Consider the following 56,735-nt stretch of genomic DNA (forward strand, 5'->3'; position numbering starts at 1 on the left):
GTGAAGTTGTAAGTGATTTTTTCTCACGTTCAACCACTACAAATTTACCATTTGAATTTGTACTTTCTTTCGGAACAAAACTCTCTACTTTATCACCATTTACTGCTAGAACCTCTTGATTATTATATTTTAGATTTGCTATACCAGTATCAATGTTAATTGCTTTTTTTGCCTGATCAGCTGAATTATTTTTAGGTGTTTCAGCGAAAGAAATAGAAGAATAATTAAAAGTGCATAAGCCAATTGATAAACATGCTAGTAATTTTATTCCCTTAGTATTTTTCTTGATTTTCAAAAAAATCAACCCCTTCCCTTTTTTCGTATTAAGGTATGATAATTATCTATAAATAATTGCTAAATAGTAAACTTACATAAATGCTTTTAAAAGTTCTTGAACGAATGGAAGTACTCCACCTACAAATTTTAAAATTGCCATTGCGATTGTCATATGATTTCCTCCTCTGGTTGTTGTTGCTCAGATGTGATTTATCTTTATGCTCTTATTATAGTAAGCGCTTACATTTTTATCAATACATTCTTGTATGCAATATTGCATATAAGAATATAACAGGTTCCCTTTGCATTGTTAATAAGGGGTACAGCCGCATTGCCATCAACTTAAGAAATGCATTGTTCCTCAAAGCAGAAAAAATGATATCAATTCCTACGGACAACTATAAAGAGATAAAATCTTTGTTTTGTGGATATTTCAAAATCTTAGCTTGATGGTCATATGTCGGCACCCCATGCCCATCAATAGAGAAAACGGCAGAACAAAATAAGGAAAAAAGAACATCTCTTTTCATCGAGATGTTCTTTTTTCCTTATACCTAAATCAATTCTTCTGTTATATTATTTCGCTTCATCTTCTGGAATTAAAAAGCTTATATCATACTCTTCTAACTTCGCAAGTAATGCTTCTCCATCGATTTTCAATAAATTCATATGAATATTAAATGGTATAAATCCAGCACGTTTATTAACTCGATACAGCCGTTGTCCTTTTGATGGTATAGAGGAGATATATCGCTCTTCAACATCATCTTCCATCACAATTCCTAAATACCTTTGCCCTTGGATTGTATAAGGTAAAACACCGTATACATCCTCCAAAGCAATTTTTACAGGATATTTTGGATTATTAGTAATTGTAATATATTCTGGCTCTAAAATGACGGCTGGTTTTCTTGCAATAATTTTTTGAATAACCTTCCAAAGAGCAATTAGTACAACTAATGCAAGAGCTCCAAATAAAAATCCAACTATAAAATTAGGCTCCTCAGATGAAAATGCATACGTAACAAAAAAGAGAAACATCGCTTCAATTACCAAAATCAAAAAAAATAATCCGACTACTTTTAGCTTTGATTCATAAATATAATATTTCCCCATACGATTCTCCCCACTAATATAAATCCACTTTGATTTTCCAACATATCGCTATGCAGAACCAAAAACACAATGCCTATCCTATCTAAAAAGAAAATTTTATGTGGTTTTTCAATTTATATAGATGATTTATTTCGCCTAATAGGACTGCAACATACAACACACATTCTCAAAGCGGCGATGTGTTAATTTATACTTGTCAATCAATGCTTCAATATGTTTTTTCATAAAAAATTCCTTGTTCAAAAATTGGTACCTATACATCATACCATGAAAACACTCATCACCTACTTTGTTTATCTCTTAAAATAAAGAAACCAGTTATGTACAAATGAAGTTGATACAGTTTCCTTATCTCTAAATACTTTTAATCTTGGGGTCTCATCCCCCATCCAGCAACTTAAGAAATGCATTGTTCTGGAGCTAATTGCTTCTGATAGTTCGATAGTGATGAAGTGGGTTATTGGGAAAGAGAAAAATATATAAGGTGTTTAAAAAGCCATCATAAATTGCAAATGAGTAAGTAATATAGGCTCTATTTTCTTTCCAAATTATTTTCGTGACAGAGTCCCTTCTGACACAAACCAAGTTATACCATCATATCCTTATGATGAAAGGATGTGATGAGTTGAGTTACTTTACTTGTGTTCCGTATTATCAAGCCTATCCTTACTTATATTATCCTCCCTACCATGGAGCTAGAGTAATTTATCCAATGGATATTTATCATACTTATTCACCTTATCAAGATTATCGTAATTACCTAAGTTCTCCATTTCCTTCATATGAAGGAGAATATTATTACGAAAATCTTCGTCAGGCGAGTAAGGTACTGTACGCTGCGATTTGGGAGCAACAGAGTGGTCCAGACTGGCAAGCTAGACATGGTCTGACAGCAGATCAATATCAGCGGACATTCAACGAACTAGTTGCCCAAGGCTATCGTTTGACTTATATAAGCGGCTACACTGTGCACGGGCAGGATTATTATGCTGCGATTTGGGAGAAACGTGGTGGTCCTGCATGGCAGGCTCGGCATGGATTAACGTCTGCTCAGTATCAACAGACGTTCAACGAACTGGTTGCGCAAGGTTATCGTTTAATACGCGTGAGCGGTTACGGAAGTGGTGGGCAAGATCGCTATGCTGCGATTTGGGAGAAAGGGAATGGCCCAGAGTGGCAAGCCAGACATGGTTTGACAGCAGATCAATATCAGCAAACGTTCAATGAACTGATTGCACAAGGCTATCGGCTTATCCACGTTAGTGGTCACACAAATGATGGTCAGGATCGTTATGCTGCGATTTGGGAGAAACGTGGTGGTCCTGCATGGCAAGCCAGACATGGTCTGACAGCAGATCAATATCAGCGAACGTTCAATGAATTGGTTGCGCAAGGCTATCGGCTGATACAAGTAAGCGGCTATGGTAGTAATGGTATAGATCGTTTCGCGGCAATTTGGGAAAAACGTGGTGGTCCTGCATGGCAGGCTCGGCATGGGTTAACATCTGCTCAGTACCAACAGACGTTCAATGAACTAGTTGCCAAAGGTTACCGTTTGGTGTCGGTGAGTGGTTACTACTCGCATAATTAAGTGTCTAACACTCTGCTTGAGGACCATATAGGATTGCAAAATGATAAAACTATAGGAATACGAGGTGCTATAAAGCACCTTTTCTACTTTGTTGAAAAAAGATTATGTCAAAGAAAATGCCAAATTTTTTTGGCATTTTTTGATTTCTATTTGTTTTATAAAGTAGTTCCCTCTATAATTTGATGTGTTAGGTGTAAAACAACTTGCTTAAGTGAGCGAAGTTTGGTCCACTTTTTTAAGCTTTGTATGATGGCAGTCATCAAAACTTGTACTTTAACCTTTTGAACCCCGCAGTATGGCGCATAGCACAAACCGTGGAGTTCTTTACTATGTGCAAAATTCAATTCCACCGTAGATGGACGAACAGAACGGAGAATTTTTCCTCTCATGGACAAGCGCTGTTCTATATTGATCATATGCATAATCAGTCTTTGGATTAAGGTCAAATGTTTTTGTAACTGTACTTTCTGAATTTAAAGTAATACCATAACCAAAACTTGCAGTTAATAATTGATTTACTGTTGCACCCCCCTCACAAGACCTACTTCCATCCCAATAGTATAAGATAACCCTACAGTTACATTATGCGAAATACCACTTGTAACCGCTTTGCTCCAATGATAACCTGAATTTGAATCAATTAATTTCCAATTTAATTCTTTTTTCAATTTAGTATCTTCTAAAATTGGATCGTTTTTAGGAATTGCTAGTGAATATAATAATTCCCCTTTAAAAAATTGAATTTGTATTGTATTCTCTTTATTAGTGTTATTTTTTGTATATGTGTTTTTAAGGCAAGACTGTCATTATCAGTCTTGTTTTTTATTTGAATATTTTCTCGATTAATGCAATAGGTACAAAGGAGATTTTAGATGGGATTAACAAAGCTACATAGTGTGATAGAAGATAAAAAGAGTGAATTAGTTCAACTCGCTCTCAAATATGGTATCAATCATAAAAAAGTACTTACATTAAGCCAAGAATTAGATTGTTTAATTTTTAAGTTTATGAAAAGACAATGAAGAGTTCTTTCATGAGATTTATATTCATTATATTTTCTCTTTTGGGTATTCAGCTGGGATACCTGTAGAACTAAGTTATCGATAAACATTTTTCAAAGATTTCTAAAAAGGAGTTCATAACCCCATAGTTTCGACTCTCTGTTTAGGGTGTAAAGGTTCATATACTCAATATGGGTTTAGTTGAGGATACATCAACAGCTGAATTTTGAGGTGGGAGTATTACTGCCCACGAATAGCGGGATAAATAAGTTGAAGGGATAACAGGAATTAGCAAGGGTACATTAATTCGAACGAAGAAAAAAGCGCAGATCAGTATAGTTAGAAACAAATGATATATGTTGTATATTGAAATTATTAACAACAAACATTTCAATAGATTAATTTACAATATTTTGATATTATAAAGTTATAGTTAATATATGTAAAAAAGAATGAACTTGAATACTATTTTTGAAGGGGGATATTGTAATTTGAAGCGCACCGCAGAATTTATAACTGGCTTAATTGGAGGAATCTTTGGAGTACTACTTTCTTTCCTTATGGTAATTGGTAGTGTTTCCTACATTAATTCTGGAGATAGTTTTTCCTACGATAATTCTGAAGGTTTTGAATATATGATCGTTCTTTTTAGCAGTTCCTTAATCATTCAAATAGGACTATTAGTATTAGCCTGTTGTGTAAATAAAATAAATAATACAGTTTATGGTATTTGTATGATTGTATTAAGTGTAATATCGTTATTGTTATCGGTTTTTGTATTAACTCTTCCAGTGATTTTACAAATCATTTCAGGTGCATTAGCATTTCGAACTTTACAACAGAAATCTAATTAAAACAAACCCTTTACAAAAGTACACGATGTACTTTTTATAATTTTATTTGATTATACTTCGCAGTTTATGACAGCAACCCTGTCACTACCCCATGCTCATCAACTTAAAAATATTCACTATCCTAAAAAGTTAAAAACGTTATTCTTTCTAAACAAGCTAAATGATTAGAAAGGATAACGTTTTTTGTACTTTAGACTCTTACATATAAGGTGATCAATATGAATTAAAGGCTGAAAATTGCTTATTTCCTATTCACATTGATTTAACTCCGTTAAATTCAATGAAAGACTTTTGTAACATTTACGAAAGCAATTTGAAAGATATTTAAAGTAAAATAAATTTATCGCTAATACATATGCAAAACACCCTCTAAACTGCATATTTTATTTTTCTAATACAATAGTAATACCGAATTTAATATTAAATATTTTTTTGTATCTTAGTAAATTTATGAATTCGGAAGTGCATTTGGTGGAAGCATCTCATGAAGTGAAAAACAAATCGCTCAGATGTGTTAGAAAAATAAAATGGATCAAACCGAGCTTTCCCCTAAGCTCCTTTGAAATAACCAAACCCCACAAAGAACATTCTTGTTCTCCGTGGGGTTTGTTATATTTATATTTTTTTCTTGAAATAAGTGCTTTTTATAGGGGTCTCGCCGCATGCCCGTCAAGCTAATATTTTGAAGTATCCCCAAAACAAAAATTTTATCCCCTCATAAGGCACTGGGTAATGCTCCGAACACGTTATCTTTCCTCTCTGCACAAATGAATATATTGACCAAATTCAGGGAATACGTCCCAGTTTCTTTCAAGGGTATCGCTCGTCCCACGCTCTTCGACTGAACCAGTCTTAAAATCTCTCTTTTCCATTGCTATATAGCCATCTTCTTGAAAGCCCAAAATTAAACAACTTACCTCCTTGTCAGTTTCATCATCATATTCCCAATACATGGCTGTTCTTAAAAAAATTTTACCTTTACTCATAACTTTAAAATCATATTTTAAATACTTACGATTCAAATCATCATAAAATCCGACCGAAACCCATTCATTTGTCACATTTACAATATACTTAGGTTTTTCATCTTCGCTTAATACCGCCGTATATGGTTCATGTTCTTGATGGCACAAATATGCAGTACGGTCATCAAAAATGTTCCAAGGCTTCTTTTTGATGTCGGACCATTTGTCACAATAATAAACTTTCATAATCGATTATTCACCTTCCCCTTAATACCCCTAATAATCCTATTTTTTGTTATTTCATCAAGAACTATTTATAAAACTGGTACCTCTAATATTAATTCACCTTTAAGAACATTAGGATTAAAAGTACCATCTAATATTTTGGAACCTAAAGAATATTTTTTAGTAACCTTATTCAAGTACCTTAGTGCTGCCTTTTCTTGAACTTCACTAAATTAGGTAAACCTCAATACGATTTCCTTATTGTGAACATATGAGTCAACTAGGTGAAATAAGCCTTCTAAATTTATCAAGCGTATTTGTTGATTCTCTTTAAAAACAGCTCTTAGGCCTTACTCAATTTATGTAGAATGCCTTCTCTTTCTTCATATTTGAAAGAAAGCTCTAAGCTAGATTTATAGTGCTCCCCGATGTTCATAATTCATTAATCTTTCTATAAATGTCATATTCAAATTGCAACATCCTGGTAACCTACTTCAGTTACTTTTTCATTTAATAAACGAAGCCCTAGTCCATTTTCCATGTCCCAGGCACAATTAAATGTAATTCCGATATCTCGACCTTCAAAAATCCCCGCATATGAAACAACAATTCCATCTAAACTTATCATTTCTAGTATTTGATCAGTCGTTTCAACTAGTGGATAATTTTCATTTAATTCAATATCATAACCTAGTTCATGTCGCGTTTGTTTGTAATAGTCTAATATTGGTTGCAAAAAACTTTGTTGTAAGTGTTCCCAGTTTTGCATAAGTGAAGTATATGCTGCATATTGTTCTTCATCAAATTTACCATCCCCATCACCATCGACCATCAATGCTATTTCGACTTCAACCCCTGTGAACTCTTCTTCGTAAAAAGCTTTGTCATAGTCATCTAAATCACTCCAAAAGGTAAATCCTCCGGAATAATCCAATCCACACCCATTTCCATCACTTATATTCTCTAACACCCATTTAAAACTATTACACATTAAAGAAGAGTCCAATAGATTTTTTATTGGCAGATGCTCAGGGGTTATTAAATCATTAACATTAATTAATTCAATCATGATAGACCTCAATTTTTAGTTAGTTGGAAAAAGGACGTTATCTTTCTATTTTCAAAATACCCGTTCCATTTTCACTTCTGTCAGTTCACTAAAGAGAGTTTCTCTTCTCAATAAGACTACGTTTTCGAAAATCATTATAATTTATCCTTTTGCTTTTAAATATAATATTTCATTTTTACATATTATAGAAATTCTATATTTATTCTATCAACTATTAATTTAATATATTTCCCATATAGGTATTCATAATCCTCTAAAATCTCATCTTCAATTCGTATTCCTATATCAAACATCCCATCTGAAGTAAGTAAGCCTTTAAGCTCGTATTTAAAGCCATCACCTAGCTTTGTAATTTGCTTTTCTTGACTATCTTGTATATCAATTGCAAAATCATCTAGAAACCAAAGACTTAATTCCACAGGGTAGATTCCCCCGATTTTTATCTCATATGGAAAAATATTCGCAAAGCCGGTTAATTCAATATCTTTAATTTTCACTACAATTTCTTCTTCAATACATGAGTCTATCTCCTTAACTAACGCCTCATATCTCACTATAAATTCCTCTTTCCTTATTCTACAGGATTAATTTCTTGTACAGTTTTATCATGTAACATCTTCCAAAAACTCTTGCCTCTTTAATATTACTTTTGATATATATTTATTGTGGTAAAAGTACACTTTTTTATTGTAGTTATCAAACTTACTAATAATTCATATTGTGTCGCTAAAAGTTCTCTAGTTCTAAATGTATAAGCAAATTCAAATGGACTAACATCTAATTCATCTTCCACATCTATACCATAATTCTTTATTAACTTTTTTAGTTCTTCACTCATCATTATCTAACTCCTTATTTTATTCCAATATCCTGAATCTCCCCTTCCAAGATGCCCCAATTTACTCCTTACTCTGTCGGTACAAGCTGCACTGTCTTTACATCATTCAATTCATACCAATTTAAATGGTCTTCACGCCAACACTTTCTATTTTCTTATGTAATCCCACTGGGTTCCACCTAAAATTGACGTGCTAATTCAGGAAAATTATGAAATTGCTCAGCTTAAAAATCAAAGCATTTATCGAGTCCTTTTCAATCTTAGAAGGGACTCTTTTTTATATCAAAAATCGATAATCAGCTTGACCCTAACGCGACGTGATAGATTAAGTTCATTTTAGGAGGTGAATTCAAATGGTAACAATAGGAGATGTCAAACAGGCTACTGGTTTGTCCGAAAGAGCAATAAGACATTATTGTGATTTAAATACTCTGAAACTACCTTATGAATGTAATGAAAAATATATAAACAAGTGGTGATTAAAATGAAAATCGACATGGAAGATACTTTAAGTCAATACGAAATTTTACTTTCATTACCTCTCAAAGAGAGAGAAAATTTCTTTAGGTATACAATGATGAAACCTTTTGAGGGGATGTGGAATACAATTCATGCGCCACTTAAAGCAAAGCAGCCAAATGGATACGATGTGATGATGGCAACGAAAATGTTAGGGTATCTCGATATAAAAGAAAGTGATATAGCAAAACAAGCATTGCACGATTTAAAAACAATAGATGCTCTAGAGATCGCTCAAAAAACATTAAACAGATGCATAGCGTTTGCAAAAGCTACTAACTTGGAAGTACGTGCAGAGGAATTAAAGTTTGGAATGTATATTGCTGATCCTGAAAAGCTAAAAAATCAAAATGGTTACTGCGGTTTTGGCGGAATACCTGGATATGTCACCATAACCATTCATCCAAACAATTATAACATTCCGAGAATACCAGCGCTCATTGCTCATGAATTTCATCATAACCTCCGTTTTTCCTATTTCGATTGGAATCATGGAGACGTAACGCTAAGTGAATATTTAGTTATCGAAGGACTTGCTGATTCATTTGCTACTGAGTTGTATGGTGAAGAATATTTAGGCCCTTGGGTCACATCAATTGATGAAGAACTCGAATATTCAATCCATGTCATTCGGGAAGGTTTTCATTTAAAAGGATTTGCGGAAGTTAGCAGTTACATGTTTGGAGATGAAATTGCTAAAAAAGAAGGTTATTCACCAGTAGGATTATCACCTGGCGCGGGTTATGCCGTAGGTTATTACGCCGTACAATCTTTTATGAAAAAAAATAATATCACAATTCAAGAAGCCACATCGTTAAGTGCAGAAGAAATCATTACAGGATGTGGCGTTTTTTAAGAGCAGAGCACTTTAAAGTTTAAAGTATTATAACGCAGAATGTACATTCTGCGTTATTTTATAAAAATCGCTAATAGTCTCTATTTTTTAAATAACAATATCTTAATAACCAACCTCGACTACTTCTCCATCTTCCATTGGGGTTATTTTGAAATCTTCCACTACTTCATTCATTACCTTTACTCTCAATTTTTTAAAATTAGAAAAAGAGCTTATGTCCCTTATTTGGAGCACTAGCTCTTATCATTTTTATAACCTATATTTACTTTCCTTTTCCCGTATTCTCAATATAGACTCAATTATTCTTTATTACCTTTCTATTACTTCACATTTTTATTTTTGTGTACTTAATATTTTATACTAAAAAATTTGGCAAATCCTCTATCCATACCTTAAAGCTATCACAATATTCCTCGAATTTCCCTTTATCATCATAGTAATAATATACCTTTGACTCTAGTACATGTAAGCAAAAATAATCTCCATTCCCTATACCATAAAAAGGTATCATATTTGAATTCCAATTATTATTACTCATTTCATGATTATATACTTCTTCTATTGTATCATTTCCATTAGTATTACCTTTTGACACATTATAAATATCACCTGGAAATGACCATATTGACATCAATTCAATAAAACATTTAAATTCATCACTAAATGAATAATTAAACTTATCACTTAATTCTTTCCACTCTTCATTTGTCGGTTTATCCAATATTTCTGCTTCTCTTTCTAGAACAGTCGCTAATATAGACTCTACTTCAGTATATTTCATTTAGTTTCACCTCTATTGTTAATTTTAGATTCCACAAGACCTTACGCGATACTGACAACTAGTTAGAGTATGTCTCGTAAAGGAAGCTGTTACGACAACGCCGTTATTAAAAGTATCATAAAATTAGAATTTCTTTATCTAAAAGAATTTAAAAATGTTAAACACCTTAAGCAAAAACTAGCAAAACGCATAAATTCCTACAACAAAAAAAAAATTAAAGCTAAACTAAAAGGCATGAGCCCGGTGCAATACCCGAGCTTATGTCAAAAAATCAGTCTAACGAAATAACCTGTCCAACTTTATGGAGTCACTTCAATATTGCACTGCATCTTCAATTTGTTGGACTGTGTCTAACAAATTTGTAGCCGTACACTATCCCTTTTGGAGGAATGCTTGTTTTAACTAATAAACTCTTTAACACTATTTGAATTTTTCAAGGTCATGATATGGATTGGCTATGTTGTCTCCAACCTCATCGATGGTTTCTTGGATTTCCTGTAGTATCAAGTTATCAATATTGTGCTCCTGACTAATGGAATCTTTAATTTTTTGGAAACAACTTTTTAATCCAAGGTTTACAACAATTGATAAGATTATATCCACATCATCATATGAATCAGTATTTCATAACTCACAAAGTACATTATCTATTTCATTTCTTATCTCATCTCTCAATAACTCATAGGTCATTACTTGCCGATCCATTAATTGACTTAAAATCTGTAAGAATACTTCTTTATCCGTATTTTTTTTACTAAAATCAGTAAGAGAACCTTGAAAATATTGTTCTAATTTATCCACCGAAAGGATATCAGGTAATATCTCATATTCTTCTAGCTTCATTATTATTTCTCCTTTATTGGAATGTGAACCTCATTTACCTTTTAATCTTCTTCCGATAAATTCCATTAAATAAGTAAAACCTACTGCTAATCCACCAAAAATAAGTATCCAGAAAAACGCAAGAATACGGTCTCCTAATGACTGTGGAAGAAGAAACATAAGAATAGCAATAATAGGTACTGTTATTAAATATATAATTCTCATTTGTTTGAACGGACGCATATATTTACTCCTTTTTCTCTAGTGTTACAAGAAATTCAACAGCAAATTCTTTATATAAGAGCGTATAAAATTCATTTCTAACCATTTGAATTAAAAACTACATTATTTATTAAATGGATAATGCTCTTGTGTACATTCAAATCTAACTGTTCGATGTTTATCTGCAGGTCTCACATTAAAATGTGACCTCAGCCTGCCTTTAGAATGGTGTGCATTATAAATCAAAGTATCTGTTTCTCACCAAAATTATGGTAATCTTATTAAACCTGGGGTTACCCCTTCTACTCTTGCCCACTCAAATAAACATTCAACTATCATTTGATTCTTACACTTAATTTTTAATAAACTCTCTTCTTCTGTCGTATTTATTTCAAAATGATCAATGATATTTTCTGTACCTAAACCTTCTATTGTTAAATTACGAATAGTAAAGAAAGATATTTCTATATAAATTACATCCCACTTATTCCTATCTTATAAGTATTTCATGACAAATCTTTTAATAACCGTCTTCAAATAAACAGTGAAATACTGTTACTTTTTCCTCTCTAAGTTCTAATGAAATGTTAGGTATTTTTATTTCTAATAAATTCTTTTCAAGTAATTGTATGCCTTCATTCTCTAAATACTTCAAAATCTCATTACCAATTTGTTTTGTAGTTTCATCGAATGGTTCATATTGTTCCTGCATTTCAACATCACCTTCAACATACTCATATTTAATATATTTTATTGCAGCATATGGAGCGATTGCTGAGATGTAAACTAATAACCCATTTAAATAAAAGTTCTCCCTAATATATGAATTAAACTTATCCGTACCGATTTGTAATCTAGGTTGTACTGAAGATTGAATATATAGTGTGAAACATTTTGAGTAATTAAAATCTGTCAGATTATCAATGTGAATATCCCTAATTTCATGAGTGAATTTATTAGTCCAAACATTAGTATCAATATAATTAAGCAAAACATATCCAAAATCACCACAATGGTAAAGTCCTTCAATGGTATTTAAAACTTTTTGTTTCATAAATAGCCTCCATTATTTTACCGAATGGCCATAGATGTTACCCTTTTTATCAATATGGATCTTCACTTGAGTCCCTTTCATTCATGGAAAGAGAAAGAGCAAGGAAAATAAAATGATTACAATACCCATTATCGAACGGGTTTTTGAAGTAAATGGAGAAATTCAGTTATAATAGTAAACGGACCTTTATTTAATACTTAAATTATCATTCCGATTTTTACCACAAATTCTTTTTAATTGTATAGCAGGTGGGAATTTTCTGTACTTATTTCGTTTTAGCTTCCATACTTTATGTATGTAGTGCATTCTTATCAATTTTCCCCATTACTTTAACTCGTAGGGGCATTAACTTTAGAACTCTGCTAATGGATAAGCAAGTTAATAATTGTACTTGAAAATGGAGTGATACGATGAATAAGACGTATGATGTCATCATTACCGGTGCTAGATGTGCCGGCTCTACCTTGGCAATTTATCTTGCTAAGGCAGGTTTCCATGTGTTGTTAGTGGACCGAGCGAATTTTCCAAGGGACACATTATCAACCCATACCTTTTTCAATAATACTGTCGCTCTTCTTCGAGAAACCGGTGTCCTGGACAAGTTATTGGAAACAAAAGCACCGCCGGTACGGGATATTAAATTTCAATTTGAGGATACCGTGATAGAAGGTCTCATCCCTGAGGTTTACGGAGAGGAAAGTTGTTATTGTATTAGAAGAACTTATCTCGATCATATTCTACTTGAACAAGCCAAATCCCAAATGAATGTAACTGTTTTAGAAGGATTTCGTGTGACGGATGTCATCCGTGATGACGAAACAGTGATAGGCGTGAAAGGTTTAGACGGCGACAACGAGAAACAAGAATTTTTAGCTCGCCTGGTAGTCGGGGCAGACGGCCGATCCTCTATTATTCGCAAGCTGGTAAAAAGTGAACTCAAAATAAGTATTCCGGCAACAGTCGGCATCTATTTCGGGTATTTCTCTGGATTTCGCCACGATAATGTCCCTAAATTTGAAGTATACAAGATAAAAGATAACACAGCCATTCTCTTTCCGACGAATGATGATTTATATGTAATTGTCGGCATTTTCCCATTAGAAAATAAGGAATTGATAGAACGGTTGAAATTAAATCCGGAAAGCTGTCTACGCAATTTCTTTACAGATAACTTTCCGAATACAACAATTGGGGCGCGCTTGAAAAATGCAGAACTAGTAGAACCGGTCAAAGGCATTCTCGGATATGATAATTACTGGTATAAAGGAATGGGAAAAGGATGGGCGTTGGTTGGAGATGCAGTTTGTTTTAAAGATCCTGGCATGGCGCAGGGTATCCATGATGCTATATGTGGAGCACGTATATTATCCAATATTCTATCAAAATATAAGGGACAATCCGATCAATCAAATCAAATGTCTGAAGAATATCAAAAGGCAATAGAAGATGAGTTTATGGTTCGGTTTCACATGGGATGCCAAATTTCGAAGAATGAACGCATATCTGAACAACAGGATGCTGTCAACAAGCTAATCAGTTCCCATCCAGAGGCTATAGAGAAGTTTTTAGGGATTTACAATTATGCAAACGAGCCCGCTGCTTTAGAAAAAGAACTCGCACGAATTATGCAATCGATCTAGCAATGATTTTAGAGATTAAGTGATTTAAGTACAAAAATAATTCGCTATGAACCTCCCCCACTTACTCGCTTCCGCTTGAAGTGGGGATTTCTTAGCATCAACAAAGACAAGGTCCCATGAGAAGCGGATTTTCCATCTCCTCTCTGCACCTATGCAGGGACTCCTTTTCTTCATTTGACTAAGCAACTTCTGCACATGCAGAAGGGTGGGAACACACCGTCTACTACTTTTTGCTTACGCAATCCACAAATACTTTCTCTTCGTTTCTTCCGGGATATGACACATCTTTCCGTACAGTTCTTTTGCCAAAATGTTGCGGGCACCGTGAATGTCCCAGTGTTCTTCGTAGCCGCACACACAAACGTAGTTACGTGTCCGCACTTTCTTTCTTCTTTGGCAACAAGGGCATGTTTGAGAAGTGTATGCTTCGTCTACGAGAAACAATAGAGGTACCTTTAGCAATCTAACCCATTTCGATGCTGGAGCCAGAGTGACTTCGGGTGATGTTACCTTGTCATAAAAATCTACGAATTTGTCACGATCGGCGCTATCACGGTAAGCCATGGCGACACGTGGATGTTCATTAAGTACACCAGAGATCATGTAGGCCTCACCATATCATTTTGGGAATTCTGTACGATATCCGCGTTTTGACGTCAGGACTCCTACTATAGATTAAATACGATTTAGTTAGCAAAAATGAAAAATAGCCTAAGATTCGAGGGGTGGCAATTATCCAAATATATTTGCATATTCACTCTGTAGATCTATACCAGGCATTACTTCTTTAGCTTTCTCTAATAAAATTTTATTTCTACTACTGTGTCTTCCATTATAACATTGTGGATTAGAGTTTATCTCTTTCAATAAAACTTCAAATTGGTCTTTATTAAATTCCTTATAAAAAGGCTCAATACATCGATTAAAAGTTGAATTAGCTGCATCAAATCCCCCACTATGATAGTAGTGGCTAATCATCAAATCATAAAACTCACTTACTACTCCTTCTTTTTCTGCTTGTTCTTTGAAGAGTGCTATATCTTGTTCTTTTAACAAGTACATTTGAATATATGGCTGATTATACAACTTATAACTAGAAGAATGAATACTAGAATCAACGTATTTAAAATGTTCTTTTAACGAATTCGAGAGGAATATCGCTCTAACTTCCCAAGATTTTTGTCCTTTTACGCGGTTTTGTAGTTCCTCTTGTGCATGGGGTTTTAACAGATTATATACTTCGGTGTATTGCGATAAGAAATCTATCAATTTAGATTGAATATCATATTCCTCAAGAAAACTACTAAAAAATGCTGACTCTTTTTCCATATATTCAATTAAAATGTTTTCATATCTTTTATATATAATAAGCAAAACATCATAATTAACCTTCCGGTTATTCTGTTCTCGTTCCTCATTTTTCTTAAAAACTAATTTCCAAAGATTTTTAAAGTGAGTGTAAAACTTAACTTCGCCTTGTGTGGAACGAATATCGTACATATTGAAGATAGACTATATAAAAATATTAAATATAGGTGTCCACACTGTCATGAAGACGTAATTTTTAAAAAAGGGAATAAAAGAGAACATCACTTTAGTCATAAACCTGGAAGCGATTGTACTATATCCCATGAAACCCTCTTACATTTCGAAGCGAAGCATTTTCTTGTTAATAAGATAAATAGAGAAGAAGACATAAAGCTTAAAATTGATTTAAGTTATTTTAAAAGTGATGAGAAAGATTATGAATTGATTCAAAAGATTTTCAACCAGAAAAAGAAGAAGTGTGGTGCACGATTTATCAAAATGAAGCTAGAAAATACAATGGGAATTACAATGAATCTCAAACGTATCTTTCGAATTATGCGTAAATACAATCTCACAACACAGATTCGTCGCGCGAATCCATACAAACAAATCGCAAAAGCGACGCAAGAACACAAAACTTATCCGAACCTACTCCAACGTCAATTTGATCAAGAAGAGCCAGAGAAAAGTATGTTAACCGACATTACATATTTATTTTATGGAAAAGGAAAGAAAGCTTATTTATCTTGTGTCAAAGATAGTACGACACGAGAAATTTTAGCTTATCATGTTTCCCCTTCTTTACAGATGGATATTGTCTATCAAACATTAGATAAGTTAAAAGATAGATTAGGAGATACCATTCATCCTGAAGCGCTTTTGCATTCTGATCAGGGTACTCACTACACGCATCCAGAATTTCAGCGCCGTGTAAAGGAGATGGGAATAAGACAATCTATGTCACGTAGAGGAAACTGCTTAGATAACGCTCCAATGGAATCTTTTTTTGGTCATATGAAAGATGAATTAGACTATAAGTGTTGTCAAACGTTCCAATCTCTTAGACAGGTAATAGAGGAGTATATGCAAGATTATAATTATGATCGTTATCAATGGACACTCAAAAAAATGGCTCCGGTACAATACCGAAACCATCTTTTAAGTGCTTAATTTTTAAAGGTCTTTTTATTAAACTGTCCATTTTATAGGGTACAGTTCAAGCATTCTTAGCGATTTATATTTTTTCTAGCATTTTTAATTCTTCCTCAACAAAATCTATTACTTCTTTTATTGTTTCACTAGAAAAATCAAATTGAATTCCAGCGGCTTCGTATACTTCTTTTACAGATTTAGAACTACCTAAAGATAAAGCGTTTTTATAATTTTGCAATGTTTGCTGAGGATTTTCTTTATATTGTTTATACATTTGTAAAGCACCAATTTGGGCAATTGCGTATTCAATATAATAGAAGGGTACTTCGAAAATATGCAGAACAGATAACCATTGTGCAACGATCAAATCTTTATAGCCATCGGTATTTACTATATTTGAATTATATCGAGAAGTAAGTTCTAAAAACTTAGCATTTCTTTCTTCGGCGGTATGATTTGGCTTCTCATACAACCAGTGTTGAAATTGATCAATAATCAGCGTGACTGGTAAGTACTCTATAATTTGTGTTAATTGTTCTTGCTTAGCTTGTTTGAAATCTTCTTTATTACTATAGAAAACATTCCAGTTGTCCATTGTGAATAATTCCATTGTCATGCTTGCTAATTCAGCAGTCTCCATTGGTAAATGTTGATATTGATGTATTGAAATATCTTTCATTAAATCATGATGAATACAGTGACCCATCTCATGCAAGAAAACAACAATATCATCTTGTGTTTTTGTTAAATTCATAAAAATAAATGATAACTGAGACGCAGGTAAATATTCACAGAATCCACCAGGTGCTTTTCCTTTTCTGGTTTCTAAATCTAGATGATTATGCATTTTTTCTAGAAGAGCTGAAAAATTTAAATCCATCTCAGAAAAAAGTGTTTTACTTTTTTCTATTAATTCTTTTTCATTTTCTACAGGTTGTAAAGGTTTATAATCTATAGTTACAGCATGTAGATCCCATGGACGTAGTATATCTACCTGAAGTTTTTTCTGTAATTCATTGTGAATTTTTTCTTGAAGAGGTACAACGTATTTACGAATAGATTCAGCGAATTCATGGCATTGCTCAGCAGTGTAATCAAAGCGTTCGTATTTTTTAAACATGTAGTCACGATAATTATTAAAACCAGCGTTCTTTGCTTTTTTTGTTCGAAGTATAATTAACTGATTTAAGATTTCTTGAATTTCATTTTCCACAGATAAAAATTTTTCAGAGATAGTAGTCATCGCCTTTTGACGAATGTTTCGATCTGGATCCTGTAGATAAATTCTTAATTCAGAAAGGTTTACTTCTTCGCTATTCCATATAGAAGTGAGGTTACCAGTGATTTTAAAATATCTTGTTATTAGCTCATCTTCCGTAACCTCTAAGTTAATATTTTCCTCATTAAAAAGGGCTCTAGTATTCCGAATTTTTGTATTTAAGAATCCAAATTGAGAAGGGTTCAACTGTGAACGATGGGGTGATTCATAATACTTTTGATCTAATAGATTTTTATAACGTTTTAATAAAGGCTGTACGTGTTTTTGATCAAATTCAAAAGTTTCTTTTGCCGCTATATTATTCGTATTTTGTTGAAAGGCAATATAATGTTGCATGAGTTGTTCATTGATAGAGTTTAAAGTTTTCGATTGTTTTATTAACCAATTTTCAAGTTCTTGACTAGAAGATATTGATGTATTCAATAGTAAATCCAATTCTTTTAGTAGTTCATCTCTATTACTATTATCGATAGGCATTGTCTGCTGCATGAAATATCCCTCACTTTTTATTTACTAATAGATGTATTCTTTTCTTTCTTGTAAATTCCTTTTTCACCCCAAACTTGATGCTGACTATAATAAAGATGATCATCATAGCTCCGACGATATGATAGTATGCGATTTGTTCGTGTAAGAATAATACTCCTGCAATAATCGTGATAAGTGTAGATAGATTACTAAAGACACTCATTGTAGCTGCTTCAATATAAGACAATGAATAATTACCTAGAAATGCTGTAGTCCTAAATATAAAATAGAGATAAGAAACCCAATGGCTGTCATAATATACGTTAAGTAAAATAACTTGAATTTTTTTATCATTTTCCTAGCTGTTCATTTTAAGAGTAAACGTCAAGTAACTCCAAAATATACAATAAAAGTTGATTTTGGAGTTATTTTTTGTTTGCTTCACTTTTTTTCGGCACTCTACAGCTAGATGGTAAATCCTTTGACCACGGCAAGACTTTATCAATTCCTTCTTTATTGTTTATATTGATGTTGGGAAGCGTTTCAAACAAATAACGAAGATAATGATAGGGACTTAGATTGTTCTCTTTTGCGGTTTCCACCACACTATACATGATTGCACTTCCTCTAGCACCTCGCGGTGTATTTGAGAACATCCAATTTTTTCTCCCGATTACAAACGGTTTAATAGAACGTTCACTTCTATTGTTATCAATTTCTAAATGACCGTCTAATAAAAAGGTTTTCAGATGCTTCCATTGATTTAAACAATAAGTGATGGCTTTTCCTAGCGCACTTTTTGGTAAAACAAGATCTTTCTGTTCATGAAGCCATGCTGAAAAAAAGTCCAGAATGGGCCTGCTTTTTTCAAGTCGCTGCTCATATCGTTCTGTAGGATTGACATGTTTGAGCTTCCTTTCAATCGAATAGAGTTGATTACAGAAGTGTAAGCCTTCGCTCGCCTTCACTTTTTTCCCCTTCTGTGATTCGGGTAAAGCTTTTAAGGCTTCATCAAACTTTCGTCTCGCATGCGCCCAACATCCGACAAGGATGACTTCCGGCACTTGATGGTACCCACTATATCCATCTACCTGTAAATATCCTTCAAAACCAGTTAAAAAACGTTTCGGATGTTCGCCTGCTCTTGTAGGTTGATAGTCATAGAGGACAATAGGGGTATCCTCTCGTCCTGTACGATATAGCCACAGATAGGACTTCGTTGTTGCGGCCCGCGCCCAGGTTCGCGTAAAACTTGGAAGGTTGTTTCGTCCGCATGAAGAATGGTTCGAGTAAGTAGATGTTCATGCATCCTTTCATACAGAGTTACTAACCATCGATTAGCCCCATATAATAACCAATTTCCCATCGTTTGTCGTGATAAGAAGATCCCCATTCGCTCAAAATGTTTTTCCTGACGATAAAGAGGCAATCCCTCTACATATTTTTGTGTCATAATGTAGGCCATAATCGATGGAGAAGCGATACTTTTAGGAAAGACGGGAGCTGGCATCTTGGCCGTTACAATCGGTGTGGATACCTCGTCTAATTCACACTTACGACAAGCGTATACATATCTCTTATGTTCTGTTACCTTTACTTCCGCAGGAACAATCGTCAGTTCCTTTCGGACTTCTACACTCATCTCATGCAAAGCACCACCACAACACGAACAAACCTGTTCCTCATCAAGTAAACGATATTCAACCGTTTCAATCGGAAGGTTTTGGACAGACTCATCCCTATGACCGCGTTTCTTTTTGCGACGATAGGTAATCGTTTCAACAGCTGGTTCGGGGGTTTCAGAATCACTTTCTTTCTCAGTCTCATTAAACAGTTCTAAAGCAATTTGATTATTAGGTGTTTTTTCGCTAGACGTACCAAACTGTTTTTGTTGACTCAGACGAAATTGTTCTTCATACCATCTCACTTTTGCCGTGAGTTCCTCTACTTGAGCTTGAAGTGATTCAATTGTGGGTTGGTTTGAATGTGAGAGTGTCGTTTTCATAAATAAATCCATTCGACAAAATGATCCAAATTCCTTTTACATATATGATTTTTATAGAATGGTTCTTGCATGTACGGCTTGATGTCCTTGTTTTTGTTGAAAAGAAAATCCATCAAGGAGCCATCTCAATTGTCGTCTTGATATAGTAAGTGGCACACCCCTATGCTCAGTTGGCCAGTAAAACGTTCCCTTTTCCAACCTGCGATAGTGCAACCAGAAACCATTATGTTCCCAAACCAGAATTTTTAGCTTATCGCGCGAGCGATTGCAAAAAACAAATAAACAGGAAGAAAAGAGATCTAACTCAAATTCTTCGTTTACAATAGCCGCTAGTCCATCAATTGATTTACGTAAATCTGTTGCCCCTTGTGCAAGATATACTTTTTCAATTGCGATTTCTGACATCATTGTTGTTTTACCGCCTGTATCACTTGTAAGAGCACTTGCGGAGTAAAAGGAACATCTAATTCAATGGTTGCTTCTTGCATGTGAATTCGAATCGTAGTATGTATGTTTTCTTCTACGTCAGGGACATTCATAGAAAGCCAATCCACACATTCATTTACATTTTTCTCTTCCGTTTCAGGCGACAATTTTTGCAGCCAGTAATATAGGCGATGAACCGGTAGGTTCTGTTTTTGACACCAGGCAGCTTTTGATAATCCACTGTTTTTATAGTCTTGAATATAAGTTTCCCATTCTTTCTTTAATCGGTGTCTTTCCATAAAAAAACCTCCACATATAGTATGTGAGGAGATTATCTTATGGGTTATTTATAAATAGTAGGTGGGGAATATTTGACGCTTACTCATTCATGCTCCTCATTTTCCCCTTCAATCCATTGAACTTTCTTCCCTGGCATAAAAACGTGTTTTTAAGGAAAAGGCTAGCGTTTACGCTAGCCTAAATTTCAATCAGGTGTTATATCTAGTACATCTCGAAATAAAATATCATCAACAGTTACATCGGGACCAAATAATATAACATCATCTTCAAATTTTACTCCCTCTATTTTTCTGCTTCCCTCTGCGTTCACTCTAGAATCTTCTAAAAAAGTTCACATCACTACTAGCCGTTATTAATGCTAGTTTTTAGTCTTTTTATTTTCTCAAACTCTAAGCCATATTGCACATCTGAAGAGAAAATTTTTGTCATTTCTGTAAAAAACTCTTCTGCAGAAACAATTAAAGTATTTAAAAACTCTTGTTTTGGCAAAGTCCAACTCTTCTTTACATTCCCATCTATACTTAAGAGCATGTAATCCTTTGAAATACTCTTGAAACTAAGCAAAATAGGTTGGTCTGGAAAATAAGTTTCAGCTGTACCATTAACAAGAAACTCCTCAATCATATCGAGTATATACGCCCATAATTGGTCAACTAAATCCCAGTATCTGAAATCCATTATAATGTTATCGAAGTATTTTAAGTAAATAACACCTTCTAAATAATCTAAGTCGATATCTTTTTTTATCCTATTCATTTCATCTGTCTTGCAAATATGAATAAAATAATTTTCGAGACCTTTATTTAAATCTCTAATTATTACTTTAGGTCTTTTCATATACGAATTACATATAAACATTTTGATACCACCTATTTTTTATAAAATCATCCTACTTTCCCGTTTTTAAAACCAACAACATATTTAACCTCATTTACTTTCCTAATAATTTGATGCATGCCATTAGTACCTTTTTAAAAGGAAAGAGGAAATAAGGTATTGAAGAATAGGAATGGTGGTAACTGTTGCTATTTTGAATATATGCTGAAAATAATAAATATGAAATAAGACATACTTTTTAAAATGATAGTACGCACTTTTTAATTTGAGAGAATATCACAACCTAGCAACGGTTATCGCTACATGTCACGAATAGCTGATTTTACTCAACAATCCATCCCTAAAAAATCCTTAAGATTCATAAATTAAGAAAATATTTTTTCTATTTCTTTTTCATAATTAGTTATCATGTTATTAATTTCTATTAACAAAGTACCTTCATCAGTTGCAGGCTCGTAACCAACTATAACTTTTGGAATATCATAACTTTTTTTCAAATCAACTAGATAATATACTAGCTCTTTTAACCTTAACTTGTTATCGTATCTCTTATCTTTTAATATTTCATCTTCAGGAAAGTTAAATACAATGTCACCATATTGTTCATCAAACGAGAGAACTATTACTACATTTTTTAATGAAATACCTAACTGCAATTCTTCTAAAAATATATTTCCTGTACCTTTTGGTGATAAAATCTCTTCTATGTTTTTCACTTGAGAAAAGTCCATATCTTTTCCAGAAACATTATCATAAAAATGTGATGATTTAACTTTTAATATAGACAATTTAAGTTCTTCGTAAATTAATTTATCAATTTTTCTCTTATTAAAATCAGTTAATATAATCTCTAAATTATCCACTCACGCTCCCCCTTTTTTACTGGTCAATAACCCCTTTAAAAGTTCCATCAAGACTTAATCGGACTTCACGCCCATCTGGTAGTTTTTTCTCGAAAAACTCGCTAAAGTACTCAAAAGATACGATGATTATCTGTGTTACAACATTTTTAAAGAAACAATGCGTGAAAATAAACAGCCTCGTCCTTACATTCGTGAAAAAGATGAACAAATTATTTTTAATGAAGATGGTAAGCTTATTGAACGGATTCCAATCAATCCTAATGATTTTGAAGACTAGTAAAAAAGCATATCTACTGGACATTAGACCAGCAAATATGCTTTTTATTTTTCATCCTATAAAAATAATTATATCATTACGTTGGTGAGATATGGGGAATTTGGTTTTTATTAACCAAATCCTGTTAACATGTGATTTTATAGACTCGTTCTTATTTTTAAAAATAGCTTCTATAATGAAACCTTCCCTCGATCACCACTATCCAAAAGTTCTAACATTAAATCAATCATCGCAATTAATTTTTGATGATTTAAAACTCGGTTGCCATGCTCATAAACATATTGTGCTATAAATACCCAATCATTTAAGTTTTTTATATCATACAAATCTTTTATTAACCCTTGCTTATATTCTAAAGTTTCTCTTGCTTTGTAATCAAGTGTAAGCATTTCTAAATCACTAAAGTCCCAAATTATATTAAAATAGCTATCTAAGAAATAATAAAACTTCGGAAACTTCATCATCATTTCACCCACCTCTTCCAAAGAGTTTTCAAATTAATTACTTGTTGGATATCCTGTTACAATTTTATATCCGTTTAGGGCATAGATGAGTCCTTTACTAAAACAACCTTTGATTTAGTAAAATCATAAGTAACTTGTTTAGATGTCGAACTTCCTCCATTTTTCCAATAGAATAGCAATTGGCGATGCTCCCCCAAAAGTCCCTGCTTTCATAAATAGAGTGAAAACATTAAAACTTGATGTGGTAAGTTGTATGTAAATGTCACCGCAACCACTCTCATATGAAACTGGCTCAATGCGTAAAGCTTATTCCTATATATGATTCGTGTGGGAATAAGCTTTAAAAAGGTTATCAATTATTTGCTAAGGATTTTAGTGTTTGAATTTGTTGATTGTAAACAATTAGATTCTTTAAGAGTCAATCTTCACGAGGAAATCTTCAAGTATTTTCTTTACCGGTATGCTTGCTTTTGGAAGTATTTCATTTATTCGATGCAGTATGGATGGATCGTTCAATAGCATTTGCTTATTTTCTAGAGTCGTAAAGCTTCTTAGGGTATCTATACATATCACAAATAGTTCTTCAGCTTCAATGCTAAGCAATGATAGTAATATTCCGAATTCATATACATTACAGTTACTATCCATACAGTATGCCAGTTTTTTCTGCCATTCTATCGGTTTAGTAAGTGTCTCACCTGCCAATTCCTCCCAATCTTTTTGACTAAACTCTAATAATATCTCGCTTGCAATTATACAACCATCATCGTACCATGCGTCCTCAGTTGTATCCCCAGATAAAAGATTATCTAATTCTCTATACATTTTTATCACCTTTCCATTTAAATCTTAAAATCCTGATGGATGAGATGCATTCACACTTCCTGTTTAGTAATCGCTAGTTACATCATCACCAATTTTGATAACATCAATCTCAACTCCATTTATTATTACTCTATACCAAAGGGAATCTGATAAGACATTCCATATAGCAAGTAATTTTTTGTCCAAATGAGTTACAACATAGCCTAGAAACTCTTAGAGGTCTTCTTTTCCAATAAACTCCGCATCAATTACTTTATAACTTTTTTGTACTGGTGCTCCTCCAAATTCGTGGAGTATTTGAGTAATAACCTTGAATAAACCCATTTCAGCTGACATGCCTTTTCCTTTATAGTTTCGTTCATTAATGTAAGATACTTCAACCTTATAACTTAACCCATCATAAGATAAAGTGAATGTACAATTATTTTCCTCTAACCAAGTTATCAAATCTGTCATGGAAGGAATCCATGTTCCTTGTCTATATACCTCTTCATCACATAGCAACTTACTAGATGGTACAATTCTTCCTCCTACTGACCAAGTGGAATTTTGGTACTCATATACATCCTGAGGATATACTTCATTGGCGTATTTAGGTCTCTTAAATCCTAACTTAAATAGTTTTTCTGCTTCTGTTTTGGATAAAGACATTTGTCAGCCCCTTTACTTATTTTTATCACAGTCCCTGCTGAACTTTTATGTTTATCAAGAATAAAATTCCCATATTGATCAGAATAAGCTATCTAGTGAAGTTCTTTTCCTTTTTAAAGACTTTAAAAACCGAATCGCCATGACCATTTATATCTTTCCCCCACCATAAACATGTTTTAGGATCGCGATACGCTGTAACCGTGTCACCATTGAATTTATATTTTACTTTTTTATCTGCTGTTGTTTTAATTTCCCATAAAGTTGTCGCATTTTTTGTAGATTTACTCGTACCCTTGCTTCCAACAGAAGACTGGAACCTTTGAAAAGTATCAATACTATTTTGAACTGTATTATACCAGACAAACGTACCATGTATAGCAACACCCACTTCGGCTGCTGTAAGCTGGAGCGGGTGTTGCTAATCCAGCAATTCCGCATTCTAAGATTAGGGTTGCAGCATTAGAAATGATGTTTGAAAAACTTAAATCTTAAGCATACATCAGTGTGAAATTTTGTTTATTGGCAGAGCTAGCCCTTCCAATAAACAAGATGAATCCTTTGAGTAAAGTTATTTACACAAAAATATTGACAATACCACTATAAATTTAACACCTATTAATAACTTATCAACTTAATGTATTATAATAAATTATTATCTTCTAGTAATTGATACCAATCATCATCTTTACTACCTACTGTATCACTAATACCTTCAGATTGAACAAACTTATTACCTAATTCGCAATAGTTTTTTCCCAAATAATAATTTTGTAAAAAACTATTAAAATCACCATATGATTCAATAACAAAATTTTGGTCAATTAAGTCTCCAAACAAACAACATACATCCCCATTAATTTTATTAATAAATAATGGATAATTTTCTATTGTTACTATACAAATCCATTTATCAGCACCGCCCGGCATGTCTTCCACATAAAACTGAATACTTTCAAGCCTTTGTTGGCCGTATATTGTAATGACTCCACCATTCAATATTTTATATTTTCTTGTCATAAAATAATAATCCTTTAAAATATTATCTTCTAATTTTTCTTTTATTGGTGTTTCTTCTTCGACAATTTCACCAATAACCAAACTAAATGGATCATCACCTAAAATATTTTTAACTAATTCTATTTTTTCAAGTATTAATTTACTCATTTTTTATTCCCTCTCAATTTTTATTTTTACTCTCGAACAATAAGAAACATCTTTCAATTCTCCCCCTAAAAGTCCACCAATTCTTCTATTTGTAAATTGATCCATAAATTTTAAATTACTTCTAATATCTTCTGTAATTTTTTGAATAGGCGCCGTCCAATCCATATTCAATTCTTATGTGCTAAATGTTCCTGATGCGAAACTGAAACCTTTCCCACTTTGAACTTCCACAAGACCTTGTGCGATACTCACAGCTAGTTGGAGTGCTGTATCATAGTTACTACTAGAAGTTTGATCGAATGCATACAGATGCTCTAACTTATCTTGAAGCTTTCGTTTGGTCAATCCCTCGCATTTGTTCTAATATTTCTTATTCGATGAAATCTGTTGTAGCTACTCGTGATTGAAAATCGTTTAGAAAGGCAATAAAAAACCTTAAAAGGCATCTTACCAATCAAGGAAGAAAATTATTAATCTTTTATATTATATTTTTCTTTTATTTTTACTAAGAACTTTTCAACCTCCTCAGTATGATCTGGGTATCTTTCAATGTAAAACTCACAAGCAGTTTGCAGATATTCACATAGTTCCTTATGGGTTACAATATCTTCCCAATCTTCGTCTACACCGTAGTAGAATAAAACTTTATTTTCTCCAAAATACTCCTCATCGTACGGTTCAAACTCATCAGAATATACGATACCAATTGTGTCTCTTCTGATAACATCTTCTTTGAGAAATCTCTCAAGTATATCTATAAAATCAAATTGCAGAACTAACCTTCCTAGCACAGCAATTACAAATTCTTTTTCTAAATTTTTATTGATAAAACTTTGTTTTAATAATTTTAATTCATCATATAAGCTATCAGACATTTTAGTATCCACACTCTCTCACTATTTTATTTCTCTAAATTCTAACACTGGCCAAAAGTTTTCTTTTACAATTTCATTATTAAAGATAATTTTAGAATCATATATAGTTTTACATAAAGGATCTTTTCCTCCTTTGTTTTTAGCCATAAAAAAAGCTCATTCCTCCTCATCGTTCAAGTTGGAATAAGCCTTCTAAATTTATCAAGTGTGTTTGTCACCTAATTGAACGAACCTCCACTCTCTTTTCAATGAGATTACGTTTTCTAACTGTAATTATTTAACTAAACAAATTCTCTAGCTCCTTTTATTATATCATTTGTTTTCAAGATTATTTTCTGGGAATTCTTCTACTTCAGGAGCTCTAACCTCATCAATAAACTTCTTTTCTGAAGCACCAAAGTCTTTATAATTTTTTTGTGCTTGCTTTAAAGAAACACCATTCGGGCCAATTACAACATTTGGCATATTATGTGCCACTGTATCATATTCCCAATAACAAACTGCGCAAATATCATAGTCATCCTCAATCGTAAAGTACCCACAACATGGACATTTTTTTGCTGTCATTTTAACCACCTCTCTTTACTTTGGAGCATATAATTCAATTTGTTTTAACCAGTAATCAATTCCATCTTCTGGTTTGAAATATGTTGATATCCCTCCGTGTTAGTTAATAATTCTAAACCCATTTATGGCAATGTCATATCTAAAATATATTCCTTCATTAGAAACAAAAATCTGAGTTGTTGATGTTGGAGATTTTCAAAAAAAATTCTTTGCATCCTGTAGATATTTCTCTGATGAATCATAATCATGTTTTTTAACATACTTTTCTGAAGTACTCTTACCTTTATCAATTTACTATAAAACTTTTTATAACTATAAAAAACCTTGAAAGGCATATGGCCAATCAAGGTCAAAGTTTAAATAGCGACTATTATTTATGTATTTCCTTTTCCCATACTTTCTTTCCATCCGCTAAGAATATTGCACTTGGTGGATCATCATAGAAAGAAATTTCAACCAATGAACCTTTCTCTTGTATTAACCAAGTATATATACTGCTTTCTTTACTAGTAGGATGGGATAAAATATTACTTACTCTAAATACAGCTGCGTCATACTCTCTATAATTTATATCATCCTCATCTAATCCATTGTCTGTTTCAAAAACTGTATCTAGTTCGCCAATAATCCTCAATCCACTTTCCCATTCTAGTATCATTTCTCTTTCTTTAGGTACTTTAATTAGTGCACTTATTAAAGAATCATATCCCATGTATATCCTCCACTTTTTACTTTTTTAATGGTTCTGAAGGCACTATATGTGCACCGTCTTTCCCGTAATGAATTATTCCTCTAGTAGTCTCAGGTATTCATCAGTATCGCGATTATAGTGTTTCCCAATTGGTTTACCAAAATCTGCTCTTTCTTTTTTACCATTTGGTAGTAGTTGACCTTTCCCAGCAAACTTATCAAGCAATTCTTGTGCTTTTTTATTATCACCATAGAAGATACTCTTGTTTTTTCCATTTGCAACCTCTTGTTTGTAGTTAGGTGTACTAGGAATATGTTTTTCTTGAGCTCCAGCTTTCACTTTTAATGGGTAACCATTTACTTCACGGTATGGACCTTTAGGTACAGAATTTTTTCCATAAGAAGGTATACGATTAACCGTACCCTATGTTGTAATCTTAAAATCCGCTAATAAAAAAACAATCTATCTTAAACCTTTTTAAACTACTTCTTCCTCTTTCATTATCGGCAATTTATAGGCTGTTTTGTGCTTCATCATCCCATATATAATGTTTACAAGCCGTCTCATGATACAAACTAATGCTTGTCCCTTTGTTTTGCCTTCTTTTAGCTTCCGTTGATAGTATGCATGGAATACTGGATTCCTTGGCAGCTTACTTGCTTTTTTGTTCCCTTCCTTTCCCACCAGAGCCAAAGTAAACAGGCGCAATCCCCGCAAATCGTGCTAATTTGTTGGCATTTGGAAAACGGCGTACATCACCTATTTCTGCAATTAAAGCCGAAGCTGTAACGAGATCTATGCCAGGCATCGTTTCTAGTTGAAAGTCTAGTAAACTCATTAACCCTTTTAATTCTCGCTCCACATAGCGCATTTCCTGTTTCTTAAATGAAATGTCTCGGACGATGCTCTTTACTAGAAAGTCTCGTGTTTCTTGGTGTTCTCTTATTATGTTTCCACCCTCTTTCACCAACTTTAAAATCTCACTCGCTTTTTTCACCGAACATGTATTGCTACTGGCTTCTAATAAAAATATGGTCAATTGCTTTACACTTAACCCCTCTAAACACGGTGGAGACGGGTATCGTTCCCAAAATGCCAATGCTGTTTTTCCATCTACTTCTGAAAAAAACTTTTTATAGCTTGGATAGTGGTGACTTAATTGAATATGCAGTTGGTTCTTTAAAGCACCTTGTGCCTTTACTAATGCATTTCTTCTAGTGACCAGCTGTTGTATCGACCAATATAAATCATGTGGTTTAGCGTCTGGTAACTGCTCTAGTTTGTTCACCAAAATTCTGGCTACACATTCTGCATCCCAGCTATCACTTTTTTGTGTGGTCATGTGACTTTTGCGTTCGGCATATGAAAGAGCTGGGTTCACTTCTTTTACAATTTGTTCATGGTCTGCTAAATATTTAGCTAACGCTCTCCCATAACCCCCAACATCTTCTAAACCAAAAATGGGTGTCAAACCATCGTCCATATGTTTATAAATATCCCGTAAAAACGTTGAAAAAGCAGACGGTTTATTTTCAAACTTTATTTCATCTAGTTTTTCTTGCCAACAATTAATAATAACCGCCACATGGTGTTGCTTATGTAAGTCTACTCCCACATAAAAATGTTTCTGTCGTTCGTGCATTAACTTATCCTCCTATTCAATGGAATGAAAATGCCGGCAACCTTAGTTCGAGCGTTCACCTTCCGGTGCGCATTGGTACGAAAGCCTATCCATTTTCACCCTTATATGAGGTTATATAAGTAAATGAGCCCCTTTTTTAAGTAACTTTTTAAATTATAGCCTCATGTTTGCCATTTGCTTGTATTTGTCCATATGTATAAATCCCCCGATAAAAGCTCTCACGGTCTAAAATGCGCTTCACTTGTACTTTTGTAAATCGTTTTCCTTTCTCTGTTTGATAGCCTTCCATGTTAAGCTGTTCTGCCAATTTAGATAGTGACCAATGTTTAAAAAAATGTCTTAATTCAAATAGCCTCCGTACAACGATCGCTTTCTCTGTATCCACTTCTAATACTTTTCGCCCTTTCTGTACTGTATAACCAAACATGACACCGCCACCTGCATAGCCACCTTGTTCAGCTTTTTTCTTTCTGCCCCTACTTAGTTTCAATGCAATCTCTAATCGTTGATATTGGTCTAATAGCTCCAACATCCCATTCACTAAAAAATCATTTGGTTCATGTGTGTATATGCTGTAATTTGGCTGCTCAATCGCTTTAACATCTGCGTTATATTTTTTCAACTCTCTTTGTATCAATACTTTTGCCATATCAGAGCGCCACAAACGAGACGTATTTAATACAATTACTTGGCTCACTTGGTGATATTCTATATCTGCCAATAGCTCTTGCAAGCCTTCTCGCTCAATAGTTAATCCATCTTCATCAACTGTCACTCCACTGAGTCCTCTATCTTCGTATATGTGTAGCAGTTGTAGCTTATTTTCGTCACAATACCTTTCAATTTCTTCTACTTGATATGCTAAACTATATCCTTCACGTACTTGCCCTTCTGTTGAAACTCGTACATAACCAACTACTTTTTCTTTCATAATGCCCCTCCCGTTACAGCAATTAAAGTCCCTGTAACGCTTACCCGTTTTTTGCGGATAACTTGTGTGTAACGTCTATCCGTTACAACATACTGTACGACCTTACCCAAATTTTGCACAACCCTTTATTTTACAGTCGTTTTTTCTCTAGTATGGTCGTACACTATACATAACCGTTACAATCTAAAAAGAGGTGTTTTTATTATGTCTTCTACTATTCGTTTACGTCTCAATGAAATTTTAATTGAAAAACAAATGAGCCGTCGGCAACTTGCCAGACAAGCCGCTTTACGTCCGAATACGGTAAATGACCTATGTACTCGCCCTGTACAATGTCTGCATACACGTATTCTCTCTATCTTATGCGATACATTACAAGTTTCTATTCAAGACCTCCTTGTATTAGAGCCAATTGACTAAGCAACCCCAAGTACCATCGAACATGGCTCATCTATCAGTTGTTTCCATACTGCTCCTGCTAACTCGTCGAAATCCACTCGATACTGGTTCGCAAGGGGCTTTTTTATTGCTCTACGTATATACTGCGTGTACATGTCTTTTCCATCTCGTAAATTAATGACTCGTTCTACTTCTTTCTTCTCCAACGCTTGCCAATCCATTATCATCGCCGCAAAGTATTGTTTATTCTGTTTTGGCGAATGTCTCTCTATATCTTTAAGCTCTATTTTTTCATCTGGTTTATAGACGACTTCAATCCTACTCAAATCGTTTTCCAAATAAATACCTTTATTTCTAAATAGCTCTAGTCTCTTATCATAAATTCGACAATATCCATTCTGTTTTCTTTGATAACCTTCACCAAAATAACGTGTCGTTTCACAATGACTCATTTTCCTCCGCACATCTATTGGTATAACGACCACATTTTCTAGTTTCGTTGGTATATCATACGCTACATCACAGCTCACAAATTCTACTCGGCTTGCCCGCTTCCCTATCATCTCTATTATTTCTCTGAAATGTGAGTAATGCTCTGGCCTTGTCTCAATCCTTAGGGTATGTAAGTGACCTTCTGTTTCTCTAAAGTTTTTAAAATACATATGAATGTATACATTATCACTTTTCCGTATGTGCAATTCATAGCTATATGTTCCACCATATATCTTCATTTTCACTTTATATTTCTGCACTCCCACCATATAAACACGTAAAAATGCTGAATGCGGTACATCCTTATAATCTATAACAAATTTATCTATTGAAACCTCTATTTCCATCGCATTTTCTTCCCCTTGTATAAAATTTAATACTTAGTACACTAATTAAATAATCGTAATCCGTATTTAAACATGCAAAAAAAGCACTTGTCGCCTGTTATAGACAATGAACTGCACCCCAATTGTTAGACACCGTCTAACAATTGGAGGTGCAGTTTTTTTTATGACGAAATACTCTTTAGAAACCAAGTTATCGGCTGTTACTGCTTATCTTAATGGCGTAGAATCCTTTAAAGATATAGCTCAAAAGCATTGTGTAGATATGACGATGTTAAAAAAATGGGTAGCTAAGTTTAAAAGACATGGATTGGCAGGTCTTCAAAAGACATATACAAATTACTCTGTTGAGTTTAAAATGGACGTACTTAAATTTATAAACGAGATGGGAGCGTCCATCGCAGAAGCCACCGCAGTATTTAATATTCCTACTTCTAGCACTGTGTGGAAGTGGAAACATTTATTTGAAACACAAGGGATTGACGCTCTTCAACAAAAGGAGAAGGAGCGTCCACCTATGAAAAAGAAGTCAGAGAACAATCAACAAGTAGAAGGATCAGAAGAAGCATTAAAAGCTGAAATTGAGAGATTACGTATGGAGAATGCGTATTTAAAAAAGTTACATGCCTTAATTCAAGAAAAGGAAAAGTCACAGAACAAGACAAAGCGCAAATAATTTATGAGTTGAGGCACGAATTTAAAGTCATTGACTTAGTAAAAGTCGCTGATATTCCGCGCAGTACCTATTATTACTGGGTGAAACGAATGGACCTCCCAGATAAATATCACGAAGTGAAAGAAATGATCCAACAGATTTTTCATAAGCACCAAGGTCGATATGGCTATCGGCGTATTACGTGGACATTACGCAATCAAGGTATCATATTAAATCACAAAACAGTTCGTCGCTTAATGAACGAAATGAATTTAAAATCTCTTGTCCGTATGAAGAAGTATCGCTCATATCGTGGGAAAGTTGGCAACATCGCACCAAACATTCTAAAACGTGATTTTGGAGCAACGAAACCAAATGAGAAGTGGGTTACAGATGTGACAGAATTCCACATACATGGTGAGAAGTTGTATTTATCTCCGATACTTGATTTATATAATGGTGAAATTATTGCGTATAACGTAGAGAAACGTCCTGTTTACCCATTAGTCTCAAAAATGTTGGATAAGGCTTTTCAACAATTAAAAGATGGTGAATTTCCTATCCTCCACTCGGATCAGGAATGGCACTATCAAATGAAGGAATACCAACATGTATTGAAAGAAAAAGGAATTACACAAAGTATGTCTCGTAAAGGGAATTGTTTAGATAACGCAGTCATCGAAAATTTCTTTGGCTTATTAAAGTCTGAATTACTCTACTTACAAGAGTTCGAAAGTATGGAACACTTTAAATTAGAATTAGAAAAATATATTCACTACTATAATCATGATCGAATCAAAACAAAACTAAAAGGAATGAGCCCTGTACAATACAGAACGCATTCCTCATTAGCTGCTTAAAATATGTGTCTAACTTTTTGGGTTCACTTCACAATCAAGTGCTTTAAGTTTATAAATTTTCTAAGTTTATTAATATTTGCAAGTTTTATAAGTTAGTTTAGTATTGACAGTATGACATCTTTTTTACCACATGGCAAGTGTAACGTTTAAACCCTTTAGCTTGTTTAATCTCGTGTGTTTGTTGCTTATGCCATCCATAAGTGGTCCTTGTAAATAAATTGTCATCTCGCCTATTCTCGCTCTTATTGCTTAATTGTTAAAATAACACTCCTTGATGGTCTAGCCTTCATGAGTTATTAATTCGAATTCAAGGAATCTTTAACCGTAAACAAGTTTTAAATGACTCTGTCATATTATACCTTGTATTTATCGCCACGTAGTAATTCCATATCATACTGCACTTAACCTAAAAATTTCATACTTGGAAGTAAGCTTTGTACGTAGAGTATAGCTCTTATTATCATTAATATTTACCTAAAATAATATACCTAGATTTATATTATCATAATCGATACGCAAAAATCCTTCCATAAAACAGTTCAACATAATTAACTTGTTTCATGTAACGCTATTACGCTAAATTTCCGAGACATTCTGTACACCCATCTTAATTCTGGAAAATATTAAAGATGATATATTTCATTCAACACTGACTAGCCTCTTTCCTGTTGCCAAAACAATTCATAGAATGACTGAATTTTATTATTTTATTTCTTCTGGTTTTCTAAATAAGCAAAGAGTATCTAGTGCCTCAAATATGTCATCTCCAAACTTAAATAATGAATAACCATTTTTCCCAAAGACCTTACCCGATTTTGAGATAAACATTACTAAATTTCCACGATATGCTTCTCCAATTACTACGAGCGGCTCTTTTACTCGTACCTCAAATTCCTCAAAGTCTTCTTTTTCATAGTAATCCCCAACAACTTCTTCTGGGCTAAAATGAAAGGTTTCCAAACTTCCATCCGGATGCTTAAATTTATATTCAACCCCACCAAATTGACTTAATGCATCCACCACTGGGTTAAACACTTGATATCCCATCGCCTCTAAAAATTTTACTGTTTCGGTTAATTCAACCTTATTATTTGGATTCCATCCCGCTTGTAGCAATATATCTCTCGTTTCATCTGATAAATTTTGCATAAGTATCCTCCCTATTTATTCAAAAGTTCTATTCACGAAAATCATTAATGAAATCTAAAAATGTCTCTTGACAATTTTTACATGGCGCTTTATATTTCCCATTACCATTAATCGTGCTTATTAATATATCATCTATTTTTGAACCTGACCATAATAGCTGGTTGACTGCTTGAATCTCAGCACAATTTTCAACATGCCAAATTTCGAAACTCTCATCATCCTTATAAGGATTTTTGGGGTCATTTTTGGCTTTCTTCCTTGTTCCTTGTGCTATCTTACCTAAGTCTGGATGCAGTTCCATTACACTTGGATTGAATTGTCCTTCTCTAGCTCCATTATAACCAAATGTTATTTTAGTTTTTTTACCATCTACCCTTGTTATGTCTACAGCGGCACTTATTACATCCGGTTTATATTTCCCTCCACCAAATCCATTTTCATCTATAGGTTTTTTGATTCCACCGTTCTTAAGAAACTTAACATGTTCATCTAACTGCTCTCTTGCAAAATCTTTGGCAACCTCAACTTGCTTTTGTCTACTAACTTTATCCGTACCCTTACCTTTAAAAAATTGATAGTTTGATAGCTTTTCCTTAACTCGTTTAAAGACATTGCTATCTGAGAAAGAGTCTACAATATTTGCACCTGCAAGAGCAAATTCGTCTTTTGGCATTAGAAGATTATTCAACCTGTCAACGAATTGCCTATACTTATCGGAATTCATTACGTTTTTTACACGTTGTATGATGTTTACACTTTCTCTAAGTTTTGAGACTTCACCCAACTTTGAAACTGTACCTAATGTTGAAATTTTATCTGCACCTTTTGTTCCTGCCACTAATTGAACAGCTGCTAGCTCGACTTGGGCCTCTACATTTCCAAACCATTTAGCTCTGCTATTCCAATCTCCATTTACAACATCTTGATTCCACGAATTAGAAATAGCTTGTTTTATAGCATCGTATGTTTCGTCTAGGTGAGAAAGGGCATATATAGCACTTTCAATACTATCTATTGGGTGTAAAAGTGAATTTGCCAATCCTTTGAGTTCATCTATAACAGCTTCACGAGCTTTATCTTCTGCAATTCTTTGAATAGGCGCTATCCATTCCATATTCAACCCTTGCGTACTAAATGTTCCTGATACGGGGCTAAAACCTTTCCCGCTTTGAACTTCCGCAAGACCTTTCGCGATGCTCGCAGCTAGTTGGAGTGCTGTATCATAGTTACTACTAGAAGTAGAATTGAATTCACGCAGATGGTTTAGCTTGTCTTGCAGCTTTTGTTTCATCATATCAAAAATACCCATCATAGCTTGCATGCCGGGAATGGTATTACTAATTGCTTCAATCCCTCGATAAACATAATATTATAAAGGCAATAAAAAACCTTGAAAGGCTAAAAGCCAATCAAGGTCAAAGTTTAAATAGCGATTATTATTTATGTATTTCCCTTTCCCATACTTTCTTTCCGTCGATTAAAAATACTGCACTTGGTGGATCATCATAGAGAGAAATTTCAACCAATGAACTTCTCTCTTGTCTTAACCAATCATATACACTACCTTCGTTAGTAGCAGGATGGGATAAAATATGATTTACTTGAAATGCAACTGCATAATATTCTGTATAATTCACATCATCGTCATCCAACCCATTGTCTGTTTCAAAGAGTGTGTCTGGTTCACCAATAATCTTTAATCCACTATCCCACTCTATTATCAAGTCACTATCTTTATACTCTTTTAATGCTTTTATTAAAGAATCATATCCCATGTATATCCTCCTCTTTTTACTTTTTTAATGGTTCTGAAGGCACTATATGTGCACCGTCTTTTCCATAATGAATCAGTCCTCTAGTAGTCTCAAGATATTGACCAGTATCGCTATCATAGTATTTCCCAATTGGTTTACCAAAGTCTACTCTTTCTCTACCGTTTTTTAATAGTTGACCTTTCCCGGCAAACTTATCAAGCAATTCTTGTGCCGTTTTATTATCACCATAGAAGATGCTCTTGTTTTTTCCATTTGCAACCTCTTGTTTGTAGTTAGGTGTATTAGGAATATGTTTTTCTTGAGCTCCAGCTTTCACTTTTAATGGGTAACCATTTACTTCACGGTATGGACCTTTAGGTACAGAATTTTTCCCATAAGAAGGTATACGATTAACCGTACCCGTACCTCCACCAGAAGACTGGAACCTTTGAATAGTATCCATACTATTTTGAACTGTATTATACAATACAAATCCACCATGGCCAGCAGCAGCAACTCCAGCTACTGTAAGAACGCCATTAACCAGGACAGCAATTGGTATTGCTCCCCCAGCAGTCACTAATCCTGCTGCTAGGGTTAAAAAATTAGAGCCTCCTATGAGGGTAAGACCAGCAAACATTTCTACAATAGACCACGCCCCAGATAAAACATTTCCCGTAAGCTTTCCAACTTGAAAGGTTAGCTTGCTTTCTAATTCATCACCCATAGGTAATTCTTTCCCTATAAAGTTTTCAGCAGCTGAATTACAAATACCTTCAAAGAATTCCCAAGCACCAATAGCTGTTTTTTGGTACCATGGTCTATTGGCTTCTTGTTCTTGTAAAGCCATTATTTCGTCAATTTCTCTTTCAATTTCAGCTTCACGTGCTTTTTCCTCTGCAATTTGTTGAATAGGGGCTACCCATTCCATATTCAACCCTTGCGTACTAAATGTTCCTGATACGGGGCTAAAACCTTTCCCGCTTTGAACTTCCGCAAGACCTTTCGCGATGCTCGCAGCTAGTTGGAGTGCTGTATCATAGTTACTACTAGAGGTATAATTAAATTCATATAGATGTTCTAGTTTTTCTTGTAACTTTTGTTTCATCGTATCAAAAATACCCATCATAACTTGCATAGCTGGAAGGACATTACTAATTCCTTCCATACCCGCTTTCGTTTGGTCAATCCCTCGAATTTGTTCCCGTATTTCTTGTTCGATTACATCTGTTGAAGCTACTTTGGATTGAAAATCATTTGGGAAGGCAATAAAAAACCTTGAAAGGCATATAGCCAATCAAGGATAAAGTAACATCTTTATAGTTTTTATTTGAATACGTTATCAAAAACTAATTCTTATCTGGAAAATTTGCAATACAATTTTTTAATAAATCATGAATTTCATCAATGTGCCAAATATAGTCCGAAAAATTTTGATGAAGTTTATGGAGTAAATTTTCAATATCATTAGTAGAGTAAATATGTGAATTCGATAATTTTTCCAAGTTTAGACTCATATTATTTACTAACTCTGAATATTCACCTAGATTACTTATTTTATCATCTAATTCTTCTCTACCAACTATCTCAATGTGCTCTCTTTGTTTAATAAGTTCATTAATATAAGTTAATATTTCTATTGTTTTTTTAAAATTGTCTTCCATGCTGCTCTCCCACCTTAATCAAAAATTGAAATTGTTCTTTTTTGTTTTAAAGCTGCTTTTGTTTTAGCTTCAATATAATTACCTTTCATATCTAAAACAGCCTTTACTCGACCTCTCTTGTCAAAGACCTCTATATGATCAAAAGATTCTGTATCAATGTAGAACCTATCTCCTTTTTTGAGATGAGGATTACCTGAATGTTTGTCAGTAACTTTCCATACAGAAGCACCATTATATTTTCCATTGGCTTTTTGAACACTATTTTTCATTGATTTTCCAAAAGGCAATTCAAAGAATTTAGACATATTCTCTACAACAAGCTTATCCGTACGCTTACCGCCACTAACAGACTCACCAGAAGACGAAGAAGACTGGAACCTTTGAAGAGTATCCTTACCATTCTGAATGGCATTACGCCCAACAAATCCACCATGTGTAGCAACACCTGCTCCAACCGCTGTAACAGCTACATCCAATGGAATAGCAATTGGTGTTGCTAACCCAAGGGTCCCTACTTCCACTACTAGAGTTAAAAGATTAAAACCTACTACGAAGCTAAGAGCTTCTTGAATTTCTAAGATGGATGCCACTCCTGCTAAAACATGTCCAGCAAAACTTCCAGCTTGATAGGTTAACTTGCTTTCTAATTCATCATTATCAGGCGATTTTAATCCAATATAGTCTTCTAAAACTGCACTGCCAGCACCTTGGGCAAATTCGATAACACCTTGCAGAAATTAGAGGTTCTAATACTTGTTTTGCTTTATTACTAACCATCAGTATGCCGAATTCCCCCCAAAACATAGGTTAATAACTTTGATTATCTGCTTCCTCACTATTGACTTTACCTATTTTACAATTAATTAGATAACCCTTGTTTTACTTGAAGTAATAATCTTTCTAATTCTTCTTTCTCTTCAGGTTTATCCGTGCTTACCTTTTCTACTTGGTCTTTCAAATATTCATAGAATTCTTGAAAACTTAAATATGCCTCACTATCCTCATTAGCACTCGAAGTAGCTTGGTTAACAGAAAACAATACCTTGTTATTTTGCAATTCAAAAAATGCCTCATCAGATTCATCTAAATCATTTGCAAATAAAATTGCTTTTCCACCACTTCCGAAACCTTCTTTTTTACTAAAATAATGTAATGCTTCTTGCAATTTATTTCTAACATCTGATATCTCAAAAAAATAATCCTTCATTAAAATATCTAATTCATTTTTATAGGTAATCAATTTGTACTCCATTATGTCTCTACTCCTTAATCTATAATAGTACAGACCCTCGTTCAATATTGAAAATGTCTATCTCATTTTGCACAAATAAGTCTTCAAGCTTATCTGAACCATTTTGTTGAGCAAATAAATATTCTTTTTCTGATATTGGAACAGAAAGCAACCATGCGACCTTTTTGTCTAGGAAATCGATTGTTTGTAACTGATCTTCCCACAGAAATGGTGGGACAAAAAGCATATGTTTCATTTCACTGTTAGGATAATAAAACTTCAACACATCCAAAAATATTTGACCTGGATAGATTGGCATTTTTGAATTGATTACACAAAAAGCACATGTTGCTAGTACATTTGCATAACCTTTATAAGCTGTTGCACTCGCACCAACAATTTCTACTCGCAAAGACTTTTCATCTATAAATCGTCCTATTGAATGCATATACAAGCCAATAGTAGAATACGATGTAACACCCTCACAAGGTCTATCCCCTGTTGATAAAATATCTATACTACTTATATCATTATCATCCCAATATTTAGAAACAGCAGGATTACCTCCAAACGCTTTTAAAGCTGATTTAGCAATTATTTTACTTTCATTTGGTATCCCCATTATACTCTCCTCCACTTCGCTAATACTTCTTAATAATTTGTTTTCAAGATTATTTTCTGGGAATTCTTCTGCTTCAGGAGCTCTAACCTCATCAATAAACTTCTTTTCTAAAGCACCAAAATCTTTATAATTTTTTTGTGCTTGGTTTAAAGAAACACCATTTGGACCAATTACAACAGTTGGCATATCATGTGCCACTGTATCATATTCCCAATAACAAACTTCACAAATATCATAGTCATCCTCAATCGTAAAGCACCCACAACATGGACATTTTTTTGCTGTCATTTTAACCACCCCTCTTTACTTTAGAGCATATAATTCCATTTGTTTTAACCAGTAATCAATTTCATCTGCTAGTTTGAAATATGTTGATATCCATCCATGTTAGTCAATAATCCCAAACTCATTTGTGGCAGTGTCATATCTAAAATATGTTCCTTTATTAAAAACAAAAGTCTAAGTTGTTGATGTTGGAGATCTTTCTAAAAAATTCTTCGCATCCTGTAGATATTTCTCCGATGAACCTATGAAAAAACTTAATAATCTTCGTATTCTTGTTGAAAGAAAATCCCACAATGACTAATTTGTCAAAGTGGGATTCTATTAGTTTAAAGTTATAATCCAAATACTTCTTTCATTTTGGAAAGAAGCTGATGAAACTCCTCTTTTTCGTTCGGATATGTTTTTAAATAATTGCTGACTGCAATTTGAAAATACTTATAAATAGTTTCATAATCAATCACTACTTGACTATCCCTATAGTCCACTTCAACCCCTGTAAACTCTTCTTCGTAAAAAGTTTTATCATAGTCATCTAAATCACTCCAAAAGGTAAATCCTCCAGAATAATCCAATCCACACCCATTTCCATCACTTAAATTTTCTAACACCCATTTAAAACAATTAGACATTAAAGAAGATTCCAATAAATTTTTTATTGGCAGATGTTCAGGGATTATTAAATTATTAACATTAATTAATTCAATCATAAGTAGACCTCGCTTTTTAGTTAGTTGGAAAAAAGGAAGTTATCTTTCCATTTTCAAAATACCCGTTCCATTTTACACCGTTAGAGTCTATCCCAATCCATTCACGAGGAATAACACCAGAGGATTCTTTTGAAAGCGCGTCATTCGCAGCTTCCATACCCTTTTCTACAAACTCCTTATCGGACATAAGTTTTGGATCATATATAGTTTTCCTATGCACTTTTGTTCCATAAATTCCTGGACCCTTTGGATTACCAGCCATATCTAGTTCAGGCATATTGTACTCTACTTCAGTAACCCCTTTAACTTCATTTCCGTTCACATCATACACCTTTTTCTTGCTAACAATTTTTACATCATATTTATAAAATTCATCAGCATTATGTGAACCAACTATACCTTTTCAATTTGGATATGGCTTTCCATTAGCATCAGTAAATTCTCTATTTTTCAGATGATTCTCCAATTCAGAAGTTGATTTAAGTTTACCTTCATCACCAGTACCCTCACCCTTAAAAAATTGATAGTTTGATAGCTTTTCCTTAATTTGTTTAAAGACATTACTATCTGAGAAAGAGTCTACAATATTTGCACCTGCAAGAGCAAATTCATTTTTTGGTATGAGAATACTATTCAACCTGTCAACGAATTGCCTATACTTATCGGAATTCATTACATTTTTTACACGTTGTATGATGTTTACACTTTCTCTAAGTTTTGAGACTTCACCCAACTTTGAAACTGTACCTAATGTTGAAATTTTATCTGCACCTTTTGTTCCTGCCACTAATTGAACAGCTGCTAGCTCGACTTGGGCCTCTACATTTCCAAACCATTTAGCTCTGCTATTCCAATCTCCATTTACAACCTCTCGATTCCATGAATTAGAAATAGATTGTGTTATAGCATCGTATGCTTCGTCTAGGTGAGAAAGGACATACATAGCGCTTTCAAAACTATCTATTGGATGTAAAAGTGTATTTGCCAATCCTTTGAGTTTGTCTAATCTGCTACTAACTGGACTGTTCCATTTTTCATTGCACCTTTCAATATTAGTTCAGCATCCTCTTTAGAATCCTCTAAAATTTTTGCTCCATTACCTCTAGTTGCCGATAAATGCTTTGGCTTGACATATGCATCGTTAATATTAAATCACTGGTTAAATATCGAAAAGGAACATAGCAAAAACTACGTGGATAAATATGATGTGAAAAATAGTATATTAATTAAAGACTGTGATTAACCTTCAAATCTACACTAAAAAAGCGCTGATATTCCTTATATCAAGCGCCTATAAATATTGAAATGTATTCATAATGGAAACCACCTATAGCATTCATCCGATTACTAAAGTCGTTTACTAATTGAACGATCTTCCACCTTCTTAAACTCCCATAAGCATACCCCACAAGGAAAATTCATCCTATGGGGTACACTTCACTTCTGTTAGTTTATTAAAGAGGGGCTCCCTTTTCAATAAGACTATGTTTTCGAACTGTAACTATTTAACACTACTATTATAATTTTCTTCTTAGACTAGTCATTGTCTTTAATTATCTGAATAATCTTCTTACATTTCTTTAACCAGTTTAATGCGGTCTCTTTTGTAATCTCTCCAACATAACATGTCTTATATCCATGTAAGAACTGGTCATAAGTTATAAATTGATTTTCATCTTCCAGTTCATCAAAATGCCATTTATATATTGGTGTAACTTCTATAAAAATTTTATTATCCATATTATAAAGCCAAGTATCATATTCCTTTGTTCCCCAAAGATGATGTTTTAATCCTACCCAAACATTATCTTCATAAACTAACCATTGATTTTCATCATGATAGTATTCATTACACAAGTATCCTATTTCCTTACCTATTAAAGACTCATGGAAATTCAACTTATTCTCTATTACTTTCTCTAAAAGATTATTTAAAGCTGAAATTGCTTCAATAATAAAATCATCACCATATAGTTTATGTTCAAGTACACTAGATTGTATTAAAATTTCTATCTCATCATATCTATAAATATCAATTTCTTTACATGGAAGTTTCATCATTATTTTTTCATCTATACTGATAGGAAAAACGATTATATCATCAGTTACCATTTATTATCTTTCCTTTCTTATTCACTAACCCTGCTTTTTGCAATGCTGAACGCATTGCTGGATTTAACTCATCCCAAGACCTTACGTGACCATGAAACACTCCTGGAGTAGTTTCATCTAATATAACTATTTCACCATTACTTACACTCACTCTACGAGTCGTTGTACCTGGAGAGATTGGAATAGAATTATCCAGTGCATTTTGGCCATCTATAGGAGCTCTATTTTTCTTACCCCGATTTGTTTTTCCATGATAAGGAGCGTTTTCAAAAGTTCCATTTGGTCCAGATTTAGCCCCACTGACTCCTTTAACTCCACCACCAGAAGAAGACTGGAACCTTTGAAGAGTATCAATACTATTTTGAACGTTATTATGCCAGACAAATGTTCCAGGTGTAGCAACACCCGCTCCGGCCACTATAAGAACTGCATTAGCTGGAAGAGCAATTGGTGATGCTGCCCCAACAGTTATTCCTTCTAACAATACGGTTCCAATATTAGATCCTGTTGCGAGAGCACAACCACCTAAAATTTCTACAATAGACCACACTCCTGATAAAACATTTCCCGTAAGCTTTCCAGTTTGATAAGCTCGCTTGCTTTCTAACTCATCGCTTACAGGTGGTGTTAGTCCAACAACGTTTTTGACAATCAAAATGTAAAAAACTTGAGAAAATTCTTTGATAAATTCCCAAGCACCGATAGCTGCTTTTTAATATCATGGTTTATTGACTTCTTGCTCTTGTAAAGACACTAACAAAAATATTAAAAAACTACGAACTGAACAAAACATTACACAGAAGGAACCTGTTGAAAAACTCGATATGAATATTTAAAGTATTTGACAGATGGAAAGAGGGATTTATAAGCCATCAATTGAGAAATTAGTAGAATTAAGCGATATTCTTAATGTAACGCTAAATGATATTTTAATGAAGGATTATGAATACTATCAGTGGAAAGCAGAACATTTTACAGCGCTCAATAACCCTGTAACTGATATTGTGGATATTATGGATACTGTAAAAAATTTAAGGGCTAAAGCCCAACTTACGCGAGAAAAAAATAATAAAATCGAAGAACGTGCTTATCTTGACCAAATCATTGGCATTTTCGCTTGGCGAAATGATCATATAGATAAAATCGCCAACCATCTTTACTACAAATGACTAAACGAAATTGTCCGCAATGGCTCTAATGAACTTAAAAATAATAAACCTATGAACAAAAGAATTTTGAAAGATAAGAAACAAGAGAGCTTAGAGGATTAATACCTCCAATGACTCTCTTGTTGTTATTTTGTTATCTACACTACTTACAAAATTTCACACACACCTTCTACTAACTTTAAGTAATGCTTAAATTTTTTTTAATCTTTTCAATACAATTTCGAACTTCATTTTCATGTTCTGGGTGCCTTGTTAGATAGTTTAAACTAGTTTCTTTTAGAAATCGGTAAAATGTTTCGTTATCCACCACTGCATATGTTTCATCATCACTTGCGGCGGAGAAAGAAGAGAAATTAACTCCTTCTTTACCAAAATAATCATCTTCCCCTTTACTAAACTCTGTCGCAAAAGAACAACAAACGTTCGCTATCCCATATCCCTTACTCTCTCTAAAATTCCGAATCGCAGGCAAAAATTTACTATCACCAATGAGTAAAAAATAATATTTCATCTCTTCTATCTTATCTTCATACTTTTCTATATAAAAAATACTATCTTCCAAAAAATATCTCTCCTTCATGAAATTAATCAATTACAGGATAAAAATTTGTGATTAAATCCAATAAATTTTAATTTTGAATTACCTATTGTTGCATAACCTTCTATTGCATCCGTTATTGCACCTGATCTATTATTAACAATTATGCGTTTATTCTTAATTCCTTCTCCATTGCGTTTTTACCTAGTTCTATCGTTTGTGGGTTTGAAAATTTTTTTGGATTGTAAACTGTTTTAGGAAATTTGTATTCTTTCCAAACTCCAGTAAAACTCCCTTTCCCGCCATTTGCAGCCCTCATACCCCTTCCCAAAAATTCAAACTCAGTACCTCTAATCATTTCTTATAAAACTACTTGACTAATCATAATAAAAAGCTGTCTTTAATGTAAAACTTGCTAAAATTCTTAAAAGATATAATGATTACTTCTACTATGATATAAACAAAAAAACATTGAGTGGGAACAAACATCCCAAACCTTATACAATCCCAAAATACGAAAACTAGCACTTAATGATGATTGAAAAATCATTGAGCGAATTCCTGACAATCCAGATGATTTTGAAGATTAATCTATCCTTAATCCTTGTAAAAAGACAAAACCGTATAGCATTATATCCATACGGTTTTGTCTTTTATTCATGGTGATAACGATATGTTTATCCTATTTCGGGTGTATCTTTTGGGTGATATAAAGCTTCGAAAGCCTCTTCATAATTATCTCCTAAAATTGTAAGGTAATCGTCATATCCTCCATAAATTTTACCTGATGGGGACATCATTAAGATAAGTTGTTCGTTATAAGCTTCTCCTATAACAACAAGTGGCTCTTCAACTTTTTCTTCATAAGTTTCAACTCTTTCCCTATAAACATGCTCACAAGTAAGTATTGGATCAAAATGTAATTTTTCTAGTTCGTTCGGAATTTTGAAAGCTGGTTGATTTAATACTAATCCCCCAAATTGTTTCAAAAATTCTTGACTTGCCTCGCTTACAAAATAACCTTCTTCTTCAAGGATAGTAGTAAAAGGAGAAATGTCTGTCTCCCTATTGGACATCCAGTCTCCTTGTTTCAAATAAAATTCTGTTTCTTTAGATAAAGCCAAATTAATCACCTCTTTATTTAATCACTTGTTACATGTGCACCATCAATAGTGATTTTACAATTCCTACATCTTGAGAACGGTTTTCCAGTTTTAGAATCTACCGCTGCAGATGAAGCTGTTGGCAATTTGCTTTTTGAAAGTGTTGCCTTTAATTCTTCTACCCTTTCCTTAGCAGCCTCTTGTGATGCTTTAGCCCATCTACCACCCTTAACTCCACCACCAGAAGGCGAAGAAGACTGGATTTGTTGAAAAGTGTCCTTACCATTTTAGCAACTACATCCAATAAAATAACAATTGGCAAAACCTCTGCTTTTTATGATATGAAATTCGCTAAAGTACTCAAAAGATACGATAACTATCTGTGTTACGACATTTTTAAAGAAATAATTCGTGGAAATAAACAACCTCATCCTTACATCCGTGAAAAAGGCGAACAAGTTATTTTTAATGAAGATTGTAAGCTTATTGAACGTATTCCAATCAATCCTGATGATTTTGAAGATTAATTATATAACAGATAACAAAGAATAGCCCACAATGATTAATTGTGGGCTATTCTTTGTATCCTAGCTTCAAATCACAAAACGCAACAAATTAATTACTCACTAAAAATTGTAATAAATTAAAAGTTTATTCTAAAAAAGCCTTTATTTCATTACTTGATAGTCCATTTTTTAATTCCCCATCTATTGTAATACTTGAATCTACAAAATGCACTTCATGAAAGTTAGTAACATTTTGGAATGTCGAATCCTCAAAATGACAATTAATAAAGTGTACATTTTTAAATGTTGAATTATTAAATGTTGATGATAAAAACTTTACATTCTCAAATTTTACATTTGAAAATATCGATTCATCCAAATAACATCGTTCAAGTTTAGAATCTTTTAATATTACATTTAAAAACTGGGATTCATAAAATGATGTTCTAAATGAATCCAATTCACCTAGATTTGTTGAATTGAAAATCGAATAGTCAGCTTTGCCTTTTCTAAATGTATTTTTTAAAAATATACATTCATTAAATGTACTACCACATATCGATGCTCCACTTAAATATACATTTGAAAAGTCACAACTATTAAATACTACTTCTAAAAAACTGCTGTTGTTCAAATCATATCCTGTGAATACAATTCCATTAATAAAAGTATCTTGATAAATCAGCTCGCATACTTCATTGGATTGTCCCATTGAAAATTCAGTGTATTTTTTAAGCTGTATATATATATCCATTTCATCACCATCCTAAGGCCATACAACTATTTTATCTGTTAGGCCTTGATCTGTAATTTCTTGCAAAAGCTCTGCCTTATTAACTTCACTTAAATTTGAGACATCAAGCATTACATTTTCACTCTCACTTAGGGATTTATTAATGGATCTCATGGAACTTGAAAGGCATATAGCCCATCAAGGATTAAAAATAAATATTATTTTATTCCACTTTGTTGAAGTGACCAATACGATGTGGATAGAACAATTCTAACTGCCTTGTCACAAAATTCCAAACCATTACTTGATCTATCTTTATTAAATGATGTGAAGCATCCTACATCATTTCATGGTACTTTCGATTCTCTTTAACTTTTTTCATGGAATATGTAATATACATAAAAACTCTCCTCGCTTCATTTCATTCACGAGGAGAATATATCGGAATTTTTAGTTTTTGTCTATCGACTAGATTGTTTTTCAACAGTATGAAATAAATATTATTTATTCAAAGTCTTCAAACCAACAAGTAATAAATTTCACCTTATCATTGAAAAAAATTGTGCCAGCATTATCAGCAGTTGAACGAGCAGTAATTCTTCCCTTATTCCAAGACCATTTATTCAAGATTTTTTCAAGTATACTTTCTGCTTTCCCCATATCAAGAACGTTTGATGTTTCTATATTACACACAATCTCAAACCAACCATCAATTTTCCAATAGGGCTCGTTTGAATCTAAAACATACGAAGTAATATAAGTGTCAATTTTCTTGATTAACTCTTGTAATATTACTAATGCCTCGTCATTATCCTGACATTCTACAAATAAGCTAAGTTGGAACATAAACATAGTCCCTCCCATAATATATTAGTGTGAAATTGTTCCATCTGGTGCAACATTAATGTACTTTTTCCCATTTTTCGTATATTTCCCCCACTCCTTCATTCCTTTCTCAGAAAGTTGCACATCCCATTCAAATTCAAAATTCTTTTTAGGATCACCATGATATGGACCTTCCTTCCATACATTACCGAATTTATCTACATATCCCTTAAGCTGTTTATTAAGTTTAACTTCTTTTCCTGAAATAAATCTAAAACGCCCATTATTAGATAATCCAGCTTTTGTCATTGGATTGGTGATATTCTTTTGATACTCTACTCCCCTCTGTTGTTTACGTTTGTAATATCCCCCATAAGTATCATTACCCTTACCTCCACTAGAAGACTGGAACCTTTGAAGAGTATCAATACTATTTTGAACGATATTATGCCAGACAAATGTTCCATGTGTAGCAACACCCGCTCCGGCCACTGTAAGAACTGCATTAGCTGGAAGAGCAATTGGTGATGCTGCCCCAACAGTTATTCCTTCTAACAATACGGTTCCAATATTAGATCCTGTTACAAGAGCACAACCACCTAAAATTTCTACAATAGACCACGCTCCTGATAAAACATTTCCCGTAAGCTTTCCAGTTTGATAAGCTCGCTTGCTTTCTAACTCATCGCTTACAGGTGGTGTTAGTCCAAAAACGTTTTCGACAATTGCAATGTCCAAACCTTGACCAAATTCGGCAACACCTTGTAGAAATTCCAAAGCAGCGGTAGCTGTTTTTTGATACCATGGTCTATCAACTTCTTATTCTTGTAAAGCTGACGCATTATTCTGGGTTGCCGATGTTGAAGTGAAAACAATGGACAACATGCAAGCCGGTACACAAGCTTTTATTGATGAATTACGTCGTTTAGGCGCAAAGGTTGGGCACCACACATACGAATCCTTTGGTGCAGCAAACGTTAGTGCCGATTTCATTTGGATTCCACGCTATGGAGAAAACAAGCCAGCTTATCCATGTGACATTTAGCAATATACTGAAACAGGATATGTAGAAGGTATTGGTAAGTGTGATTTAAATAAACTTATTGGAGACAAGGCTTTATTTTGGTTTACCGGTAAGAAAAGGAAGCTTTCGGAAGAGAATGAAAGTGTTGTTTTACCTCCAGAGTGGCAAACAAATAATTTAGAATACGTTACTGTAACAGCAGATGTTGCGAATGCACGGGAAAACCCATCTACTGATGCAAAAATTATGCGCCAAGTAAAAAAAGAAAGCGGTCATGTTTATCTTGATTGGTATTGTGACGGTTCCCATTTTTGGTATAAAATTACTGAAAATAACTGGCTACGTGATGATGTAGCAAAAATTAATAAAGACGGAAAAACAACGGGTGGTGTATGGGTCAATGGTACAGAATTCAATCTTAGAAAAGGCGCTAGCACAGGTGATATTGTTGTTGAACAGATTAATAATGCTCGAGCATATGATGTACACCATCGTTATGAAAATTGGGTTTTCGCAAATTGTGATGGGTTAAAAGAAGGCTGTTGGAGGTATTGTATTTTGATGAATTATATGTAAGTTGGCTTAGATAATAAAAAGAGTCGCTCCAATACAAAAGGGACGGCTCTCTAATACTTTTACATATTCCTCTAAAGTTTAAGTTACATTGCGGTGTATTTATTATTTTGTAGCTAAATTGACTGTTTTTACTATCGCTACAAACAATTTTCTATTATCCATTTCTTTGCTTGTTCTCGTTCCAACAGGATAGGTTGCTCCAATGTACCAATATTAATACTATGAAAAAATGCCTCTTCAATTCCTTTGATATTTTCTAATGTTGCTCCACTAAATAAAGTATTTTCAAATCTTGATAAACTTATATCCACATTACTTAATCTTACATTGCTAAAGTCAGTTGATGAGAAGTTAGCATCTGACAGATTACATTCTGTTAAATTAGCATTGTTAAATAGTGCTTCCCAAAAATCACATTTGCTGAAATTAACATCTTTTAAAATTGCATTAGAAAAATTAGTATATCCCAAATCTGACTTATAAAAATCACAAGAATCTAAATTAGTTTTTTTATAAGTTGATGAACATAAAACTGATCTATAAAAATCAACATTTTTTAAATTAAGGCCATCAAAAATACACTCTGTCAAATATGACTGTTCTAACAAACTTTTAGAAAAATCTATATTTCTAAAATCGACTTCATCTAAATTTAATTGTTCTCCTTCTTTGCCAATTGTCTCAACCCATCTTTTGTGTAATTCAAACTTACTAGCAATATTATTTTCCATTTACTTCCTCCTTATGGATACCATATTATTTTATCTGCTATTCCTGCTTCATCAATTGCTTTTTTTAGTTGTTCAATATGTTCAGGTACCAAATTTCTTGTATCAATAATTACATTATTACCTTTGTCAAATTCTTTGTATATTTTATTCATAGTTCTTTGAACTGTAAAAGCACCTTTTTGGGGTGAAGTATGACCATGAGGATACGATTCAAAACTTTTCACATCCCATTTCAAACCAGTTGTTGTATCAATAAATTCTGCTCCTTTATCTGCTTGTTGGTCACGAACAATCTTTCCTAAATCTCCTCTTTCCTCTAAAGCAAGACCTACTTCTCTTTCTTTTATACCTTGAGCTTCAATTCTTCCTCCATGAGATAGATCTCTAGCTAAGTCTGCCAATTCTTCTGCTGTTCTAGAAACTTTGTTAGCCCCACTATCTCCTTTTCCTCCACCAGAAGAAGAAGACTGGATTTTTTGAAGAGTATCCTTACCATTTTGAAACGAATTACAGCTAAACGAAAAGGCCTGAGCCCGGTATAATACCCAAGCCCATGCCCAAGAAGTTGCTTAATGAAATAACCTGTCTAACTTTATGGGGTCACTTTAAAAGAGGTCGGCTTCTCTTTATCACTAAGTATAGACTTTATATCATATTTATTCTATGATGGTTATTTTGCATTAAAATTTTTTTCTATCATTTAAAGCAGCTATTTCTAGTATCTCAAGGCAAATTTTTTGCCATTGTAATAGAATATCTCTATTTACGTTAATTACATCAATAACTTGATATTGGTTTATAAATTTTTCAAAAGTCTCATACTCCTTTTCATCATCTGGATAATCACTATTCCATTTATAAACCGGGCTTACTTCAATGTATATTTTATCTTGAAAATTGTACATATATGTTTCAATACCAATATGACTAGGTGTTGACCACACTAAAAAATCTTCTGCTGGATCAATAATATCTAAATCATCGTTTGTCCATAGTTCGTGAGAATAGATGTTATGGTAATATCCAATTCCTTTCTCTTTATATTCACCTTTAATTTTAAGCTCAAAATGCAATGCTTTATTCAGGAAATAATTGAGAGTTTTTATTGCTTCAGATATAAAATCATTAACAAATAAATCATATTCGATACTGCCTTTGATATACTTTATTGATACATTATCAAATGATTTTACGTTTTTTATCTCGCATGGCAAGTGTATTTGTATAACCTGTGCTTTTGAAAATTCTAGCTCAATAATATTACACATATATTCGTTCTCCTTTTTTATCAAACCAAAATTAATACTATGTAGCTAACAAAGAAGAAGCGATTTGTTATATCTCGGTTTGATCGCTACATGTATAAAATAATTCTTATTTTAAGAAATCATTTATCATGTTTTTAGATTGCTGAGTTAACTTACCTTTTCCACCTACCTCTTTAACATATCCCGCTTTTCTAAGGGCATTTTTCATTTGGTCAGTTAGTGGTGAAAGGTTGGGATCACTACTCTTCCAAGGTCGGACATGACCATGGTAAGTACCATTTACCGTTTTATCTAATACAACAAATTCACCATTTGAATCAATTCCTACTCTTCTATCAGTCGAACTTTTTATCTCAACAGAGTTATCTAGTGCAAATTGACCGTCTTCAGGAGCTTTACTTTTTACAGAATTTCCAGTTTGTCCATGATAATCCGCATTTTTGAACTCTCCATTTTTAAACGAGTATTCAGCATTCCCCGCCCCTTTAACTCCACCACCAGAAGACTGGAACCTTTGAATAGTATCCATACTATTTTGAACTGTATTATACAATACAAATCCACCATGGCCAGCAGCAGCAACTCCAGCTACTGTAAGAACGCCATTAACCGGGACAGCAATTGGTATTGCTCCCCCAGCAGTCACTAATCCCGCTGCTAGGGTTAAAAAATTAGAGCCTCCTATGAGGGTAAGACCAGCAAACATTTCTACAATAGACCACGCCCCAGATAAAACATTTCCCGTAAGCTTTCCAACTTGAAAGGTTAGCTTGCTTTCTAATTCATCACCCATAGGTAATTCTTTCCCTATAAAGTTTTCAGCAGCTGAATTACAAATACCTTCAAAGAATTCCCAAGCACCAATAGCTGTTTTTTGGTACCATGGTCTATTGGCTTCTTGTTCTTGTAAATCCATTATTTCGTCAATTTCTCTTTCAATTTCAGCTTCACGAGCTTTTTCCTCTGCAATTTGTTGAATAGGGGCTACCCATTCCATATTCAATCCTTGCGTATTAAATGTTCCTGATACGGGGCTAAAACCTTTCCCGCTTTGAACTTCCGCAAGACCTTTCGCGATGCTCGCAGCTAGTTGGAGTGCTGTATCATAATTACTACTAGAAGTAGAATTGAATTCACGCAGATGGTTTAGTTTTTCTTGCAGCTTTTGTTTCATCATATCAAAAATACCCATCATAGCTTGCATGCCGGGAAGGGTATTACTAATTACTTCAATACCTGCTTTCGTTTGGTCAATCCCTCGCATTTGTTCTTCTATTTCTTGTTCAATAACATCTGTCGAAGCTACTTTGGATTGAAAATCGTTTGGGAAGGCATCATTTTGACGGATCAATTCTTCACACAAGTAAATAATCCCTTGGGCTAAAGGGCGGAATGTTTGAGCGAAGAATGCTTTTGCACTGTCGTAAGTTTGCCCTTGCAAAACGGCATCGAATACAAAAGCATCAATCGAATTGATGACTTGTTCCATACCTTGAATCGTTGCAGTACACATAGCATTCATACTTTGTGTCTGGGATTGTACTTCTCCTAGATACATGTTTAGACTCATGACCTCACCTCCAGTGCTAATTTTTGGCGCTGATGGTGAATGTCATTTTCTAGATTGCTTAGGTTTTGTTTTTCCTTTAGCAACGTTTCTTTTTGGTCTTCCAATTCGTGGGTAAGCTTTCGCTCAATTTGCCCTGCATCTTGACGTAAATTATGAAAAAACTGTCCTAGTTCTCTATCATTATGCCAAGTTTCTAATATACGGTCAAACAAGCGATAGCTTCGCCCTTTCCATTCATAAAAATCTACTTCCGCTTGTTCTTGCCTTTGAATCGCGCGTTGATTTTGATATTGTTCTTCAGATAGACTTCTTAATTTTTCGTTCAGTTGATTCATTTGTTTCTCTATATCTTGGCTCATCTTTTCCCTCCTACTTTTTTACGTTCACATAGGTATCAGTTAAAGGGACCTTTATTAAAGGGTAATTGTGAAAAATTGTTTTGAAGTGCGTTATCCATACGCTCGAACTCGCTAGCTACGGAATGAATGTTGCTAACGGCTTGTTGAAAGGCGCTATAAAATTGTTTCGTTAATTCCAAAGCTTGTTGATTCGCTTCTTGGGCTTTAGCGTTGACAGATAACGTTGTACGTTCCGATTTGGTTATGAATCTACTTGTGGCACTTTGAATCGTATTGGCAGCTGTTCCCATTTGCGTTGCGATTTGTCCTGCCGTTTGAAAATTACTTTGAAATTGTCCCATCGCTTGAATCCTCTCTCTCTTTTTCTGTCCAGTCTTTCTGAGTTTATTCGAAGGTCTTCATACTTCTACATAACTTTACAAACTATGAAAATTATACCATATAAAACGGGTTTTTTATGAATAAATCCCAATGATTGTATATTCATCCTCAAAGCACTTAACTGTGTTAAATAGGATAGTCGACACAGTCTTTCTGATGTAGCCTGTTTCCATCTCTTTCAAACGTTTGGACAAAGGATTAAGTTTTATTTAAAAGGTTTTCGGAAGAAGAAATTAGAATACTACTAACTGAGGTTTTACGTTATCGGAATAAATAGGAGGACTTCCACAGTGCCATCAAGTTAGGATTTTGAACTGCATGCAAAAAAAGCCGTTCTCCTATAAACTATGGAAAGCGGCTTTTGTAATGTATCATTTATTATGAACACCCCTGTTCATGTAACAAGGATTAAGATTTATTCGCTATTATCATAAAACGTTTTGAATTCGTACGAATCCCTTTTTCAGTGTTGTTTGTTGCAATAAATTTTTTCAAAATGTCAAAGTCCTCTTTCGTTTCACCAAATATTGGTATGATAGGTGTGTGTTTTAATAGAAAAATGAGGTCTTCAGGTGTTTGGTAATAGTCAGTCGCATCATACTCTAAAACTTGCACATCAGCAAAACCTGCCTGTCCTAGCTCACGGACATATTTTTCTTTTAATGTGCCATCTTTCTCCCCTAAGCATTGTCCTCTTCCAAACGCTTCTTTTAAATTCAATTTATCATGTTCGCTAACTTGCTGCGTTAAGAAGATGCCATTCTTTTTGATCACTCTTGCTACTTCTGCCGCCGTAAAAGGAGCATGACAAGTAGACACAATGTCAAAAAAAGAATGTGGAAACAGCAAATCTTCGGATTCCATTTTGCAAAATCTAACGTTTGAAACACGTGCTTTTTCCAGGTTAGACTGTGCTGTTTCTAACATTCCACTTGCATTATCAATGCCAATCATGAATAATGCAGCCGATGCAATTCTTAGTATATTCTCTCCCCCACCTGTACCAATATCGAGCAACACATCTGAGGGTTTGCATCTCCCAATTACTTCTTCATAAAAATCCCAAGTAGCACCTTCAGTTACGTATTTGAGTTTACTAAAATCCCAGCCATTTAATCTTCCGACTGTATCATAAAAGTTTTTATAATCTAATTCATTCATTTTGTATATCCACCTTCCAAAAGAGTATAAAATCTAAGGTTATAAGACTTGTTACTGAATCAAGCCCGTTCCTTACTTGAATAATGGTGACTCCCGAAACAGATTCAAAGTTTACATTTCCGAAAAAGGGCAGACTTCTCCCTTGATGGCTGGTACGCGTTTTACCCAACCCGAAAACTAATTACTTCGAACAATACGGAAAGACATCCACTTCACCCCATTTGAAAGATTATATTTATTATACTCTATTACATTTTTTGTGTATATTGTAAAATACATACTATCAGATAAATTGTTCTGTTATCATAATGCCAAAAGAAGATTTACATACAAAAACGAAACATAGCTAATTCATAATATTATTAATCTAAAACCTTTTTGTTACAAAAAAATACAGAATATAATTCCAAATTAATATGAAATATTGCATATATAAATACATTGAAGTTTATTTAGGTGCTCATTATAATTTATCTAGTATAAAGCTTTGTACGTAATTATTTTAATATTTTTAGGAAAATATTTGAAAAACAAAAAAATAGAGGGATAATGAATGAAAATTTTAAAAGGAATGCTAGTTTCTACAGTTGCAATTACAGCTTTTACGGGACTAGGAAAGACTACTCATATAGTGAGTGCTGCTTCAAACAATTCAGTAGTACAGCAAAAAGAAGCTAATGTAGAAAAAAAAGATGAAAAACAAATTATTGTAAAGTTTAAAAATGAGATCAATTTACCATATGAGGATGGTATAGAAAAGCGAATAAAACACGAAAAAAATGATGTGGTACTAGAAAACTTTTTTTCCGAATTCCCAGATTTAACATTAACTCGCTTATTTACGTCTGTAAGTCCGGAAGAAATTCAAAATCTAGATAAAAATGCGAAAACCGATAATAATAATTCATCTTCTAACCTATTAAATTATTATATAGTTCAAGCTTCAAAGAATGTACAAGCAGAAAGATTAGTAGAAAAGTTAAAACAATCACCTTTGATAGAGGATGCATACATTAAAGAACTAGAAAATTTAACACCGCCTGAAATACAGCTGCCAAATTTATCTCTTAACCCCTATGATGACCCTAGATTTGAAAACCAAGGATATCTAAAAGAGGCACCATATGGTATTAATGCACCTTATGCGTGGGGAATAAAAGGGGGAGATGGAAAAGATACAACATTTGTAGATATGGAGTATGGATGGGTATTAAATCATGAGGATTTAAAAAATCAAAATATTGAACTTATGTCTGGAATAAATACAGCAGATCACGCTGCCCACGGTACCTCAGTTCTGGGAATTGTTTCTGCGGAAGATAATCAAATTGGTAATATTGGTATCGCACCAAAAGCTACAGTAAAAGTAGTATCTCAAATTAGGAATGACGGTCGTTATAACACAGCAGATGCCATATTAAGTGCTGTAAATCATCTAAATGCTGGTGATGTTTTATTGTTGGAGGCACAATCATCTTATGTTGGATACGGCAAACAATATTTACCAGTTGAAGTGCAACCGGATATATTTGATGCGATTCGTACTGGAACAGATAAAGGGATCATAATCATAGAGGCTGGGGCAAATGGTTCAAATGATTTAGATCAATTTAAAGATATAAATGGAAAACAAGTCTTGAATCGTAATAGCAAAGATTTTAAAGATTCAGGTGCAATCATGGTCGGAGCTGGTTCATCAACCGTTCCTCACGAACGTTTATGGTTTTCAAATCATGGAAGTCGAATTGATGTATATGGGTGGGGGGAAAATGTAGATACAACTTCTGCAGAGCCAAGTAAACGTGTTACAAATTTATATACGTCTAGTTTTAATGGTACATCTAGCGCTTCACCAATTATTGCTGGGGCAGCCACTTCCATACAAAGTATCGCTAAGGAACGTTTGGGTCAACCTTATAAACCAAATGAGTTAAGAGCTATCTTAAGTAACACAAACACAGGA

Annotated in this window: 67 protein-coding genes and 15 pseudogenes (1 of these 82 running past the window's edge); 15 read left to right on the top strand and 67 right to left on the bottom strand. The window is 33.7% G+C overall.

What is annotated here, in order from left to right; translation table 11 throughout:
- The 3 genes and pseudogenes from WAZ07_RS21625 to WAZ07_RS21635 form a co-directional block, all read right to left on the bottom strand.
- A partial coding sequence (locus WAZ07_RS21625; RefSeq protein ID WP_336474098.1) for a thiol-activated cytolysin family protein occupies positions 1-304 on the bottom strand: 304 nt, incomplete at its 3' end.
- Positions 305-367: 63 nt separating this feature from the next.
- Positions 368-556 (bottom strand): annotated as a pseudogene (locus WAZ07_RS21630) (hypothetical protein).
- Positions 557-852: 296 nt separating this feature from the next.
- Complete coding sequence (locus WAZ07_RS21635; protein WP_336474099.1) at positions 853-1,392, bottom strand: STM3941 family protein; 540 nt, start codon at positions 1,390-1,392, stop codon at positions 853-855.
- A 625-nt stretch (positions 1,393-2,017) separates the two neighbouring features.
- Between WAZ07_RS21635 and WAZ07_RS21640 the strand changes: the two genes are divergently transcribed.
- The gene (locus tag WAZ07_RS21640) at positions 2,018-2,983 is read left to right on the top strand and encodes a hypothetical protein (protein WP_336474100.1); all 966 of its coding nucleotides are present in this window, start codon (positions 2,018-2,020) and stop codon (positions 2,981-2,983) included.
- A gap of 155 nt (positions 2,984-3,138) precedes the next feature.
- Here the strand turns inward: WAZ07_RS21640 and WAZ07_RS21645 are convergent, their stop codons facing one another.
- Complete coding sequence (locus WAZ07_RS21645; RefSeq protein ID WP_336474101.1) at positions 3,139-3,405, bottom strand: transposase; 267 nt, start codon at positions 3,403-3,405, stop codon at positions 3,139-3,141.
- A pseudogene (locus WAZ07_RS21650) lies at positions 3,368-3,714 on the bottom strand (hypothetical protein); the annotation flags it as partial. The gene WAZ07_RS21645 and the pseudogene WAZ07_RS21650, both read right to left, overlap by 38 nt.
- Before the next feature lie 141 nt (positions 3,715-3,855).
- Between WAZ07_RS21650 and WAZ07_RS21655 the strand changes: the two are divergent.
- Positions 3,856-4,005 (top strand): aspartyl-phosphate phosphatase Spo0E family protein, encoded by a 150-nt coding sequence (locus tag WAZ07_RS21655; RefSeq protein ID WP_336474102.1) that lies wholly within the window; start codon positions 3,856-3,858, stop codon positions 4,003-4,005.
- A gap of 470 nt (positions 4,006-4,475) precedes the next feature.
- Positions 4,476-4,838, top strand: coding sequence for a DUF4064 domain-containing protein (locus WAZ07_RS21660; RefSeq protein ID WP_336474103.1), 363 nt, complete (start codon positions 4,476-4,478; stop codon positions 4,836-4,838).
- 746 nt (positions 4,839-5,584) lie between these two features.
- On the opposite strand, the gene WAZ07_RS21665 is transcribed toward WAZ07_RS21660, so the two are convergent.
- The 4 genes and pseudogenes from WAZ07_RS21665 to WAZ07_RS21680 form a co-directional block, all read right to left on the bottom strand.
- Positions 5,585-6,049 carry a hypothetical protein gene (locus tag WAZ07_RS21665; protein WP_336474104.1) on the bottom strand — a complete coding sequence of 155 codons (465 nt, stop codon included), beginning with the start codon at positions 6,047-6,049 and terminating at the stop codon, positions 5,585-5,587.
- Between the two features lie 445 nt (positions 6,050-6,494).
- Positions 6,495-6,893: pseudogene (locus WAZ07_RS21670) on the bottom strand (DUF6985 domain-containing protein); the annotation flags it as partial.
- 386 nt (positions 6,894-7,279) lie between these two features.
- The gene (locus WAZ07_RS21675) at positions 7,280-7,651 is read right to left on the bottom strand and encodes a hypothetical protein (RefSeq protein WP_336474105.1); all 372 of its coding nucleotides are present in this window, start codon (positions 7,649-7,651) and stop codon (positions 7,280-7,282) included.
- Positions 7,652-7,740: 89 nt separating this feature from the next.
- Positions 7,741-7,938 carry a hypothetical protein gene (locus WAZ07_RS21680; RefSeq protein WP_336474106.1) on the bottom strand — a complete coding sequence of 66 codons (198 nt, stop codon included), beginning with the start codon at positions 7,936-7,938 and terminating at the stop codon, positions 7,741-7,743.
- 350 nt (positions 7,939-8,288) lie between these two features.
- Between WAZ07_RS21680 and WAZ07_RS21685 the strand changes: the two genes are divergently transcribed.
- Positions 8,289-8,414, top strand: a complete 126-nt coding sequence (locus tag WAZ07_RS21685) for a hypothetical protein (RefSeq protein ID WP_336474107.1) — start codon at positions 8,289-8,291, stop codon at positions 8,412-8,414.
- A gap of 5 nt (positions 8,415-8,419) precedes the next feature.
- A complete protein-coding gene (locus tag WAZ07_RS21690; protein WP_336474108.1) occupies positions 8,420-9,310 on the top strand; it encodes a DUF2268 domain-containing putative Zn-dependent protease in 891 nt (296 codons plus the stop codon).
- A 355-nt stretch (positions 9,311-9,665) separates the two neighbouring features.
- On the opposite strand, the gene WAZ07_RS21695 is transcribed toward WAZ07_RS21690, so the two are convergent.
- On the bottom strand, positions 9,666-10,091 hold the full coding sequence (locus tag WAZ07_RS21695; protein ID WP_336474109.1) for an SMI1/KNR4 family protein: 426 nt from the start codon (positions 10,089-10,091) through the stop codon (positions 9,666-9,668).
- A gap of 66 nt (positions 10,092-10,157) precedes the next feature.
- Between WAZ07_RS21695 and WAZ07_RS21700 the strand changes: the two are divergent.
- Positions 10,158-10,379: pseudogene (locus WAZ07_RS21700) on the top strand (IS3 family transposase); the annotation flags it as partial.
- Positions 10,380-10,715: 336 nt separating this feature from the next.
- Here WAZ07_RS21700 and WAZ07_RS21705 read toward each other — a convergent pair.
- From WAZ07_RS21705 to WAZ07_RS21720, 5 genes and pseudogenes are all read right to left on the bottom strand, one after another.
- Positions 10,716-10,934, bottom strand: coding sequence for a hypothetical protein (locus WAZ07_RS21705; protein ID WP_336474110.1), 219 nt, complete (start codon positions 10,932-10,934; stop codon positions 10,716-10,718).
- Between the two features lie 30 nt (positions 10,935-10,964).
- A complete protein-coding gene (locus WAZ07_RS21710; protein WP_090919833.1) occupies positions 10,965-11,156 on the bottom strand; it encodes a hypothetical protein in 192 nt (63 codons plus the stop codon).
- A 102-nt stretch (positions 11,157-11,258) separates the two neighbouring features.
- On the bottom strand, positions 11,259-11,381 hold the full coding sequence (locus WAZ07_RS26325; protein ID WP_396550444.1) for an HNH/endonuclease VII fold putative polymorphic toxin: 123 nt from the start codon (positions 11,379-11,381) through the stop codon (positions 11,259-11,261).
- 21 nt (positions 11,382-11,402) lie between these two features.
- Positions 11,403-11,624: pseudogene (locus tag WAZ07_RS21715) on the bottom strand (Imm50 family immunity protein); the annotation flags it as partial.
- 31 nt (positions 11,625-11,655) lie between these two features.
- Positions 11,656-12,189 carry a hypothetical protein gene (locus WAZ07_RS21720; RefSeq protein WP_336474111.1) on the bottom strand — a complete coding sequence of 178 codons (534 nt, stop codon included), beginning with the start codon at positions 12,187-12,189 and terminating at the stop codon, positions 11,656-11,658.
- Positions 12,190-12,599: 410 nt separating this feature from the next.
- Here WAZ07_RS21720 and WAZ07_RS21725 point away from each other — a divergent pair, with 410 nt between their 5' ends.
- Positions 12,600-13,829, top strand: coding sequence for an NAD(P)/FAD-dependent oxidoreductase (locus tag WAZ07_RS21725; RefSeq protein ID WP_001044754.1), 1,230 nt, complete (start codon positions 12,600-12,602; stop codon positions 13,827-13,829).
- Between the two features lie 234 nt (positions 13,830-14,063).
- Here WAZ07_RS21725 and WAZ07_RS21730 read toward each other — a convergent pair whose 3' ends face one another.
- The 3 genes and pseudogenes from WAZ07_RS21730 to WAZ07_RS21740 form a co-directional block, all read right to left on the bottom strand.
- Positions 14,064-14,291, bottom strand: a complete 228-nt coding sequence (locus WAZ07_RS21730) for a zinc ribbon domain-containing protein (protein ID WP_098088251.1) — start codon at positions 14,289-14,291, stop codon at positions 14,064-14,066.
- A gap of 9 nt (positions 14,292-14,300) precedes the next feature.
- Positions 14,301-14,435, bottom strand: a pseudogene (locus WAZ07_RS21735) (nucleoid-structuring protein H-NS); the annotation flags it as partial.
- 126 nt (positions 14,436-14,561) lie between these two features.
- Positions 14,562-15,329, bottom strand: coding sequence for a hypothetical protein (locus WAZ07_RS21740; protein WP_336474112.1), 768 nt, complete (start codon positions 15,327-15,329; stop codon positions 14,562-14,564).
- Between WAZ07_RS21740 and WAZ07_RS21745 the strand changes: the two genes are divergently transcribed.
- Positions 15,282-16,307 (top strand): IS3 family transposase, encoded by a 1,026-nt coding sequence (locus WAZ07_RS21745; RefSeq protein ID WP_336474113.1) that lies wholly within the window; start codon positions 15,282-15,284, stop codon positions 16,305-16,307. The genes WAZ07_RS21740 and WAZ07_RS21745 overlap by 48 nt on opposite strands.
- 64 nt (positions 16,308-16,371) lie before the next feature.
- Here WAZ07_RS21745 and WAZ07_RS21750 read toward each other — a convergent pair whose 3' ends face one another.
- From WAZ07_RS21750 to WAZ07_RS21850, 21 genes and pseudogenes are all read right to left on the bottom strand, one after another.
- Complete coding sequence (locus WAZ07_RS21750) at positions 16,372-18,057, bottom strand: M3 family oligoendopeptidase (protein WP_336474114.1); 1,686 nt, start codon at positions 18,055-18,057, stop codon at positions 16,372-16,374.
- Positions 18,058-18,074: 17 nt separating this feature from the next.
- Positions 18,075-18,399: pseudogene (locus WAZ07_RS21755) on the bottom strand (EamA family transporter); the annotation flags it as partial.
- 62 nt (positions 18,400-18,461) lie between these two features.
- Positions 18,462-20,053, bottom strand: a pseudogene (gene tnpC, locus WAZ07_RS21760) (IS66 family transposase).
- A 39-nt stretch (positions 20,054-20,092) separates the two neighbouring features.
- On the bottom strand, positions 20,093-20,449 hold the full coding sequence (gene tnpB / locus WAZ07_RS21765) for an IS66 family insertion sequence element accessory protein TnpB (protein WP_336474115.1): 357 nt from the start codon (positions 20,447-20,449) through the stop codon (positions 20,093-20,095).
- Positions 20,446-20,766, bottom strand: coding sequence for an IS66 family insertion sequence element accessory protein TnpA (gene tnpA, locus WAZ07_RS21770; protein WP_336474116.1), 321 nt, complete (start codon positions 20,764-20,766; stop codon positions 20,446-20,448). Before tnpA ends, tnpB begins: the two co-directional genes overlap by 4 nt.
- 185 nt (positions 20,767-20,951) lie before the next feature.
- Complete coding sequence (locus WAZ07_RS21775; protein ID WP_336474117.1) at positions 20,952-21,077, bottom strand: hypothetical protein; 126 nt, start codon at positions 21,075-21,077, stop codon at positions 20,952-20,954.
- 32 nt (positions 21,078-21,109) lie between these two features.
- On the bottom strand, positions 21,110-21,625 hold the full coding sequence (locus WAZ07_RS21780; protein ID WP_336474118.1) for a hypothetical protein: 516 nt from the start codon (positions 21,623-21,625) through the stop codon (positions 21,110-21,112).
- 344 nt (positions 21,626-21,969) lie between these two features.
- Complete coding sequence (locus WAZ07_RS21785) at positions 21,970-22,467, bottom strand: hypothetical protein (RefSeq protein ID WP_336474119.1); 498 nt, start codon at positions 22,465-22,467, stop codon at positions 21,970-21,972.
- Between the two features lie 447 nt (positions 22,468-22,914).
- Positions 22,915-23,211 carry a hypothetical protein gene (locus WAZ07_RS21790; protein ID WP_336474120.1) on the bottom strand — a complete coding sequence of 99 codons (297 nt, stop codon included), beginning with the start codon at positions 23,209-23,211 and terminating at the stop codon, positions 22,915-22,917.
- A gap of 408 nt (positions 23,212-23,619) precedes the next feature.
- Positions 23,620-24,033 (bottom strand): hypothetical protein, encoded by a 414-nt coding sequence (locus WAZ07_RS21795; RefSeq protein WP_336474121.1) that lies wholly within the window; start codon positions 24,031-24,033, stop codon positions 23,620-23,622.
- Between the two features lie 213 nt (positions 24,034-24,246).
- A complete protein-coding gene (locus tag WAZ07_RS21800; protein ID WP_336474122.1) occupies positions 24,247-24,684 on the bottom strand; it encodes a hypothetical protein in 438 nt (145 codons plus the stop codon).
- Between the two features lie 88 nt (positions 24,685-24,772).
- Positions 24,773-25,072 carry a hypothetical protein gene (locus WAZ07_RS21805; RefSeq protein ID WP_336474123.1) on the bottom strand — a complete coding sequence of 100 codons (300 nt, stop codon included), beginning with the start codon at positions 25,070-25,072 and terminating at the stop codon, positions 24,773-24,775.
- Between the two features lie 251 nt (positions 25,073-25,323).
- On the bottom strand, positions 25,324-25,848 hold the full coding sequence (locus tag WAZ07_RS21810) for a hypothetical protein (RefSeq protein WP_336474124.1): 525 nt from the start codon (positions 25,846-25,848) through the stop codon (positions 25,324-25,326).
- Between the two features lie 177 nt (positions 25,849-26,025).
- Positions 26,026-26,302: pseudogene (locus WAZ07_RS21815) on the bottom strand (cytoplasmic protein); the annotation flags it as partial.
- Positions 26,303-26,318: 16 nt separating this feature from the next.
- Positions 26,319-26,723: a ribonuclease toxin immunity protein CdiI gene (gene cdiI, locus WAZ07_RS21820; RefSeq protein ID WP_336474125.1), complete on the bottom strand. Its 405-nt coding sequence runs from the start codon at positions 26,721-26,723 to the stop codon at positions 26,319-26,321.
- Positions 26,724-26,744: 21 nt separating this feature from the next.
- Entirely contained in the window at positions 26,745-26,870 is a 126-nt protein-coding gene (locus WAZ07_RS21825) for a hypothetical protein (protein ID WP_336474126.1), read from the bottom strand.
- A 165-nt stretch (positions 26,871-27,035) separates the two neighbouring features.
- The gene (locus WAZ07_RS21830; protein WP_336474127.1) at positions 27,036-27,290 is read right to left on the bottom strand and encodes a CPCC family cysteine-rich protein; all 255 of its coding nucleotides are present in this window, start codon (positions 27,288-27,290) and stop codon (positions 27,036-27,038) included.
- 370 nt (positions 27,291-27,660) lie between these two features.
- Positions 27,661-28,002: a hypothetical protein gene (locus WAZ07_RS21835; RefSeq protein WP_336474128.1), complete on the bottom strand. Its 342-nt coding sequence runs from the start codon at positions 28,000-28,002 to the stop codon at positions 27,661-27,663.
- A gap of 16 nt (positions 28,003-28,018) precedes the next feature.
- A pseudogene (locus WAZ07_RS21840) lies at positions 28,019-28,401 on the bottom strand (polymorphic toxin type 50 domain-containing protein); the annotation flags it as partial.
- Positions 28,402-28,458: 57 nt separating this feature from the next.
- A pseudogene (locus WAZ07_RS21845) lies at positions 28,459-29,623 on the bottom strand (IS110 family RNA-guided transposase).
- A gap of 148 nt (positions 29,624-29,771) precedes the next feature.
- Positions 29,772-30,554 (bottom strand): recombinase family protein, encoded by a 783-nt coding sequence (locus tag WAZ07_RS21850; RefSeq protein WP_336474129.1) that lies wholly within the window; start codon positions 30,552-30,554, stop codon positions 29,772-29,774.
- Positions 30,555-30,758: 204 nt separating this feature from the next.
- Here WAZ07_RS21850 and WAZ07_RS21855 point away from each other — a divergent pair, with 204 nt between their 5' ends.
- Entirely contained in the window at positions 30,759-30,974 is a 216-nt protein-coding gene (locus tag WAZ07_RS21855) for a helix-turn-helix domain-containing protein (protein ID WP_049664058.1), read from the top strand.
- Here WAZ07_RS21855 and WAZ07_RS21860 read toward each other — a convergent pair.
- Complete coding sequence (locus WAZ07_RS21860; RefSeq protein WP_336474130.1) at positions 30,971-31,792, bottom strand: replication initiation protein; 822 nt, start codon at positions 31,790-31,792, stop codon at positions 30,971-30,973. The genes WAZ07_RS21855 and WAZ07_RS21860 overlap by 4 nt on opposite strands.
- 163 nt (positions 31,793-31,955) lie before the next feature.
- On the opposite strand from WAZ07_RS21860, the gene WAZ07_RS21865 reads away from it, so the two are divergent.
- Positions 31,956-33,304, top strand: a protein-coding gene (locus tag WAZ07_RS21865; protein WP_336474131.1) for an IS3 family transposase whose coding sequence is annotated in 2 segments (ribosomal slippage) — positions 31,956-32,412 and positions 32,412-33,304 — 1,350 coding nt in all. Because the reading frame shifts where the segments join, the coding sequence is not laid out codon by codon here.
- A gap of 702 nt (positions 33,305-34,006) precedes the next feature.
- On the opposite strand, the gene WAZ07_RS21870 is transcribed toward WAZ07_RS21865, so the two are convergent.
- The 14 genes and pseudogenes from WAZ07_RS21870 to WAZ07_RS21935 all read right to left on the bottom strand — a co-directional run bounded on the left by WAZ07_RS21870 (position 34,007) and on the right by WAZ07_RS21935 (position 43,483).
- Positions 34,007-34,453 (bottom strand): SUKH-3 domain-containing protein, encoded by a 447-nt coding sequence (locus WAZ07_RS21870; RefSeq protein WP_090919084.1) that lies wholly within the window; start codon positions 34,451-34,453, stop codon positions 34,007-34,009.
- A 580-nt stretch (positions 34,454-35,033) separates the two neighbouring features.
- Positions 35,034-35,804: pseudogene (locus WAZ07_RS26330) on the bottom strand (zincin-like metallopeptidase toxin domain-containing protein); the annotation flags it as partial.
- Between the two features lie 85 nt (positions 35,805-35,889).
- Positions 35,890-36,228 carry a hypothetical protein gene (locus WAZ07_RS21880; protein WP_336474132.1) on the bottom strand — a complete coding sequence of 113 codons (339 nt, stop codon included), beginning with the start codon at positions 36,226-36,228 and terminating at the stop codon, positions 35,890-35,892.
- Positions 36,229-36,244: 16 nt separating this feature from the next.
- Complete coding sequence (locus tag WAZ07_RS21885; RefSeq protein ID WP_336474133.1) at positions 36,245-37,504, bottom strand: polymorphic toxin type 50 domain-containing protein; 1,260 nt, start codon at positions 37,502-37,504, stop codon at positions 36,245-36,247.
- 52 nt (positions 37,505-37,556) lie between these two features.
- Positions 37,557-37,871 carry a hypothetical protein gene (locus WAZ07_RS21890; RefSeq protein WP_336474134.1) on the bottom strand — a complete coding sequence of 105 codons (315 nt, stop codon included), beginning with the start codon at positions 37,869-37,871 and terminating at the stop codon, positions 37,557-37,559.
- Positions 37,872-37,885: 14 nt separating this feature from the next.
- Complete coding sequence (locus WAZ07_RS21895) at positions 37,886-38,461, bottom strand: hypothetical protein (RefSeq protein ID WP_336474135.1); 576 nt, start codon at positions 38,459-38,461, stop codon at positions 37,886-37,888.
- A gap of 269 nt (positions 38,462-38,730) precedes the next feature.
- Positions 38,731-39,123: a ribonuclease toxin immunity protein CdiI gene (gene cdiI / locus WAZ07_RS21900; RefSeq protein WP_336474136.1), complete on the bottom strand. Its 393-nt coding sequence runs from the start codon at positions 39,121-39,123 to the stop codon at positions 38,731-38,733.
- A gap of 19 nt (positions 39,124-39,142) precedes the next feature.
- A complete protein-coding gene (locus WAZ07_RS21905) occupies positions 39,143-39,724 on the bottom strand; it encodes a suppressor of fused domain protein (RefSeq protein WP_336474180.1) in 582 nt (193 codons plus the stop codon).
- Between the two features lie 75 nt (positions 39,725-39,799).
- A pseudogene (locus WAZ07_RS21910) lies at positions 39,800-40,012 on the bottom strand (CPCC family cysteine-rich protein); the annotation flags it as partial.
- A gap of 329 nt (positions 40,013-40,341) precedes the next feature.
- Positions 40,342-40,716 carry a ribonuclease toxin immunity protein CdiI gene (gene cdiI / locus WAZ07_RS21915; RefSeq protein WP_336474137.1) on the bottom strand — a complete coding sequence of 125 codons (375 nt, stop codon included), beginning with the start codon at positions 40,714-40,716 and terminating at the stop codon, positions 40,342-40,344.
- Positions 40,717-40,732: 16 nt separating this feature from the next.
- On the bottom strand, positions 40,733-41,113 hold the full coding sequence (locus WAZ07_RS21920; RefSeq protein ID WP_336474181.1) for a CdiA family toxin C-terminal domain-containing protein: 381 nt from the start codon (positions 41,111-41,113) through the stop codon (positions 40,733-40,735).
- Positions 41,114-41,245: 132 nt separating this feature from the next.
- Positions 41,246-41,722, bottom strand: a pseudogene (locus WAZ07_RS21925) (zincin-like metallopeptidase toxin domain-containing protein); the annotation flags it as partial.
- Between the two features lie 530 nt (positions 41,723-42,252).
- Positions 42,253-42,828: a hypothetical protein gene (locus WAZ07_RS21930; RefSeq protein WP_336474138.1), complete on the bottom strand. Its 576-nt coding sequence runs from the start codon at positions 42,826-42,828 to the stop codon at positions 42,253-42,255.
- Positions 42,818-43,483, bottom strand: a complete 666-nt coding sequence (locus tag WAZ07_RS21935) for a hypothetical protein (RefSeq protein ID WP_336474139.1) — start codon at positions 43,481-43,483, stop codon at positions 42,818-42,820. The genes WAZ07_RS21930 and WAZ07_RS21935 overlap by 11 nt, the downstream gene beginning before the upstream one ends.
- Before the next feature lie 193 nt (positions 43,484-43,676).
- On the opposite strand from WAZ07_RS21935, the gene WAZ07_RS21940 reads away from it, so the two are divergent.
- Positions 43,677-43,997, top strand: a complete 321-nt coding sequence (locus WAZ07_RS21940; RefSeq protein WP_336474140.1) for a helix-turn-helix transcriptional regulator — start codon at positions 43,677-43,679, stop codon at positions 43,995-43,997.
- 178 nt (positions 43,998-44,175) lie between these two features.
- Here WAZ07_RS21940 and cdiI (WAZ07_RS21945) read toward each other — a convergent pair whose 3' ends face one another.
- The 3 genes from cdiI (WAZ07_RS21945) to WAZ07_RS21955 all read right to left on the bottom strand — a co-directional run bounded on the left by cdiI (WAZ07_RS21945) (position 44,176) and on the right by WAZ07_RS21955 (position 45,659).
- Positions 44,176-44,559, bottom strand: coding sequence for a ribonuclease toxin immunity protein CdiI (gene cdiI / locus WAZ07_RS21945; protein WP_336474141.1), 384 nt, complete (start codon positions 44,557-44,559; stop codon positions 44,176-44,178).
- A gap of 139 nt (positions 44,560-44,698) precedes the next feature.
- Complete coding sequence (locus tag WAZ07_RS21950; protein WP_336474142.1) at positions 44,699-44,893, bottom strand: hypothetical protein; 195 nt, start codon at positions 44,891-44,893, stop codon at positions 44,699-44,701.
- Between the two features lie 319 nt (positions 44,894-45,212).
- Positions 45,213-45,659 (bottom strand): SUKH-3 domain-containing protein, encoded by a 447-nt coding sequence (locus tag WAZ07_RS21955; RefSeq protein WP_336474143.1) that lies wholly within the window; start codon positions 45,657-45,659, stop codon positions 45,213-45,215.
- A gap of 245 nt (positions 45,660-45,904) precedes the next feature.
- Here WAZ07_RS21955 and WAZ07_RS21960 point away from each other — a divergent pair, with 245 nt between their 5' ends.
- Positions 45,905-46,165: a hypothetical protein gene (locus tag WAZ07_RS21960; protein ID WP_336474144.1), complete on the top strand. Its 261-nt coding sequence runs from the start codon at positions 45,905-45,907 to the stop codon at positions 46,163-46,165.
- A gap of 124 nt (positions 46,166-46,289) precedes the next feature.
- Here the strand turns inward: WAZ07_RS21960 and WAZ07_RS21965 are convergent, their stop codons facing one another.
- The 3 genes from WAZ07_RS21965 to WAZ07_RS21975 all read right to left on the bottom strand — a co-directional run bounded on the left by WAZ07_RS21965 (position 46,290) and on the right by WAZ07_RS21975 (position 48,479).
- Positions 46,290-46,898, bottom strand: a complete 609-nt coding sequence (locus WAZ07_RS21965) for a pentapeptide repeat-containing protein (RefSeq protein ID WP_336474145.1) — start codon at positions 46,896-46,898, stop codon at positions 46,290-46,292.
- A 483-nt stretch (positions 46,899-47,381) separates the two neighbouring features.
- Positions 47,382-47,723 carry a hypothetical protein gene (locus WAZ07_RS21970; protein WP_336474146.1) on the bottom strand — a complete coding sequence of 114 codons (342 nt, stop codon included), beginning with the start codon at positions 47,721-47,723 and terminating at the stop codon, positions 47,382-47,384.
- 24 nt (positions 47,724-47,747) lie between these two features.
- Positions 47,748-48,479, bottom strand: coding sequence for a polymorphic toxin type 17 domain-containing protein (locus tag WAZ07_RS21975; RefSeq protein ID WP_336474147.1), 732 nt, complete (start codon positions 48,477-48,479; stop codon positions 47,748-47,750).
- Positions 48,480-48,537: 58 nt separating this feature from the next.
- On the opposite strand from WAZ07_RS21975, the pseudogene WAZ07_RS21980 reads away from it, so the two are divergent.
- Positions 48,538-48,838: pseudogene (locus WAZ07_RS21980) on the top strand (GH25 family lysozyme); the annotation flags it as partial.
- 134 nt (positions 48,839-48,972) lie between these two features.
- Positions 48,973-49,302, top strand: a complete 330-nt coding sequence (locus tag WAZ07_RS21985) for a hypothetical protein (RefSeq protein ID WP_336474183.1) — start codon at positions 48,973-48,975, stop codon at positions 49,300-49,302.
- Positions 49,303-49,439: 137 nt separating this feature from the next.
- Here WAZ07_RS21985 and WAZ07_RS21990 read toward each other — a convergent pair whose 3' ends face one another.
- The 7 genes from WAZ07_RS21990 to WAZ07_RS22020 form a co-directional block, all read right to left on the bottom strand.
- Positions 49,440-50,033, bottom strand: coding sequence for a pentapeptide repeat-containing protein (locus tag WAZ07_RS21990; protein ID WP_336474148.1), 594 nt, complete (start codon positions 50,031-50,033; stop codon positions 49,440-49,442).
- Positions 50,034-50,044: 11 nt separating this feature from the next.
- Positions 50,045-50,434 (bottom strand): hypothetical protein, encoded by a 390-nt coding sequence (locus tag WAZ07_RS21995; RefSeq protein ID WP_336474149.1) that lies wholly within the window; start codon positions 50,432-50,434, stop codon positions 50,045-50,047.
- Positions 50,435-50,713: 279 nt separating this feature from the next.
- Positions 50,714-51,301, bottom strand: coding sequence for a hypothetical protein (locus WAZ07_RS22000; RefSeq protein WP_336474150.1), 588 nt, complete (start codon positions 51,299-51,301; stop codon positions 50,714-50,716).
- Between the two features lie 106 nt (positions 51,302-51,407).
- On the bottom strand, positions 51,408-52,871 hold the full coding sequence (locus tag WAZ07_RS22005) for a T7SS effector LXG polymorphic toxin (protein ID WP_336474151.1): 1,464 nt from the start codon (positions 52,869-52,871) through the stop codon (positions 51,408-51,410).
- Positions 52,868-53,230, bottom strand: coding sequence for a DUF3958 family protein (locus WAZ07_RS22010; protein ID WP_336474152.1), 363 nt, complete (start codon positions 53,228-53,230; stop codon positions 52,868-52,870). The genes WAZ07_RS22005 and WAZ07_RS22010 overlap by 4 nt, the downstream gene beginning before the upstream one ends.
- Positions 53,231-53,265: 35 nt before the next feature.
- The gene (locus WAZ07_RS22015; RefSeq protein WP_336474153.1) at positions 53,266-53,571 is read right to left on the bottom strand and encodes a TIGR04197 family type VII secretion effector; all 306 of its coding nucleotides are present in this window, start codon (positions 53,569-53,571) and stop codon (positions 53,266-53,268) included.
- A 448-nt stretch (positions 53,572-54,019) separates the two neighbouring features.
- On the bottom strand, positions 54,020-54,772 hold the full coding sequence (locus WAZ07_RS22020) for a class I SAM-dependent methyltransferase (protein ID WP_336474154.1): 753 nt from the start codon (positions 54,770-54,772) through the stop codon (positions 54,020-54,022).
- A gap of 553 nt (positions 54,773-55,325) precedes the next feature.
- Here WAZ07_RS22020 and WAZ07_RS22025 point away from each other — a divergent pair.
- Positions 55,326-56,735 carry the 5' portion of a S8 family peptidase gene (locus WAZ07_RS22025; protein ID WP_336474155.1) on the top strand. Its footprint extends 462 nt past the window's final position, so only the first 1,410 of its 1,872 coding nucleotides appear in the window; it begins with the start codon at positions 55,326-55,328; its stop codon lies beyond the right edge, outside the window.

The sequence above is a fragment of the Bacillus bruguierae genome, from assembly GCF_037104725.1.
Lineage (GTDB): Bacteria > Bacillota > Bacilli > Bacillales > Bacillaceae_G > Bacillus_A > Bacillus_A bruguierae.

Bases quoted from the DNA above. Each gene is read 5' to 3' on its own strand.
- WAZ07_RS21635 (WP_336474099.1), bottom strand. From the start codon at position 1,392: ATGGGGAAATATTATATTTATGAATCAAAGCTAAAAGTAGTCGGATTA.
- WAZ07_RS21645 (WP_336474101.1), bottom strand. From the start codon at position 3,405: ATGCATATGATCAATATAGAACAGCGCTTGTCCATGAGAGGAAAAATT.
- WAZ07_RS21655 (WP_336474102.1), top strand. From the start codon at position 3,856: ATGGGATTAACAAAGCTACATAGTGTGATAGAAGATAAAAAGAGTGAA.
- WAZ07_RS21665 (WP_336474104.1), bottom strand. From the start codon at position 6,049: ATGAAAGTTTATTATTGTGACAAATGGTCCGACATCAAAAAGAAGCCT.
- WAZ07_RS21680 (WP_336474106.1), bottom strand. From the start codon at position 7,938: ATGATGAGTGAAGAACTAAAAAAGTTAATAAAGAATTATGGTATAGAT.
- WAZ07_RS21685 (WP_336474107.1), top strand. From the start codon at position 8,289: ATGGTAACAATAGGAGATGTCAAACAGGCTACTGGTTTGTCCGAAAGA.
- WAZ07_RS21690 (WP_336474108.1), top strand. From the start codon at position 8,420: ATGAAAATCGACATGGAAGATACTTTAAGTCAATACGAAATTTTACTT.
- WAZ07_RS21695 (WP_336474109.1), bottom strand. From the start codon at position 10,091: ATGAAATATACTGAAGTAGAGTCTATATTAGCGACTGTTCTAGAAAGA.
- WAZ07_RS21705 (WP_336474110.1), bottom strand. From the start codon at position 10,934: ATGAAGCTAGAAGAATATGAGATATTACCTGATATCCTTTCGGTGGAT.
- WAZ07_RS21710 (WP_090919833.1), bottom strand. From the start codon at position 11,156: ATGCGTCCGTTCAAACAAATGAGAATTATATATTTAATAACAGTACCT.
- WAZ07_RS21720 (WP_336474111.1), bottom strand. From the start codon at position 12,189: ATGAAACAAAAAGTTTTAAATACCATTGAAGGACTTTACCATTGTGGT.
- WAZ07_RS21725 (WP_001044754.1), top strand. From the start codon at position 12,600: ATGAATAAGACGTATGATGTCATCATTACCGGTGCTAGATGTGCCGGC.
- WAZ07_RS21740 (WP_336474112.1), bottom strand. From the start codon at position 15,329: ATGTACGATATTCGTTCCACACAAGGCGAAGTTAAGTTTTACACTCAC.
- WAZ07_RS21750 (WP_336474114.1), bottom strand. From the start codon at position 18,057: ATGCAGCAGACAATGCCTATCGATAATAGTAATAGAGATGAACTACTA.
- tnpB (WP_336474115.1), bottom strand. From the start codon at position 20,449: ATGATGTCAGAAATCGCAATTGAAAAAGTATATCTTGCACAAGGGGCA.
- tnpA (WP_336474116.1), bottom strand. From the start codon at position 20,766: ATGGAAAGACACCGATTAAAGAAAGAATGGGAAACTTATATTCAAGAC.
- WAZ07_RS21780 (WP_336474118.1), bottom strand. From the start codon at position 21,625: ATGTTTATATGTAATTCGTATATGAAAAGACCTAAAGTAATAATTAGA.
- WAZ07_RS21790 (WP_336474120.1), bottom strand. From the start codon at position 23,211: ATGATGATGAAGTTTCCGAAGTTTTATTATTTCTTAGATAGCTATTTT.
- WAZ07_RS21795 (WP_336474121.1), bottom strand. From the start codon at position 24,033: ATGTATAGAGAATTAGATAATCTTTTATCTGGGGATACAACTGAGGAC.
- WAZ07_RS21800 (WP_336474122.1), bottom strand. From the start codon at position 24,684: ATGTCTTTATCCAAAACAGAAGCAGAAAAACTATTTAAGTTAGGATTT.
- WAZ07_RS21810 (WP_336474124.1), bottom strand. From the start codon at position 25,848: ATGAGTAAATTAATACTTGAAAAAATAGAATTAGTTAAAAATATTTTA.
- cdiI (WP_336474125.1), bottom strand. From the start codon at position 26,723: ATGTCTGATAGCTTATATGATGAATTAAAATTATTAAAACAAAGTTTT.
- WAZ07_RS21825 (WP_336474126.1), bottom strand. From the start codon at position 26,870: ATGGCTAAAAACAAAGGAGGAAAAGATCCTTTATGTAAAACTATATAT.
- WAZ07_RS21830 (WP_336474127.1), bottom strand. From the start codon at position 27,290: ATGACAGCAAAAAAATGTCCATGTTGTGGGTACTTTACGATTGAGGAT.
- WAZ07_RS21835 (WP_336474128.1), bottom strand. From the start codon at position 28,002: ATGGGATATGATTCTTTAATAAGTGCACTAATTAAAGTACCTAAAGAA.
- WAZ07_RS21850 (WP_336474129.1), bottom strand. From the start codon at position 30,554: ATGAAAGAAAAAGTAGTTGGTTATGTACGAGTTTCAACAGAAGGGCAA.
- WAZ07_RS21855 (WP_049664058.1), top strand. From the start codon at position 30,759: ATGTCTTCTACTATTCGTTTACGTCTCAATGAAATTTTAATTGAAAAA.
- WAZ07_RS21860 (WP_336474130.1), bottom strand. From the start codon at position 31,792: ATGGAAATAGAGGTTTCAATAGATAAATTTGTTATAGATTATAAGGAT.
- WAZ07_RS21870 (WP_090919084.1), bottom strand. From the start codon at position 34,453: ATGCAAAATTTATCAGATGAAACGAGAGATATATTGCTACAAGCGGGA.
- WAZ07_RS21880 (WP_336474132.1), bottom strand. From the start codon at position 36,228: ATGGGATATGATTCTTTAATAAAAGCATTAAAAGAGTATAAAGATAGT.
- WAZ07_RS21890 (WP_336474134.1), bottom strand. From the start codon at position 37,871: ATGGAAGACAATTTTAAAAAAACAATAGAAATATTAACTTATATTAAT.
- cdiI (WP_336474136.1), bottom strand. From the start codon at position 39,123: ATGGAGTACAAATTGATTACCTATAAAAATGAATTAGATATTTTAATG.
- WAZ07_RS21905 (WP_336474180.1), bottom strand. From the start codon at position 39,724: ATGGGGATACCAAATGAAAGTAAAATAATTGCTAAATCAGCTTTAAAA.
- cdiI (WP_336474137.1), bottom strand. From the start codon at position 40,716: ATGATTGAATTAATTAATGTTAATAATTTAATAATCCCTGAACATCTG.
- WAZ07_RS21930 (WP_336474138.1), bottom strand. From the start codon at position 42,828: ATGGTAACTGATGATATAATCGTTTTTCCTATCAGTATAGATGAAAAA.
- WAZ07_RS21940 (WP_336474140.1), top strand. From the start codon at position 43,677: ATGGAAAGAGGGATTTATAAGCCATCAATTGAGAAATTAGTAGAATTA.
- WAZ07_RS21950 (WP_336474142.1), bottom strand. From the start codon at position 44,893: ATGATTAGAGGTACTGAGTTTGAATTTTTGGGAAGGGGTATGAGGGCT.
- WAZ07_RS21965 (WP_336474145.1), bottom strand. From the start codon at position 46,898: ATGGATATATATATACAGCTTAAAAAATACACTGAATTTTCAATGGGA.
- WAZ07_RS21970 (WP_336474146.1), bottom strand. From the start codon at position 47,723: ATGTTCCAACTTAGCTTATTTGTAGAATGTCAGGATAATGACGAGGCA.
- WAZ07_RS21985 (WP_336474183.1), top strand. From the start codon at position 48,973: ATGCGCCAAGTAAAAAAAGAAAGCGGTCATGTTTATCTTGATTGGTAT.
- WAZ07_RS21990 (WP_336474148.1), bottom strand. From the start codon at position 50,033: ATGGAAAATAATATTGCTAGTAAGTTTGAATTACACAAAAGATGGGTT.
- WAZ07_RS22000 (WP_336474150.1), bottom strand. From the start codon at position 51,301: ATGTGTAATATTATTGAGCTAGAATTTTCAAAAGCACAGGTTATACAA.
- WAZ07_RS22005 (WP_336474151.1), bottom strand. From the start codon at position 52,871: ATGAGTCTAAACATGTATCTAGGAGAAGTACAATCCCAGACACAAAGT.
- WAZ07_RS22010 (WP_336474152.1), bottom strand. From the start codon at position 53,230: ATGAGCCAAGATATAGAGAAACAAATGAATCAACTGAACGAAAAATTA.
- WAZ07_RS22015 (WP_336474153.1), bottom strand. From the start codon at position 53,571: ATGGGACAATTTCAAAGTAATTTTCAAACGGCAGGACAAATCGCAACG.
- WAZ07_RS22020 (WP_336474154.1), bottom strand. From the start codon at position 54,772: ATGAATGAATTAGATTATAAAAACTTTTATGATACAGTCGGAAGATTA.